The 56308-nt window shown below is 62.3% G+C and carries 54 protein-coding genes and 1 pseudogene (1 of these 55 only partly in view); 21 read left to right on the forward strand and 34 right to left on the reverse strand.

All coding sequences use genetic code 11. The features are described from left to right. The 4 genes from rpoH to ftsY all read right to left on the reverse strand — a co-directional run. A protein-coding gene (gene rpoH / locus FS767_RS02635) for an RNA polymerase sigma factor RpoH (protein ID WP_023532728.1) crosses the window boundary here: on the reverse strand, nt 1–198 show its beginning. Its footprint begins 657 nt before the window's first position; only the first 198 of its 855 coding nucleotides appear in the window; it begins with the start codon at nt 196–198; the stop codon falls past the left edge of the window. Nucleotides 199–310: 112 nt separating this feature from the next. After that, nucleotides 311–1339, reverse strand: coding sequence for a permease-like cell division protein FtsX (gene ftsX, locus FS767_RS02640; RefSeq protein WP_144964086.1), 1029 nt, complete (start codon nt 1337–1339; stop codon nt 311–313). Then, complete coding sequence (ftsE, locus tag FS767_RS02645) at nt 1336–2007, reverse strand: cell division ATP-binding protein FtsE (RefSeq protein ID WP_023532835.1); 672 nt, start codon at nt 2005–2007, stop codon at nt 1336–1338. Before ftsE ends, ftsX begins: the two co-directional genes overlap by 4 nt. A gap of 2 nt (nt 2008–2009) precedes the next feature. Then, on the reverse strand, nt 2010–3503 hold the full coding sequence (ftsY, locus tag FS767_RS02650) for a signal recognition particle-docking protein FtsY (protein WP_144964087.1): 1494 nt from the start codon (nt 3501–3503) through the stop codon (nt 2010–2012). A 230-nt stretch (nt 3504–3733) separates the two neighbouring features. On the opposite strand from ftsY, the gene FS767_RS02660 reads away from it, so the two are divergent. The 6 genes from FS767_RS02660 (at nt 3734) to FS767_RS02685 (ending at nt 11080) form a co-directional block, all read left to right on the forward strand. Next, nucleotides 3734–5089: a pitrilysin family protein gene (locus FS767_RS02660; protein ID WP_144964088.1), complete on the forward strand. Its 1356-nt coding sequence runs from the start codon at nt 3734–3736 to the stop codon at nt 5087–5089. After that, entirely contained in the window at nt 5082–6572 is a 1491-nt protein-coding gene (locus tag FS767_RS02665; RefSeq protein WP_144964089.1) for a pitrilysin family protein, read from the forward strand. The genes FS767_RS02660 and FS767_RS02665 overlap by 8 nt, the downstream gene beginning before the upstream one ends. After that, nucleotides 6572–7174 (forward strand): 16S rRNA (guanine(966)-N(2))-methyltransferase RsmD, encoded by a 603-nt coding sequence (rsmD, locus tag FS767_RS02670; RefSeq protein ID WP_058602891.1) that lies wholly within the window; start codon nt 6572–6574, stop codon nt 7172–7174. Before FS767_RS02665 ends, rsmD begins: the two co-directional genes overlap by 1 nt. A gap of 70 nt (nt 7175–7244) precedes the next feature. Then, nucleotides 7245–8588, forward strand: coding sequence for a pitrilysin family protein (locus FS767_RS02675; RefSeq protein WP_144964090.1), 1344 nt, complete (start codon nt 7245–7247; stop codon nt 8586–8588). Then, the gene (locus FS767_RS02680; protein WP_144964091.1) at nt 8585–9985 is read left to right on the forward strand and encodes a pitrilysin family protein; all 1401 of its coding nucleotides are present in this window, start codon (nt 8585–8587) and stop codon (nt 9983–9985) included. Before FS767_RS02675 ends, FS767_RS02680 begins: the two co-directional genes overlap by 4 nt. An 87-nt stretch (nt 9986–10072) precedes the next feature. After that, nucleotides 10073–11080 (forward strand): hydrolase, encoded by a 1008-nt coding sequence (locus FS767_RS02685; protein ID WP_144964092.1) that lies wholly within the window; start codon nt 10073–10075, stop codon nt 11078–11080. Here FS767_RS02685 and FS767_RS02690 read toward each other — a convergent pair. Together FS767_RS02690 and FS767_RS02695 are read right to left on the reverse strand one after the other, a co-directional pair. Beyond that, nucleotides 11074–11931, reverse strand: coding sequence for a sulfurtransferase (locus FS767_RS02690; protein WP_144964093.1), 858 nt, complete (start codon nt 11929–11931; stop codon nt 11074–11076). The two genes, FS767_RS02685 and FS767_RS02690, sit on opposite strands and share 7 nt — an antisense overlap. 37 nt (nt 11932–11968) lie before the next feature. Continuing rightward, nucleotides 11969–12634 (reverse strand): annotated as a pseudogene (locus FS767_RS02695) (TetR/AcrR family transcriptional regulator). A gap of 199 nt (nt 12635–12833) precedes the next feature. Between FS767_RS02695 and coaD the strand changes: the two are divergent. Then, nucleotides 12834–13313, forward strand: a complete 480-nt coding sequence (gene coaD / locus FS767_RS02700; RefSeq protein ID WP_023532462.1) for a pantetheine-phosphate adenylyltransferase — start codon at nt 12834–12836, stop codon at nt 13311–13313. A gap of 109 nt (nt 13314–13422) precedes the next feature. Then, entirely contained in the window at nt 13423–13674 is a 252-nt protein-coding gene (locus FS767_RS02705) for a YfhL family 4Fe-4S dicluster ferredoxin (RefSeq protein WP_058602885.1), read from the forward strand. A 67-nt stretch (nt 13675–13741) separates the two neighbouring features. On the opposite strand, the gene mutM is transcribed toward FS767_RS02705, so the two are convergent. Both mutM and FS767_RS02715 read right to left on the reverse strand, forming a co-directional pair. After that, nucleotides 13742–14554 carry a bifunctional DNA-formamidopyrimidine glycosylase/DNA-(apurinic or apyrimidinic site) lyase gene (mutM, locus tag FS767_RS02710; RefSeq protein ID WP_144964094.1) on the reverse strand — a complete coding sequence of 271 codons (813 nt, stop codon included), beginning with the start codon at nt 14552–14554 and terminating at the stop codon, nt 13742–13744. Between the two features lie 3 nt (nt 14555–14557). Further along, entirely contained in the window at nt 14558–15376 is an 819-nt protein-coding gene (locus FS767_RS02715; RefSeq protein WP_178102703.1) for an HDOD domain-containing protein, read from the reverse strand. Nucleotides 15377–15566: 190 nt separating this feature from the next. On the opposite strand from FS767_RS02715, the gene FS767_RS02720 reads away from it, so the two are divergent. Together FS767_RS02720 and FS767_RS02725 are read left to right on the forward strand one after the other, a co-directional pair. Beyond that, nucleotides 15567–16103: a type 1 glutamine amidotransferase domain-containing protein gene (locus FS767_RS02720; RefSeq protein WP_058602882.1), complete on the forward strand. Its 537-nt coding sequence runs from the start codon at nt 15567–15569 to the stop codon at nt 16101–16103. Nucleotides 16104–16169: 66 nt separating this feature from the next. Then, nucleotides 16170–17366, forward strand: a complete 1197-nt coding sequence (locus tag FS767_RS02725; protein ID WP_144964096.1) for a class I SAM-dependent rRNA methyltransferase — start codon at nt 16170–16172, stop codon at nt 17364–17366. A gap of 34 nt (nt 17367–17400) precedes the next feature. Here FS767_RS02725 and FS767_RS02730 read toward each other — a convergent pair whose 3' ends face one another. Then, complete coding sequence (locus tag FS767_RS02730; RefSeq protein ID WP_144964097.1) at nt 17401–18057, reverse strand: magnesium transporter; 657 nt, start codon at nt 18055–18057, stop codon at nt 17401–17403. Nucleotides 18058–18532: 475 nt separating this feature from the next. On the opposite strand from FS767_RS02730, the gene ilvD reads away from it, so the two are divergent. After that, nucleotides 18533–20374: a dihydroxy-acid dehydratase gene (ilvD, locus tag FS767_RS02735; RefSeq protein ID WP_027913475.1), complete on the forward strand. Its 1842-nt coding sequence runs from the start codon at nt 18533–18535 to the stop codon at nt 20372–20374. A 93-nt stretch (nt 20375–20467) separates the two neighbouring features. On the opposite strand, the gene FS767_RS02740 is transcribed toward ilvD, so the two are convergent. Further along, on the reverse strand, nt 20468–21523 hold the full coding sequence (locus FS767_RS02740) for a haloacid dehalogenase-like hydrolase (RefSeq protein WP_144964098.1): 1056 nt from the start codon (nt 21521–21523) through the stop codon (nt 20468–20470). Between the two features lie 241 nt (nt 21524–21764). Here FS767_RS02740 and FS767_RS02745 point away from each other — a divergent pair, with 241 nt between their 5' ends. After that, the gene (locus tag FS767_RS02745) at nt 21765–23156 is read left to right on the forward strand and encodes an L-cystine transporter (RefSeq protein ID WP_058638147.1); all 1392 of its coding nucleotides are present in this window, start codon (nt 21765–21767) and stop codon (nt 23154–23156) included. A gap of 47 nt (nt 23157–23203) precedes the next feature. On the opposite strand, the gene FS767_RS02750 is transcribed toward FS767_RS02745, so the two are convergent. Beyond that, entirely contained in the window at nt 23204–23719 is a 516-nt protein-coding gene (locus FS767_RS02750) for a dihydrofolate reductase (RefSeq protein WP_144964099.1), read from the reverse strand. A gap of 54 nt (nt 23720–23773) precedes the next feature. Here FS767_RS02750 and FS767_RS02755 point away from each other — a divergent pair, with 54 nt between their 5' ends. Further along, on the forward strand, nt 23774–25165 hold the full coding sequence (locus FS767_RS02755) for a DUF2868 domain-containing protein (RefSeq protein ID WP_144964100.1): 1392 nt from the start codon (nt 23774–23776) through the stop codon (nt 25163–25165). Then, nucleotides 25158–26522: a GTPase/DUF3482 domain-containing protein gene (locus FS767_RS02760; protein ID WP_144964101.1), complete on the forward strand. Its 1365-nt coding sequence runs from the start codon at nt 25158–25160 to the stop codon at nt 26520–26522. The genes FS767_RS02755 and FS767_RS02760 overlap by 8 nt, the downstream gene beginning before the upstream one ends. 21 nt (nt 26523–26543) lie before the next feature. Here the strand turns inward: FS767_RS02760 and FS767_RS02765 are convergent, their stop codons facing one another. Next, on the reverse strand, nt 26544–28802 hold the full coding sequence (locus FS767_RS02765) for a heavy metal translocating P-type ATPase (protein WP_144964102.1): 2259 nt from the start codon (nt 28800–28802) through the stop codon (nt 26544–26546). Between the two features lie 81 nt (nt 28803–28883). Here FS767_RS02765 and cadR point away from each other — a divergent pair, with 81 nt between their 5' ends. Beyond that, nucleotides 28884–29327: a Cd(II)/Pb(II)-responsive transcriptional regulator gene (cadR, locus tag FS767_RS02770; RefSeq protein WP_144964103.1), complete on the forward strand. Its 444-nt coding sequence runs from the start codon at nt 28884–28886 to the stop codon at nt 29325–29327. Nucleotides 29328–29450: 123 nt separating this feature from the next. Here cadR and FS767_RS02775 read toward each other — a convergent pair whose 3' ends face one another. From FS767_RS02775 to FS767_RS02785, 3 genes are read right to left on the reverse strand one after another with little or no spacing between them, the layout of a single operon-like run. Beyond that, nucleotides 29451–30422: a thymidylate synthase gene (locus FS767_RS02775; RefSeq protein WP_144964104.1), complete on the reverse strand. Its 972-nt coding sequence runs from the start codon at nt 30420–30422 to the stop codon at nt 29451–29453. Nucleotides 30423–30472: 50 nt separating this feature from the next. Then, nucleotides 30473–31279 (reverse strand): prolipoprotein diacylglyceryl transferase, encoded by an 807-nt coding sequence (gene lgt / locus FS767_RS02780; RefSeq protein WP_144964105.1) that lies wholly within the window; start codon nt 31277–31279, stop codon nt 30473–30475. A gap of 16 nt (nt 31280–31295) precedes the next feature. Further along, complete coding sequence (locus FS767_RS02785; protein WP_144964106.1) at nt 31296–32078, reverse strand: sulfite exporter TauE/SafE family protein; 783 nt, start codon at nt 32076–32078, stop codon at nt 31296–31298. Between the two features lie 127 nt (nt 32079–32205). Between FS767_RS02785 and FS767_RS02790 the strand changes: the two genes are divergently transcribed. Continuing rightward, nucleotides 32206–32952, forward strand: coding sequence for an NRDE family protein (locus FS767_RS02790; protein ID WP_058602870.1), 747 nt, complete (start codon nt 32206–32208; stop codon nt 32950–32952). 57 nt (nt 32953–33009) lie between these two features. On the opposite strand, the gene ptsP is transcribed toward FS767_RS02790, so the two are convergent. From ptsP to ilvA, 4 genes are all read right to left on the reverse strand, one after another. Beyond that, complete coding sequence (gene ptsP, locus FS767_RS02795; protein WP_144964107.1) at nt 33010–35289, reverse strand: phosphoenolpyruvate--protein phosphotransferase; 2280 nt, start codon at nt 35287–35289, stop codon at nt 33010–33012. Between the two features lie 22 nt (nt 35290–35311). Next, the gene (locus FS767_RS02800) at nt 35312–35791 is read right to left on the reverse strand and encodes an RNA pyrophosphohydrolase (RefSeq protein WP_023532670.1); all 480 of its coding nucleotides are present in this window, start codon (nt 35789–35791) and stop codon (nt 35312–35314) included. Nucleotides 35792–35941: 150 nt separating this feature from the next. After that, nucleotides 35942–36367, reverse strand: a complete 426-nt coding sequence (locus FS767_RS02805; protein ID WP_144964108.1) for a DUF2269 family protein — start codon at nt 36365–36367, stop codon at nt 35942–35944. 112 nt (nt 36368–36479) lie between these two features. Then, nucleotides 36480–37994: a threonine ammonia-lyase, biosynthetic gene (ilvA, locus tag FS767_RS02810; RefSeq protein ID WP_058638157.1), complete on the reverse strand. Its 1515-nt coding sequence runs from the start codon at nt 37992–37994 to the stop codon at nt 36480–36482. A gap of 133 nt (nt 37995–38127) precedes the next feature. Between ilvA and rpiA the strand changes: the two genes are divergently transcribed. Further along, nucleotides 38128–38802 carry a ribose-5-phosphate isomerase RpiA gene (gene rpiA / locus FS767_RS02815; RefSeq protein WP_058638158.1) on the forward strand — a complete coding sequence of 225 codons (675 nt, stop codon included), beginning with the start codon at nt 38128–38130 and terminating at the stop codon, nt 38800–38802. 63 nt (nt 38803–38865) lie between these two features. On the opposite strand, the gene FS767_RS02820 is transcribed toward rpiA, so the two are convergent. The 4 genes from FS767_RS02820 to FS767_RS02835 form a co-directional block, all read right to left on the reverse strand. After that, a complete protein-coding gene (locus tag FS767_RS02820; protein WP_144964109.1) occupies nt 38866–39768 on the reverse strand; it encodes an SdiA-regulated domain-containing protein in 903 nt (300 codons plus the stop codon). A gap of 86 nt (nt 39769–39854) precedes the next feature. After that, nucleotides 39855–40769, reverse strand: a complete 915-nt coding sequence (locus tag FS767_RS02825) for an SdiA-regulated domain-containing protein (protein WP_144964110.1) — start codon at nt 40767–40769, stop codon at nt 39855–39857. A gap of 163 nt (nt 40770–40932) precedes the next feature. Further along, nucleotides 40933–41598 carry a fumarylacetoacetate hydrolase family protein gene (locus FS767_RS02830; protein ID WP_058602864.1) on the reverse strand — a complete coding sequence of 222 codons (666 nt, stop codon included), beginning with the start codon at nt 41596–41598 and terminating at the stop codon, nt 40933–40935. A gap of 24 nt (nt 41599–41622) precedes the next feature. Next, nucleotides 41623–43020: an FAD-binding oxidoreductase gene (locus FS767_RS02835; RefSeq protein ID WP_144964111.1), complete on the reverse strand. Its 1398-nt coding sequence runs from the start codon at nt 43018–43020 to the stop codon at nt 41623–41625. 171 nt (nt 43021–43191) lie between these two features. Here FS767_RS02835 and serA point away from each other — a divergent pair, with 171 nt between their 5' ends. Continuing rightward, the gene (gene serA, locus FS767_RS02840; protein ID WP_058602862.1) at nt 43192–44421 is read left to right on the forward strand and encodes a phosphoglycerate dehydrogenase; all 1230 of its coding nucleotides are present in this window, start codon (nt 43192–43194) and stop codon (nt 44419–44421) included. 202 nt (nt 44422–44623) lie between these two features. Further along, nucleotides 44624–45112, forward strand: a complete 489-nt coding sequence (locus FS767_RS02845) for an ABC transporter substrate-binding protein (RefSeq protein ID WP_144964112.1) — start codon at nt 44624–44626, stop codon at nt 45110–45112. Nucleotides 45113–45159: 47 nt separating this feature from the next. On the opposite strand, the gene FS767_RS02850 is transcribed toward FS767_RS02845, so the two are convergent. Beyond that, nucleotides 45160–45783, reverse strand: coding sequence for a 2OG-Fe(II) oxygenase (locus FS767_RS02850; RefSeq protein ID WP_058638163.1), 624 nt, complete (start codon nt 45781–45783; stop codon nt 45160–45162). A 120-nt stretch (nt 45784–45903) separates the two neighbouring features. On the opposite strand from FS767_RS02850, the gene FS767_RS02855 reads away from it, so the two are divergent. Then, entirely contained in the window at nt 45904–46656 is a 753-nt protein-coding gene (locus FS767_RS02855) for a DUF2059 domain-containing protein (RefSeq protein WP_144964113.1), read from the forward strand. On the opposite strand, the gene FS767_RS02860 is transcribed toward FS767_RS02855, so the two are convergent. After that, on the reverse strand, nt 46657–47583 hold the full coding sequence (locus tag FS767_RS02860; protein WP_144964114.1) for an alpha/beta hydrolase: 927 nt from the start codon (nt 47581–47583) through the stop codon (nt 46657–46659). A 122-nt stretch (nt 47584–47705) separates the two neighbouring features. On the opposite strand from FS767_RS02860, the gene FS767_RS02865 reads away from it, so the two are divergent. Further along, on the forward strand, nt 47706–48275 hold the full coding sequence (locus FS767_RS02865; protein WP_058603077.1) for a DUF6436 domain-containing protein: 570 nt from the start codon (nt 47706–47708) through the stop codon (nt 48273–48275). Here the strand turns inward: FS767_RS02865 and FS767_RS02870 are convergent. The 9 genes from FS767_RS02870 to oscA form a co-directional block, all read right to left on the reverse strand. Next, nucleotides 48254–48820 carry a sugar O-acetyltransferase gene (locus tag FS767_RS02870; RefSeq protein ID WP_078479324.1) on the reverse strand — a complete coding sequence of 189 codons (567 nt, stop codon included), beginning with the start codon at nt 48818–48820 and terminating at the stop codon, nt 48254–48256. The two genes, FS767_RS02865 and FS767_RS02870, sit on opposite strands and share 22 nt — an antisense overlap. 160 nt (nt 48821–48980) lie before the next feature. Then, nucleotides 48981–49766 (reverse strand): MetQ/NlpA family ABC transporter substrate-binding protein, encoded by a 786-nt coding sequence (locus FS767_RS02875; protein WP_058602856.1) that lies wholly within the window; start codon nt 49764–49766, stop codon nt 48981–48983. A 175-nt stretch (nt 49767–49941) separates the two neighbouring features. Further along, nucleotides 49942–50772: a sigma 54-interacting transcriptional regulator gene (locus tag FS767_RS02880; RefSeq protein ID WP_058638168.1), complete on the reverse strand. Its 831-nt coding sequence runs from the start codon at nt 50770–50772 to the stop codon at nt 49942–49944. Nucleotides 50773–50833: 61 nt separating this feature from the next. Continuing rightward, nucleotides 50834–51415 (reverse strand): alpha/beta hydrolase, encoded by a 582-nt coding sequence (locus FS767_RS02885; RefSeq protein ID WP_144964115.1) that lies wholly within the window; start codon nt 51413–51415, stop codon nt 50834–50836. Nucleotides 51416–51571: 156 nt separating this feature from the next. Continuing rightward, nucleotides 51572–52561 (reverse strand): sulfate/molybdate ABC transporter ATP-binding protein, encoded by a 990-nt coding sequence (locus tag FS767_RS02890; protein WP_058602853.1) that lies wholly within the window; start codon nt 52559–52561, stop codon nt 51572–51574. 3 nt (nt 52562–52564) lie between these two features. Next, a complete protein-coding gene (gene cysW / locus FS767_RS02895) occupies nt 52565–53437 on the reverse strand; it encodes a sulfate ABC transporter permease subunit CysW (protein ID WP_144964116.1) in 873 nt (290 codons plus the stop codon). Nucleotides 53438–53448: 11 nt separating this feature from the next. Continuing rightward, nucleotides 53449–54267 carry a sulfate ABC transporter permease subunit CysT gene (gene cysT, locus FS767_RS02900; protein WP_058602851.1) on the reverse strand — a complete coding sequence of 273 codons (819 nt, stop codon included), beginning with the start codon at nt 54265–54267 and terminating at the stop codon, nt 53449–53451. A gap of 83 nt (nt 54268–54350) precedes the next feature. Beyond that, complete coding sequence (locus FS767_RS02905) at nt 54351–55358, reverse strand: sulfate ABC transporter substrate-binding protein (protein ID WP_058602850.1); 1008 nt, start codon at nt 55356–55358, stop codon at nt 54351–54353. Between the two features lie 48 nt (nt 55359–55406). Next, nucleotides 55407–55589: a sulfur starvation response protein OscA gene (gene oscA, locus FS767_RS02910; protein WP_003248957.1), complete on the reverse strand. Its 183-nt coding sequence runs from the start codon at nt 55587–55589 to the stop codon at nt 55407–55409. Nucleotides 55590–56308: the final 719 nt, after the last annotated feature.

Here is a 56308-nt window from a genome sequence, read left to right on the forward strand (position 1 = left end):
GGCGATATGCACGACGAACCGCAGGTGGGCCATTACCATCTGCCGAGCAGCTTCGAGGTCCTGCTCGTAATAGAGACGCTCAGCCAGATCACGCTCCTGCTCGACAGTCAGCAGCGGGATGCTGTTGACCGTATGCACGTAGGACTCCAGGTTTGCACCGGGGACCAGGGCATACGCAGGTTGCAACGATGTGGTCATTCAAGAACCTCCGACTTACTGAACTCGCGCTTTTCAGGCGCTGCCTACATAGACCTGGGGCCCAGGTACAAGTTCCAACGGGCACGCCCAGGCCAATGCTGGCCAATAAAAACTATCGCGGCGCCAGCTCGTTCAAGTGGCGGGCGACTGCAATCCATGCACCGATATACCCCAACAGCACCGCTCCGATCAAGAGCGACAGACCATCGGAGGCAGGTACGCCATCCAAGGCGAAATCGCTGCCATACAGACCGGACAGGCTCACCACGGCCTCGTTCAGCCACCCCAGGCCAAATGCCAGGATGGCCCAGGCCAACAGGCCCGCGCCCAGGCCGTACAAGGCCCCCATGTACAGGAAAGGCCGGCGTACGTAAGCATCGGTGCCCCCTACCAGCTTGATCACTTCGATCTCGACACGGCGGTTCTCGATATGTAGACGAATTGTGTTGCCAATTACTAAAAGCAGCGCAGAAATGAGCATCACGGCCAGCCCGAAGACGAACCGGTCCCCAAGCTTGAGGATGGCCGCCAGCCGCTCGACCCACACCAGGTCCAGCTGCGCTACATCGACGCGCGGCAACTCCGACAGGCGCTGACGCAACGCTTCCAGGGCCGGCTTGTCGACTTCGGTCGGGGTCACCACGACTACGCCGGGCAGTGGGTTGTCGGGCAACTCTCGCAGCGCCTCGCCCAGGCCCGATTGTTGCTGGAACTCCTGCAGCGCCTGCTCGCGACTGACATACTGCGCCTCTGCTACGCCAGGCATGCCCTTGATTTCATCGCGCAACGCCTCGCCGTCACGGCTGCTGGCATCGAGCTTGAGGTACAGGGATATCTGCGCGGCGCGCTGCCAGGACCCGCCCAACTGCTCGACGTTCTTGAGCAGCAACGACAGCCCCATGGGCATGCTCAGCGCCACGGCCATCACCATGCACGTGAAGAAGCTGCCAATGGGCTGCTTGCCCAGTCGCCGTAAGCTGTCCGCCAGGCTGGCGCGATGGCTCTCGAGCCAGGCATGCATGAGCGATCGCAGGTCCGGACCGTCATCGTCGGAGCCTGCGCCACGCTTCTTCGCAGGCTGTGGGTCGGCAGGTTTAGGCGCGACGCGCTCGGAGACCTTCGGTGATCGTGTCGTACTCATTGTCCGGCCTCCCCGTCGCCGATCAGACGCCCGCGCTGCAAGGTGAGCATGCGGTGACGCATGCGCGCGATCAGGGCCAGGTCGTGGCTGGCGATCAGCACGGTTGTGCCCAATCGGTTGATGTCCTCGAACACCCCCATGATCTCCGCAGCCAGGCGCGGGTCAAGGTTACCCGTTGGCTCGTCGGCCAGCAGCAGGGCTGGCTGGTGCACGATGGCGCGGGCGATACCCACGCGCTGCTGCTGGCCGGTCGACAGGTCGGCAGGGTACAGCTCGCCTTTGTCGACCAGAGACACCCGCTCCAGCGCCGAGTCCACGCGCTTGGCGATCTCGGCCTTGGACAAGCCCAGTATCTGCAGGGGCAAGGCAATGTTGTTGAAGACCGTGCGGTCGAACAGCAACTGGTGGTTCTGGAACACCACGCCTATCTGGCGGCGCAGAAACGGGATCTGCGAATTGCTGATCTGGCCCAGGTCCTGCCCGGCCAGCATCAGTTTGCCGCTGGTAGGACGCTCCATGGCCAGCAGCAGGCGCAGCAGCGTACTTTTACCTGCGCCCGAGTGCCCGGTGACGAACAGGAATTCGCCCCGACGCGCCCGGAAACTCAGCTCGTGCAGCCCCACGTGACCGTTGGGGTAGCGCTTGGCAACCTGTTCGAATCGAATCATGGTCAGTCTCGCTCGGCGAACAGGGCCTTGACGAACGGCTCGGCCTCGAAGGTGCGCAGGTCATCGATCCCTTCACCGACACCGATGAACCGGATAGGCAGCTTGAATTGCTTGGCCAGGGCGAAGATGACACCCCCCTTGGCGGTACCATCGAGCTTGGTGAGCGCAAGGCCGGTCAGCTCCACGCTCTGGTGGAAATACTTGGCCTGGCTGATGGCGTTCTGGCCAGTACCGGCGTCGAGCACCAGCAGCACTTCGTGCGGTGCATCGGGATCGAGCTTACCGATGACGCGACGGACCTTCTTCAGCTCCTCCATCAGGTTGTCCTTGGTGTGCAGGCGCCCGGCGGTATCGGCGATCAGCACATCCACGCCCCTGGCCTTGGCTGCCTGCACCGCGTCGAAGATCACCGAAGCGGAGTCGGCGCCGGTGTGCTGCGCGATCACCGGGATGCGGTTACGCTCACCCCACACCTGCAATTGCTCGACCGCCGCGGCCCGGAAGGTGTCGCCTGCAGCGAGCATCACTTTCTTGCCTTCCATTTGCAGCTTCTTGGCCAGCTTGCCGATGGTGGTGGTTTTGCCGGCGCCATTGACGCCTACCACCAGGATCACATAGGGCTTGTTCTGCGCCGCCACGACCAGCGGCTGCTCGACAGGCCTGAGCAACGCGGCCAGCTCTTCCTGCAAGGACTTGTACAGCGCATCGGCGTCGGCCAGCTGCTTGCGAGCCACCTTCTGCGTCAGGTTCTGAACGATGGTGGACGTGGCTTCCACCCCGACGTCGGCGGTCAGCAGGCGAGTCTCGATCTCGTCGAGCAAGTCGTCGTCGATGACTTTCTTGCCCAGGAACAGGCTGGCCATGCCTTCGCCAATGCTGGCGCTGGTTTTCGACAACCCCTGCTTGAGGCGGGCGAAAAAGCCTGCTTTCACAGGCTCGGCCTGGGCGGCCTCGACGGGCGGGGCAGCCTCGGCCTCGACGTGCGGATCGACCTTGGCCGGCTCTGCAATGGGCTGGACTGCTGGCGCAGGCGCCGGGCGATCCGGAATGACCGGTGGCGCCTTGGCCTGCAGATCGGGCACAAGCGCCACGGGTTCTTCTGCAACCGGCAGCACCAGATTGCTCACGGGGGCAGGGATTTCGGCTTCAGGCACAATCGCCTGTACAGGCGCGGGCACGTGCGGTGCAGGGTCGACAACCGGCGCCGGTGCCTCGGGCGCGGCGACCTCGGGCAAGGGCTCAGGCGTCACGGGAGCAGGGGGTGTAGGCTCCGCACGCGGCGCAACGACCGGGGCCGCAGCGGCGTGCTCGTCCAGCGGCGCAGGCACCTGCGCTCGCTCGGGATCAGCTACTGCGGGCGCTTCGACAGCTGGGGATTTTTCCGCCGGCACGTCCGCTTGCGCAGGTGGCTGCGGCTTCTTGCGGAACCAGCCGAACAGGCCTTTCTTCTCGCCAGCCTCGGCCGGCGCTTTTTTGTCGTCGTTGGAACCAAACATGGAAGACGGCTATCTCAGGGTAGCGATGGCCCGCTAGGGCGCATCAGGAATTCTTTCTACGCAGAACAGACTATCTAGAAGCCGGCTGGTTCATGCGCAACGTTTTGTCTTGATGTCCTGCAGGCCAGAACGGCGACAGGCATGGTCGCCAGGCAACCGGATCAGTATCCTAGCACCTCCTGGCCTGCCGACGCTAAACCCAGCGGGCCGCCGAACAGGTTAAACACCGTATGAATGCTCTAGCCCGCCGCGCCGCTGGCCTGTTGCTCGGCACGCTGTGCCTCCCGCTTGCGGCCTTAGCCGCCGATGTGCAACCCACCCACGAATTCATCCTGGATAACGGCCTCAAAGTGGTCGTGCGCGAAGACCATCGCGCGCCAGTGGTGGTCTCGCAAATCTGGTACAAGGTCGGCTCCAGCTACGAGACGCCTGGCCAGACCGGCCTTTCCCATGCGCTTGAGCACATGATGTTCAAGGGCAGTGCCAAGGTCGGCCCCGGCGAGGCCTCGCGCATCCTGCGGGACCTGGGCGCCGAAGAGAACGCGTTCACCAGCGACGACTACACCGCCTACTACCAGGTGCTGGCGCGTGATCGCTTGCCGGTCGCCTTCGAGCTGGAGGCCGATCGCCTGGCCAGCCTGCGCCTGCCGGCCGACGAGTTCAGCCGTGAAATCGAGGTCATCAAGGAAGAGCGCCGCCTGCGCACCGATGACCAGCCCAATGCCAAGGCGTTCGAGCTGTTTCGGGCCATGGCCTACCCGGCCAGTGGCTACCACACCCCGACCATTGGCTGGATGGCCGACCTGGAGCGCATGAAGGTCGAGGAGCTTCGCCACTGGTACACCTCGTGGTATGCGCCCAACAACGCCACGCTCGTGGTGGTGGGCGATGTCACCGCCGACGAAGTCAAGGGCCTGGCCCAGAAGTACTTCGGCGCTATCCCTCGCCGGGACACACCTGCGGCCAAGCTGCCGCTGGAGCTGGCTGAGCCCGGCCAGCGCCAGCTGACCCTGCACGTGCGCACCCAGCTGCCAAGCCTGATCTACGGCTTCAACGTACCCGGCCTGCCCACGGCCCAGGACCCTCGCACGGTGCATGCCTTGCGTCTGATCTCGGCCTTGCTCGACGGCGGCTACAGCGCACGCATGCCCGCACGACTGGAGCGCGGGCAGGAACTGGTGGCCGGCGCCTCGTCCAGCTACAACGCCTTCACGCGCGGCGACAGCCTGTTCCTCATTTCAGCCACACCCAACGTGCAGAAGCAAAAAACCCTGGCAGACGTGGAAAAGGGCATCTGGCAACTGCTGGATGAACTCAAGACTACTCCGCCCACGGCAGAAGAGCTCGAGCGTGTGCGCGCCCAGGTCATCGCCGGGCTGGTGTATGACCGCGACTCAATAAGCAGTCAGGCAACCACCATAGGCCAGCTGGAAACCGTCGGGCTGTCCTGGAAGCTGATCGACAGCGAGTTGGACGAACTCAAGCGCGTTACTCCTCAGGACATCCAGCAAGCTGCCCGTACCTATTTCACCCGCGAACGCCTGAGCGTTGCCCATGTTCTGCCCGAGGAGTCCGCTCATGAGTGACCGTCGCTTGCATCGCCCCCACTGGCTGGCTACGGGTATCTGTACCTGGGCATTGACGGCTGCACTGGCCGTACCGGCACTGGCCCAGGACGCTGCCAAGGCTGGCAATGCACAAGCCCGGCAGGCCAACACTCTACAGTCCCTGGCCGAGCTTGACGGCAAGGCGCCCACCACCCGCCAGTTGAACATCCAGCACTGGAACACGGCTGAAGGCGCGCGGGTGCTGTTCGTCGAAGCCCGCGAGCTTCCGATGTTCGACCTGCGCGTGACCTTCGCCGCCGGCAGCAGCCAGGACGGTGACACACCGGGCCTGGCGGCGTTGACCAACGCCATGCTCAACGAAGGCGTAAAGGGCAAGGATGTGACGGCCATCGCCCAGGGCTTCGAGGGCCTGGGCGCAGATTTCGGCAACGGCTCGTACCGCGACATGGCCGTCGCCTCGCTGCGTAGCCTCAGTGCCAAGGACAAGCGCGACCCGGCCTTGAAGCTGTTTACCGAAGTCACAGGCAAGCCCACCTTCCCGGAGGATGCGCTCAAACGGCTCAAGAACCAGATGCTGGCCGGCTTCGAATACGACAAGCAGAACCCCGGCAAGCTTGCAGGCAAGACGCTGTTCGCCAACCTGTACGGCGAACACCCTTATGCCCATCCCAGCGATGGAACACCGCAAAGCATCACTGGCATTACCCTGGAGCAGTTGCGAGCGTTTCACGCCAAGGCCTACACGCCTGGCAATGCCGTCATCGCACTGGTGGGTGACCTGAACCGCAGCGAAGCCGAGGCAATTGCCGCGCAGGTTTCAGCCGGCCTGCCCAAAGGCCCGGCCTTGCCTGCTCCAGCCCAACCGACGGAGCCCAAGGCAGGCTTCACCCACATCGAGTTTCCGTCTCAGCAGACCCACCTGATGCTCGCAGAGCTGGGTATCGATCGCCAGGACAAGGATTGGCCAGCCCTGTCACTGGGCAATCAGATCCTCGGTGGTGGCGCGTTCGGGACGCGGCTGATGAGCGAGGTGCGGGAAAAGCGCGGCCTGACCTACGGGGTCTATTCGGCCTTCAGCCCAATGCAAGTACGCGGCCCGTTCATGATCAACCTGCAAACCCGCGCCGAGCTCAGCGAAGGGACATTGAAGCTGGTTCAGGGTATTCTGGCCGACTACCTGCGCAGCGGTCCTACCCAGCAAGAGCTGGACGATGCCAAGCGCGAGCTGGCCGGAAGCTTCCCGCTCTCCAATGCCAGCAATGCCAGCATCGTCGGGCAACTGGGCGCCATCGGCTTCTACAACCTGCCATTGAGCTGGCTGGAAGACTTCATGCAGCAGTCCCAGGCCCTGACCGTCGAACAGGTTAAAGACGCCATGAACAAGCACCTGTCTGCCGACAAGCTGGTCATCGTCACGGTTGGCCCAAAGGTGCTGCAGAAGCCACTGCCAGCCCCCACTGATAAACCCTCCGGGCAACCGCTCGGGGTACCGGAGCACTAATGCCAAGATCCAACCCTCCCGCTCGCCAGCAACCGGGCCAGAGCAAGGGCCAGGGCCACCTGCGCATCATCGCGGGCCAATGGCGCAGCCGTCGCCTGGCCGTGCCCGACGGTGAGGGCTTGCGCCCTACGCCTGACCGGGTACGCGAGACGGTTTTCAATTGGCTGGCACCCTACATCGAGGGCGCGCACGTGCTCGATGCCTTCACCGGCAGCGGAGCATTGGTGCTGGAGGCCCTGTCGCGCGGGGCCGAGGACGCCGTGGCGCTGGACAGCAACCCTGCGGCCATCGCCAACCTCAAGAACAACCTCGAGCTCCTGCGCTGCCCACGGGGGCAGATCCTGCAGACCGATGCCTTGCGTTATCTGCAAGGCCCTGCCAAAAAGCAGTTCGACCTGGTGTTCCTGGATCCACCCTTCCATCAACAGTTGCTGGCAGACACCTGCAATCTGCTTGAACAGCACCAGTGGCTGAGCGAGCAAGCATGGGTATACACCGAGAGCGAAGCGGCTCCATCGACCTTGCAGTTGCCTGCTAACTGGCGCCTGCACCGGGAGAAAAAAACCGGACAGGTGCACTACGCGCTGTGGCAACGGGGCTAGTTATATAGCGCAGGCCAGGTCTTGCATTGACTGATGCTGCTCGGGTCTCTAGCCACCCGAGCACCTCAGCATGACCGTATCACTCTCTGCGCCTTCACTGGCCGATGATGTCTCGGCGGCGCTTGCCTCTCTTGCAAGCGCCAGCCCCTCCCCTATCCAGCATTTCACGCTTGAGAACGGCCTGTCCGTCTACCTGAGGCAGCAGAGCCGAAATGCCCTCGCCGCCGTCCAGCTCTGGTACAACGTCGGTACCCGCCATGAGCCGGCAGGGCAGACCAACCTCTCGCACTTGCTCGAACACGTCATCTTCGAAGGCAGCCGCAAGCTGGAGCCTGGGCAGTACGCCAAAGTCGTTGCCCGTCTTGCAGGGCAGGCCAATGCCAGTACTCACCTCGACGCCACCTCTTTCGACATGCTGCTGCCTGCATCGCGCCTGCCCGTTGCGCTCGAACTGTTGGCAGATGCCATGGACACAGCCACATTCGGGTTGCCCGAGTTGGCACGAGGCGCCAAGGCAATCGCTGACGAACGACGCCTGAAGGTGGACGCCCAGCCCGTCCAGCAAGCCTACGACCGTCACCTGGCCTTGGCTCACGGCAGCAGCCCGTATGCGACCCCAAGCTTCGGCTCGGCGATGGATCTACAAAGCATCGACCTTCCAACGCTGCGGCAGTGGTACATCACCCATTACCGGCCTAACAACGCCACGCTCGTCGTGGTGGGCAACGTAGAACTGGAAACGTTGAAACAGCAGGTCGAAACGTACTTCGCGCACGTGGAGCGCGGCCAGCTGACAGACTCGCCTTTTCCTCGCTCAGACGCGCCATTGGCTGAACGCAGCCAGACCGTCAGCTTGCCGGGGCTTAGCCATGGTCTGTTGATGTCCTTCAACGTCCCCAGCTGTGCCACAGCCATCGATGCACTCACGAGCAAGACCCTCGAACTGATCTGTGAAGTACTGGCCGAGGGCTCCAGCGCTTGGTTGTATGCCGAACTTGTCAGGGGCCGGGGCCTGCTGACAGGCGTTGCCGCAACCTATGACCCCCTTGTACGTGGCGACACCGTACTCACCTTCTCAGCCTATGTGAACACGCTGAATGCGACCCTCGAACAAGCTGCTGACGCTATCTACGAGCAGATAGCACGCCTGCAAACCGAAGCCTTGTCCGACGAGCAGTTGCAGCGGATAAAACTGCGATTGCTCGCCCGCCAGCTTTTCTCTCTCGACAGCCCAATGGCCCAAGCCTCACAAATCGGCGCCATGGCCGCGACAGGGCAGCCAGCAACCCTGATCGACGAACATGCGCGCCTGATCTCGATCATCGATAGCGCTCGGGTGCAGCAGGTAGCGCGCACTTATCTGGGGCGTGAGCGGCTGACCACCACCTCTCTTTTACCAGGAGCGCAAGCATGACCGACGATCAGATACGCCAACCAGCACCTGTGCTGTGCCAGGGGCCTGCCATCGATGCTGCGCGTCAAGCGATGGCAAGGCTGACCTCGACCCAAACGGTCGAACTCGACCAGCCTCCTGCCCTTCTGGCCACGGCTGAGCGATGGGAGACGGCGCAAGGTACGAAGGTCAGTTTCGTAGCTGCGCACGATCGGCCCATGATTGATCTGGTGCTGCGATTCCGGGCAGGTAGTGCTCTTGATGGCGATCATCCAGGGCTGGCTGCGCTGACGCTCTACAGCCTTGATCAGGGTACCGAAACCCTCAATGCGGCGCAGTTTGCCGAGCACATGGCTTCGAGGGGCGCCATCGTGGGACGCTCGTTGAGCGAAGACAAAGCCACGATCACGCTAAGGTGCCTGAGCACACCCGGCTTGCTGCGAGCTGTTTCGCAAACGCTGGCGCAGATGCTGGCCCGCCCAGCGTTTCGCGCAGAGGACGTGGCGAAGATACGTGATCGAATAGCGCTCTACCAAGGCCGGCAAAAACTCAATCCGCTTGCACGCCTGATCAATACGACCACCGGTCATGTATTCAGCGGCCATCCGTACGCTTCGCACGCCGATGCAGCGATCATCGGCCCCTTGACCACTGACCAGATGCGGGCCTTTCATGCAAAGGCTTACTCGGCCAGTAACCTCGATATAGGACTGGTTGGCAACCTGAGCCGAGACGAGGCGGAGCAATTGGTCAATGACCTGATACGTGATTTGCCGCAGCGGTGGGCAGCGCAGCCACCGTCCATGCTGGCTGAGCAGTCGGCGCTGTTACGCCATATTACGCACCCTGGCAGTGCAATTCAGGCAATGCTCACCCTGGCCGTCCCCGTGCTACCCAGCGCCCCGGTCTATGCTGCACTGGAGTTGCTGACCGAGATTCTTGGCGGCAACTACGAGGCGCGCTTGCCTCAGGAACTGCGCCATGTGCGAGGGCTGACCTACACGGTCACTACGAAACTGAGGCACTTGGATGCGGGAACACTGTTGCACGTACACTGGGACGTCGCCCCGCAATACCGGGAATCTTCACATGCCCTGGTCGCAGGCATGCTGGATTGCCTCCATGAATTTGGACCAACTCAGGTGGAGTGCGACATGGCCGTCAACCAGATCGCTGCTCGGCTGCACCGGGAGCTGGCCGACAGCGCAAAGTTGGCAGCGACATTGGCCACGCACAGTCATCAGGGCCTGCCCGCCGATTACCTGACCACCCATCTGGACAGGCTTGCTTCATTGACCCCTGCCCACCTTCGTGAAGTGGCGCAGGTGTGGTGGCGCAACGCACCTCAGGTATTCGTCACCCTCGGCCCCGACGCCGAGCAGTCCCCTTTGCCTACGCCGGAGCCAGCACAGCGATAGGCGAGCAGGAGCACAGGCGAGTCAGTGAGAGCTGATACAGGCGCTGTTTCATGGCACTCTAGCCGGGCACATCACGAGTTACCCAGCATGCCAAGCTCCAGCGCCCTGTTTCATCCTGCCAAAGGCCTTTCCAACCCCCACCTGCAAACATTGTGGGGTCCCCTCTGGCGCAAAATCCCAGTGCTGCAACGCGACCGCGAACGCATCTGGCTGGCGGACGGGGATTTCATCGACCTCGACTGGCATGGCCCGCACCAGCCCCATGCGCCGCTGGTGCTAGTGCTTCATGGGTTGACGGGGTCATCGGGCTCACCCTATGTCAAAGGCCTGCAACAGGCGCTGCACGCACTGGGCTGGGCCAGCGTTGCAGCGAACTGGCGGGGCTGCTCTGGGGAGCCGAACCTGCTGCCGCGCAGCTACCACTCTGGCGCCAGCGAGGATCTGGCTGAAATCATCAGCCACTTGCGCGCCAAAAGGCCCCTGGCCCCCCTGTACGCGGTCGGCTACTCCCTGGGAGGCAATGTCCTGCTTAAATACCTGGGCGAACAGGGTGACGACAGCCAGTTGCAGGCAGCAGTTGCCGTCTCCGTGCCTTTTCGCCTGGACCAGTGTGCCGATCGTATCGGCCTAGGGTTTTCGAAGGTGTACCAGGCACATTTCATGCGCGAGATGCTGGCCTACGTGCAGATCAAGCAGCGCTTGTTCAAAGACCAGGGCCACCCAGAACGTCTGGCGAAGCTGGAGCAGCTCGGGCCACTGCGTGGCTTGCGCACGTTCTGGGATTTCGACGCCAAGGTCACTGCACCGCTGAATGGTTTTCAGGATGTGCACGACTATTATCGCCGCGCTTCAAGTGGCTTCTACCTGGGCCAGAACCGTACCCGGACCCTGATCATCCAGGCCAGCGACGACCCCTTCGTCTCGCCCCTGAGCTTACCAACGGCAAACGAGCTGGCCCCAGGGACCGAGCTGGAGTTGCACGCCCATGGCGGCCATGTCGGGTTCGTTGACGGCAGCCTGCGAAAACCGGGCTATTACCTGGAGCGCCGGATTCCGCAGTGGTTGCGCGAAGGTATGCAGAGGACGGCTTACTGATCGCCCGTTGCTACTGCATGCTCAGGGCGGGTGATCCATTCACTCCATGAGCCTGCATACAGTTTGCCGAGCGGGTAGCCTGCCAACGCCAACGCGAACAGGTTATGACACGCCGTTACCCCCGAACCGCAGTACGCCACCAGATGCTCGGGCGCGCGGCCCTGCAGCTGCTGCTCGAAACGTTGCCTGAGTTGCTCGGGCGGCAGAAAACGGCCATCGCTGCCAAGGTTTTCGGTGAAAGCGGCGCAGCGTGCTCCAGGAATATGCCCTGCCACTGGGTCGATGGGTTCCATGTCGCCACGAAAACGTGGCAATGCGCGCGCATCCAGCAGGGTCAGGTCTGCGCTGCCCAGGCGCTGATCCAGGCCATCGGCATCGATCAACATCGCATCATCGGGCTGGCCGCTGAAGTTGCCTTCGCGCCGGGCTGGGGGGTCCAGGCTCAATGGCAGGTGCGCGGCGTGCCAGGCGGTCAGGCCGCCGTCCAGGAGGGCAACGCCACTGCGTTTGCCCAGCCAGGCCAGCAGCCACCAACCTCGCGCCGCATAGGCGCCGGTACCGTCGTCGTACAGCACCACTTCGCTCTCGTTATCCACGCCCCATTCGCGCAGGCGGGCTACCAGCTTTTCTGGATCGGGCAGCGGGTGACGCCCTGTCACTCCCTTGCTGACCGGGCCGCTGAAGTCTCGTTCAAGGTCGGCAAAATGCGCCCCCTCGATATGACCCAGGGCGTAACTGCGCTGACCGTAATCCACATCCTCAAGGGCGAAGCGACAGTCGAGAATGACAAGGTTTGGTGAATCCAGCCGCTCAGCCAACTGCTGCGGGGTGATCAACTGCGCAAGTGACATGACAATCTCCTGATCGATGTAATCCCAGGCCCTGGCGCTAGTGCTCAAGCGCCTGAATGAACGGTACGTGAAACTCGCTGCACAAGGCTTGCACCGCTTTGCGCGCAGGCTCGGTGACGAACCCCAGCTCAAGGGCCAGCACCTGATACACGCCCCGCTTGAACGCTTCTTCACCCAGGTGCGCTGCATGCTCCCGGGTCGTGCTGAGAAAGCGCACCCATGAGGTGAGCACGATCCAGGCGTTGATGGTCAGCGACTACTGCTGCGCGGGGTTCATCGCCAGGATACCCGCCTCGACGAAACCGCGGTAAATGGCCTTGCCCTGACGCATGCAGCGTGCGGAGAAGCGCCGATAACGGGCTGCCAGCTCAGCATCGCTGCCCAGCAGATGCTCCAGATCGCGGTGCAGAAAACGGTAGTTCCACATCGCAGCCAGCAGCGCCTGCAAGTAGAACCGCTTGTCCTCCACCGCCAGCGGGCGCCCCTGTGGCGGGCGCAGAAAACTGTCTACGTGCGTTTCGTACTGGCCGAACAAAACCGCAATAATCGCCTGCTTGTTGGGGAAGTGGTAATACAGATTGCCGGGCGAGATGCCCAGGTGCGCCGCGATATGGTTGGTACTGACGCTGCGCTCGCCCGAATGATTGAACAGCTCGAGGCTGCTCTGGACGATTCTCTCGCGGGTCTTGATGGGCCGGGCCATGTCCAGCTTCCTGTATACGGAGCAGTGAAAACCGCCATGGTACGAGGTATTGCCAAGGTGTTGCACGGTACCCAAGCGCTGCGCCCTCGCACCATCGGCTGGCCCAAAGTATAGTGCCTTGGCCGGCCGCATGACTTGGCCGGGCGCAGTCGCTGCGCTACCATCCGACTCCCCAACGCACTCCAGCCAGGATGACGCGATGAACCGAGTGTTGTACCCGGGTACTTTCGACCCCATTACCAAAGGCCATGGCGATCTGGTCGAGCGCGCCTCGCGGCTGTTCGACACCGTGATCATTGCAGTGGCCGCCAGCCCCAAGAAAAACCCTTTGTTCCCGCTGGAACAACGCGTGGAGCTGGCCCGTGAGGTCACCAGGCACCTGCCCAATGTCGAAGTCATCGGCTTTTCCTCGCTGCTGGCGCATTTCGCCAAGGAGCAAGGTGCCAATGTGTTCCTTCGTGGTTTGCGTGCAGTGTCGGACTTCGAATACGAGTTCCAGCTGGCGAACATGAACCGTCAACTGGCCCCCGACGTCGAGAGCCTGTTTCTTACGCCGTCAGAGCGGTACTCGTTCATCTCGTCGACCCTGGTTCGCGAAATCGCCGCACTGGGGGGCGATATCAGCAAATTTGTGCACCCGGCTGTGGCCGATGCGCTGACTGAACGCTTCAAGAAATAAAGCCGCTGTTCCAGATCGTCGCGCCTGCGTGCACTGCAGGCGCGAATGCGGCACAATTGTGCCCATTGCGTTGAACATGCCCGGGCGCTGAGCCCCGGCCGGAGCCCCCATGTCCCTGATCATCACCGACGATTGCATCAACTGCGACGTCTGCGAACCCGAGTGCCCCAACGAGGCCATCTCCCAAGGCGAAGAGATCTACGTGATCGACCCCAACCTGTGCACCCAGTGCGTGGGTCATTACGACGAGCCGCAGTGCCAACAGGTCTGCCCGGTCGACTGCATCCCGCTGGATGAGGCGCACCCGGAAAGCCAAGAGCAGCTGATGGCCAAGTACCTGAAGATCACCGGCAAGGCCTGACGCTGCCGGCCATCGGCATGCCCGCGCCTTGCTCCTCCGTGGCGATCATCCCGAAGCGCGCAAGGCCTCAGCGCTGGCAGCGCGGGCAGAACACGCTGGCGCGTTGACCCAGCTTCACATCCCGCAGTTCGGTGCTACATACCTTGCAGGGCAAGCCGCCGCGCCCGTAGGCGAACAGTGTCTGCTGGAAATACCCTGGCTGGCCGTCACCGCCGATGAAATCGCGCAGCGTGGTGCCGCCCAGCTCGATGGCGGCCGCCAGCACGCGCTTGATCTCGATGGCCAGCTTCAGGTAACGCGCCCGCGAAATGCCACCGGCCGCGCGGCGCGGATCGATGCCGGCAGCGAACAGCGCTTCGGTCGCATAGATGTTGCCTACGCCAACGACCACGGCGTTGTCCATGATGAAGGGCTTGACCGCCATCGACCGACCGCGGGACAGCTGGAACAGTCGCTCACCGTCAAACAGGTCGGTCAGTGGCTCGGGGCCAAGTCGCAGCAGCAACGCATGATTGAGCGGGTCCTGGCTCCAGAGCATGGCGCCAAAGCGGCGCGGGTCGGTGTAGCGCAGCATCAGACCGGATTCGAGCTCGATGTCCACGTGCTCATGCTTGCCAGCCGGCAAGCCCGCCTCCACCAGCCGTAGATTACCCGACATGCCCAAGTGGCTGATCAGGGTCCCTACTTCGGCATTGATCAGCAGGTACTTGGCCCGGCGCTCGACCGTGACGATGCATTGCCCGGAGAGCCGCACGTCCAGGTCTTCCGGGATCGGCCAGCGCAAGCGGCGGTCACGCACGACCACGCGGCTGACGCGCTGCCCTTCGACATGCGGTGCAATGCCGCGCCGGGTGGTCTCTACCTCGGGTAACTCAGGCATGTATCAGTGCCCACCTAGTTCTCGGATGTTCTGTTTGAGGTTATCGAAGTCGTATTCCGACAAGCCTATGTAATCGAGCACCAGCGGCCCCACTACGTTCCATTCCTGATCCACCGACTGGTTGCCCAATACCCGGTAGGAGGCACAGATATGCTCGGCCATCTTGAGCACCGCCAACAGGTTTTTCATCTGGCTTTGGTTGTTGCGGGCGCTGTCATCGCGAAACACCGCCAGCGCGTTGTGGTGGTTGGCGATGGCCCCGGTCAGGTGTTCGGGCAGGCGCCAGGACTTGGCCGTGAAATAGCCGACGACGGCATGATTGGTGTTGAAGGCGCGGTTCTCGGTGTCCACCACGCGGGTCTGCTCATTGGTTTTTGCATAAGCCTCTTCGAGCACATCCATGTACGTGGGGAAGCGCTTGAGCATCAGCGGAACGCCGCAATCGTGGAACAGCCCGAGGGTATAGGCTTCGTCGGCGGGCTGGATACCCGTGCGCTTGGCCAGCGTCAGGCAGGTCATTGCCACATCCTGCGCGGTATCCCAGAACCGGTTGAGGGTAACAATGGTTTCATCGCTCATTTCACCCTTGATCGACTGTGCGTTGATCAGGTTGATGATCGAACGACTACCCAGCAAATTCACCGCACGCTGGATCGAGCCAATCTTGTTGGACAGGCCAAAGTGCGCCGAGTTGACCAGCTTGAGCAAGGCCCCCGACAACCCAGGGTCCTGAGCGATCAGTTTGGCGATGGTTTCCAGGTCCGGGTCAGGCATGTACTGCTCGAACTGCAAATCGACCATGATCTGCGGCTGCGGCGGAATGGTGATGCCTTGCAAGGCTTGCTGGATCTGTTCGGCGGTGAGTTCTTGGGACATGCGTGCACACTCGTATGGGACTGCCGATTCTACCGCGATGCACCCTACAGAACTAACCGCTGGATCAGTGAACTTGAACTTTCATGAGCGCGGGTGGGCCTGTTTCTCATATTCATCGAGTAAAGGAGCAAGGCCCATGGGTACTGAACTGAACGGCAAGCGCGTGGCTATCCTGGTGACTGATGGCTTCGAGCAGGTGGAATTGACAGGCCCGCGTGACGCCCTGCAGCAGGCGGGCGCACAGGTGCACGTGTTGAGCGAGAAGCAAGGCACGGTGCGCGGCTGGAACCACGACGAGCCCGCGGACGAATTCAAGGTCGACGGCACCTTTGACAGCGCCAGCGAACTCTACGATGCCGTGGTCCTGCCAGGCGGCGTACAGAACTCGGATACCATCCGCCTGGTTGAAGGCGCGCAGAAAATCGTCAAAAGCCATGACAAGGCCGGCAAACCGATTGCCGTGATCTGCCACGGCGGCTGGTTGCTGATTTCGAGCGGCTTGACCCAGGGCAAGCGCATGACCAGCTTCAAGACCCTGCAGGATGACCTGCGCAACGCTGGCGCCGAGTGGGTTGACGAAGAAGTGGTGGTTGACGGGAACCTGATCAGCAGCCGGCAGCCCGATGACATCCCTGCCTTCAACAAGGCACTGATCCAGGCCCTGTCGTCCTGACAGCTGGCGCTCAGCATTAAGGTTGGGTAGGGGTTATACTCCCGCTCTTTTTTCCGGAGCGACGTCATGTCCCTGCCCAGCCTTCGCCTCAAAGCCAATGCCGACCGCCGCCTGCGCGCAGGTCATCTGTGGGTCTACAGCAACGAGGTAGACGTTGCTGCCACCCCGCTGCAAGGCTTGCAGGCCGGCCAGCAAGCTGTGCTCGAAGCCGCCAACGGCAAGCCACTGGGCATTGTTGCCCTGAGCCCCAATAACCTGATCTGCGCCCGCTTGCTGTCACGCGACGTCAAGCTGCCACTGGACAAGTCGCTGCTGGTACACCGCCTGAACGTGGCCTTGTCACTGCGCGAGCGCCTGTTCGACAAGCCGTGCTATCGCCTCGTCTATGGTGATTCCGATTGGCTGCCGGGGCTGGTCGTCGATCGCTTCTTCGACATCCTGGTTGTGCAACTGGCGTCGGCAACCATGGAAGCGCACAAGGATGAGGTGATCACGGCGCTGGTCCAGGTGCTCAAGCCAAGCGGCATCCTGTTCAAGAACGATTCGGCAGCCCGCGATGCCGAAGGCCTGCAGCGCTATGTCGAAACCGTTTACGGCGAAGTCCCGGATTGGGTACCGCTGGAAGAGAACGGCGTGCGTTTCGAAGCCCCGGTCCGTGAGGGCCAGAAAACCGGCTGGTTCTACGACCACCGCATGAACCGTGCACGTCTGGCCCCCTATGTGCAGGGCAAGCGCGTACTCGATCTGTTCAGCTACATCGGCGGTTGGGGTGTGCAGGCGGGTGCCTTCGGCGCCAGCGAAGTGTTCTGCGTCGATGCCTCGGGCTTTGCCCTGGATGGCGTTGAACGCAACGCCGCGCTCAACGGTATTGGTGAGAAGCTGACCTGCGTCGAGGGCGACGTCTTCGAAGCCTTGCGTGAACTCAAGGCAGCCGAGGAGCGCTTCGACGTGATCATTGCCGACCCGCCCGCCTTCATCAAGCGCAAGAAAGACCTGAAGAACGGCGAGGCGGCTTACCGCAGGCTCAACGAGCAGGCCATGCGCATGCTGAACAAGGACGGCATTCTGGTCAGTGCTTCTTGCTCGATGCACCTGCCCGAAGACGACCTGCACAACATCCTGCTGACCAGTGCCCGTCACCTGGACCGCAACATGCAGCTGCTCGAGCGCGGTGGTCAGGGCCCTGACCATCCGGTGCACCCGGCCATTGGCGAAACCCGCTACATCAAGAGCATCACCTGCCGGTTACTGCCCAACAGCTGAGCCATGACGGGGGCCTGCGTAGCCCCCGATCGTTTCAGAGCTCAAGCACCTGGGTCGCGATACCGAAGTACACCAATACGCCTGCTGCGTCGGCAATGGACGTGATCAATGGCCCGCTGGCCGTGGCGGGGTCCAGCTTGAGCCGGCTCAGCAGAAACGGCAGGCTCATGCCGATCAGGCTGCCGACCAGCACGATCACCACCATGCTGCTGGCCACGATCAAGGCGATCTGCGGGCCGCCACGCAGCAGCCCAAGCGATGCCACGGCCACCGCCATGGTGCAGCCCAGCAGCAGCGCGACGCCAAACTCGCGCCCCAGCATTCGCCCCCAGTCGCTCAGCGTCACCTCGCCTGTGGCCAGGCCCCTGACCATGAGGGTTGCCGACTGGGAGCCAGCATTGCCGCCGCTGTCGACCAGCAGTGGCAGAAAGAACACCAGGGCGATATGCGCGGCAATGGTTTCTTCGAAGGCCGCGATGCCTGCCCCTGAGAACAGGTTGCCGAACACCAGCAGCACCAGCCACAGCACCCGCTTGCGGTACAGCAATCCGAGGGTCGCGTGCCGCAGGTCACCGATGGTACTGGTGATGGAGGCGCCTTTGTGGAAGCTTTCGGTGGTTTGCCGCCGTTGCGCATCGAGCGCAGCGTCGACGGCACCAACAGCGATGGTTTTATCGATAGGGTTTTGCATGAAGTTCTCCAGGCGCCGACCAGGCGCCTGCAGGCTTCAGCCTCGCAGACTCAAGCCCTCGGCAGCCCTGGCGGCGGCGCGCTCAGTGCCAGGTTGCAGTTCGTGATGAACCGGTAACTGGGAAGGTCCATTGAGGGTTATCTCGTCAAGCCGCACATGCGGCGGCCGAATGATAATGGCAAGTCAGGCGCAGGTCAGCCTCACACGGATCGTTTCAGACGGTTCCTACAACTTCGGGTTTTCGCCCAAAACCGCCGCCCGGACACATCGTCATGCCTTCCCGGCGCCAGCGGTGTAGAATCGGGCTATTCATCGCCAGTCATCCCCCGGCGGGTTTATGAGCTCTGGCCAAGCACGCGGCGATCCCGCGCGGTCTTCGGCCCCATCCGTGCCAGTGGCAACCGGCCTGCGGTACAGAGGACAAGAGAAGCTCACTCCCCTTTCTGTGACCTGATTAAGCCGCCAGGAGTGTTTCATGCCTGATTATCGTTCCAAGACTTCCACCCACGGCCGCAACATGGCAGGTGCACGCGCCCTGTGGCGTGCCACCGGCATGAAGGACGAAGACTTCAAGAAGCCGATCATCGCCATCGCCAACTCCTTCACCCAGTTCGTGCCGGGCCATGTGCACCTCAAGGACCTGGGCCAGCTGGTCGCTCGCGAGATCGAGCGCGCCGGTGGCGTGGCCAAGGAATTCAACACCATCGCGGTCGATGACGGCATCGCCATGGGTCACGACGGCATGCTGTACTCGCTGCCCAGCCGTGAAATCATCGCCGACGCGGTGGAGTACATGGTCAACGCGCACTGCGCCGATGCCATCGTCTGCATCTCCAACTGCGACAAGATCACCCCCGGCATGCTGATGGCTGCCTTGCGCCTGAACATTCCGGTAATCTTCGTCTCCGGCGGCCCGATGGAAGCCGGCAAGACCAAGCTGGCCAGCCATGGCCTGGACCTGGTCGACGCCATGGTCATCGCCGCCGACAGCACGGCCTCCGATGAAAAGGTCGCCGAATACGAGCGCAGCGCCTGCCCTACCTGCGGCTCGTGCTCTGGCATGTTCACCGCCAACTCGATGAACTGCCTGACCGAGGCGTTGGGCCTGGCCCTGCCGGGCAACGGTTCCACCCTGGCCACCCACTCGGACCGCGAGCAGTTGTTCCTGACGGCCGGCCGCACCATCGTCGAGCTGTGCAAACGTTACTACGGCGAGAACGACGCATCGGTCCTGCCGCGCAGCATCGCCAACTTCAAGGCGTTCGAGAACGCCATGATGCTGGACATCGCCATGGGGGGGTCGACCAACACCATCCTGCACCTGCTGGCCGCGGCGCAGGAAGGCGAAGTGGCATTCGACCTGCGCGACATCGATCGTCTGTCGCGCAAGGTTCCGCAGCTGTGCAAGGTGGCGCCCAACATCCAGAAGTACCACATGGAGGACGTGCACCGCGCCGGCGGTATCTTCAGCATCCTGGGCTCGCTGGCCCGTGGCGGCCTGCTGCACACCGACCTGCCCACTGTGCATAGCCGCAGCATGGAAGAAGCCATCGCCAAGTGGGACATCACCCAGACCGACGACGAGGCAGTCCACACCTTCTTCAAGGCTGGCCCGGCCGGCATCCCGACCCAGACCGCGTTCAGCCAGTCGACGCGTTGGGAAACCCTGGATGACGACCGCGAGAACGGCTGCATCCGCAGCTTCGAGCACGCTTATTCACAAGAAGGTGGTTTGGCCGTACTGTACGGCAACATCGCCCTGGACGGCTGCGTGGTGAAAACCGCCGGTGTCGACGAATCGATCCACGTGTTCGAAGGCACGGCCAAGATCTTCGAAAGCCAGGACAGCGCCGTGCGTGGCATCCTCGCCGACGAAGTGAAGGCCGGCGACATCGTGATCATCCGCTACGAAGGCCCGAAAGGTGGCCCGGGCATGCAGGAAATGCTGTATCCCACGTCGTACCTCAAGTCCAAGGGCCTGGGCAAGGCGTGCGCCCTGCTCACCGACGGCCGCTTCTCGGGAGGCACCTCGGGCCTGTCCATCGGTCATGCCTCGCCGGAAGCCGCAGCAGGCGGCGCCATCGGCCTGGTGCGTGACGGCGACAAAGTCCTGATCGATATCCCCAACCGCTCGATCAACCTGCTGGTAAGCGATGATGAGCTGGCCGAGCGCCGCGCCGAGCAGGACAAGAAGGGCTGGAAACCGGCTGAGGTACGCCCGCGCAAGGTGACGACAGCCTTGAAGGCCTACGCCCTGTTGGCGACCAGTGCCGACAAAGGTGCCGTGCGTAACAAGGCGATGCTCGAAGGGCTGTGATAGCCATCCAGCATGACGAGAACCGGCGCTTCGAGCGCCGGTTTTTTATTGCCAAGACAGCGGCCTCGCGCATCCATCACGGATGCAACCTGCTCACTGAATCTGTTCAGGCGTCACGATCACCCAGTTCTTGTCCGCCGTCACCGGCAACCCTTCCTTGGCCTGGGCCGCTGCCTGCCTGGCGATCATTCCTTCGAGCTGCTCCATGTACTTGGGCTTGCGGTTTATCCACAAGTGGATCCCGCCCTTGGCGACATCCACGCCATGAAACTGCATGTAGCCATCGCTGGTCGGGGTATCGCCGCCCACCAGCACGGGCTTCTTCCATTCATCGATGTAGGTCAGGATCGCCGCTTGCTTGCCCGCCATCCACGTGGCGGGCGTCCACAGGTAAGGGGTCAGTTCGAGCCCTTCGTTAGCCTTGGCATCGTAGTGCCCAGTGCTGATCTGCTTGCGTGCCGTGGTCAATTGCCCTGTGGCGCGATCCTTGAGCAGCAGGCTGACCCCGATGACGTTCTGCGGCTTCACGTTGTAGCCATACTTGGGGTCAGAGGCGACCATGCGCACCAGCTCTTCGGAAGCGGCTGACACCACATAGACCTCGATGCCGTTCTCCATCAACTTGTTGTACAGCTCGGCCTGGCCCTTGAAGACCTTGGGCGGCTGCACTTCGATGGCCTTGACCTGATCCCCGTCGTAGTAGGTGCTAGGCACAGGCTTGCCGGATGCCATGAGCGCGTCCACCTGTACTTTCAGTTCCTTGAGTGTGAAGCCGGAAAACACTTGCGCCACCCAGGGGTAGCAGACCATGTCGTCGATCTCACACAGCCGGTAGTAGTAGCTGAACAGGCTTTCCTTGTGCTCGGCGCTGTCCTTGAAGGGGATGAGTTTCAGCGAAGAGTCCAGCTTGTCACGGCTCAGCAGCCCTTTGTTCTCCATGAATGGCAACAACGCTTCTTCAAGGTCGTAGCGGTAGCTGGTGTTGTCCATGTCGAACACCGCGTAGTTACCTTTATGGGCGTTGGCGGTGATCATGCGGTCGAGCTGTGTGGCGGCTTCGGCTGGCCAGTGGTCAAGCTCGGTTGCGAAGGTTTGCCAGCTGAACAGCAGGGATAGGCCGATGGCGGCGGTTTTGAGCGCAACGTTCATGTACGAATCTCCTGATACAACTGACAGACGCTAGTCGAGTGAGCCCTGTCGGCACCGCTCGATTGCGACATTTACGCCCCAGTAAACGCCGTATTCATTGCAATCCACGACGGCTCTTTATTCCATTTGCGACTATGTAAATTCCATTTGGGTATAAATTCGTTTGTTTTCAGGCTGTTAGCATTTCCGCTCGCAATCGCACATAGAGGCGGCGACTCATCTTCTCGTTTCCGGAGTTTCAATGAACCTGCCACTGCTGCTAAACCTGCTGGCGTTCCTGGCCTTGTTGCTGGGACTGGCGCAGACCCGCCGTACCGACTGGAGCCTGGCCAAGAAAGTGCTGCTTGGCCTGGCACTTGGCGTGGGCTTCGGCCTGGCCCTGCATACGATCTATGGCGCAGGGCACCCCGTGCTCAAGACCACCATCACCTGGCTGGACCTGGTCGGCAACGGCTACGTGGGCCTGTTGCAGATGATCGTCATGCCGCTGATCTTCGCCTCCATCCTCAGCGCCGTGGCGCGTCTGCACAATGCCTCTTCCCTGGGACGCATCAGCGTCCTGAGCATCGGCACGCTGCTGCTGACCACGGCTATCGCTGCCCTGATCGGCATCCTGCTGACCAACCTCTTTGGCCTCAGTGCCGAAGGCCTGGTGGCAGGCGCCCAGGAGAGCGCACGCATGCAGGTGATCCACAGCGACTATGCAGGTAAGGTCGCCGACCTCAACATCCCGCAACTGCTGCTTTCGTTCATCCCCAGCAATCCGGTTGGCGATCTGGCGCGGGCCAAGCCGACATCGATCATCAGCGTGGTCATCTTTGCCGTCTTCGTCGGCCTGGCCGCCTTGCAGTTGATCAGGGACGACGCCGAAAAGGGTCAGCGTGCACTCTCGGCCATCGATACCCTGCAAGCCTGGGTGATGCGCCTGGTGCGCGTGGTCATGAAGCTCACGCCTTACGGCGTGCTGGCATTGATGACCAAGGTGGTGGCCAGCTCGAACATGGAAGACATCCTCAAGTTGGGCAGCTTCGTAGTGGTGTCCTACCTGGGCCTGGCGCTGATGTTCGTGGTCCACGCCATCATCCTGGCGGCGATCGGGGTCAGCCCGTTGCGCTTCTTCCGCAAGGTATGGCCCGTGCTGACCTTCGCCTTCACCAGCCGTTCGAGCGCTGCCAGCATCCCGCTGAACATCGAGGCCCAGACGCGTCGCCTGGGCGTGCCGCAGTCTATCGCCAGCTTCAGCGCCTCATTCGGGACCACCATCGGTCAGAATGGCTGTGCCGGGCTTTACCCTGCCATGTTGGCGGTGATGGTCGCCCCAGCGGTTGGCATCGACACCTTCGATCCGCTGTGGATCGCCACGTTGGTGGCCATCGTCACGCTCAGTTCGGCCGGTGTGGCCGGGGTTGGCGGCGGCGCTACCTTCGCCGCGCTGATCGTGCTGCCGGCCATGGGCTTGCCGGTGGAGCTGGTAGCCCTGCTGATTTCGGTGGAGCCGCTGATCGACATGGGCCGTACGGCGTTGAACGTGAACGGTTCGATGACGGCAGGCGTGGTAACCAGCCAGCTGCTCAAGGAAACCGACAAGCAGGTACTGGCCGATGATGAACACGCAGCATTGAGCCATACCTGAGTTCACGGGGGGCCGCACAGCGCGGCCCTTTCCTCGCGCAACAGGCGTCAGGCCTTGTCCCACACCTCGAAGTGATACAACGGCTTACCTTCCTCGGCCTGCGCCTGACTGGACAGCAGCGTCCACTGCTTGCGATCGAAATCCGGGAACCAGGCATCGCCCTTGGGCGACAGCTCGACCCGCGTCACGTACATACGGCTGACGAGTCCTTGCTCCAGCGCCTGCCCGTAGAGCTGCGCACCACCGATCAGCATCAGCTCGTCGACACCTTGCTCGCACGCCCACTGATCAGCCCGCACCAGCGCGTCTTCCAGCGAAGCGAAAACTTCGGCACCGACCAGTTTCAGCCCGGGCTGCCTGCTGACCACGATATTCAACCGCCCAGGCAGCGGCCGTCCCAGCGAGTCCCAGGTCTTGCGGCCCATGATGATGGGCTTGCCCAAGGTGGTGGCCTTGAAATACTTGAAGTCCCCCGGCAAATGCCAGGGCATGGAGTTGTCGATGCCTATCACGCGGTTGTCGGCGCAGGCCACGATCAGGCTTAAGGGCAGTAATGTCTTCATGCCGGCGAGAATAGCACCGCGCGGGTGAGTTATGCTGCTGCCACGACCTGTGCAATGGAACACCCTGTGAGTGCACCTTCTTTGCTGGACAAGCGCTGGCTCACCGAGGCGATACGCCTGCGCGAAGAACATGCCGGCCCTCTCGAGGACCAGGAAGCCAACCGCCGTGCCCGCCAGCAAGGCGGCACCCTTGCCCTGCGCATCGAGACCCGCGCGCTGCTGCTGGCCGAACGCGACGGCTTGACCGCCGCGTTGCGGCGTTGGAAGCAAGGGGCACGCCTGGCGCTGGTGGCAATGGTGTTGATGGCCGTGCTCAGTGGCGGCGGCCTGGCGTTGGCCGCACTGGGTGACGGGCAGCGGCCGGTGAATGTGTTCTGGGCGCTGGGCAGCCTGCTGGGGCTGAACCTGGTCATGTTGCTGGGCTGGTTGATCGGCTTGTTCCTGAGCGGTGAGCACGGCGCGCTGCTGGGGCGGCTTTGGCTGTGGTTGAGCGAACGCTTTGCCCGCGACGCCCGTGCCGCCCACCTGGCGCCGGCCCTGCTGGTGCTGCTGCAACGCCAACGCCTGGGCCGTTGGTTGCTGGGTTTGCTGGTCCACAGCCTGTGGTTGGTGGCCATGCTGAGCGCGGTGGGTGTGCTGCTGACATTGCTGGCCACCCGGCGCTATGGCTTCGTCTGGGAAACCACGTTGCTGGCGGCCGAACCCTTCATTGCCATGACCCAGGCCCTGGGCGCCCTGCCCGCGCTGCTGGGCTTTGCGGTACCTGACCCGGCCATGATCCGCGCCAGCGGTGACACCGCGCCGGCCCTGGCCATGACGCGCCAGGCATGGGCCAGCTGGCTGCTGGGCGTGGTGGTAGTCTATGGCGTGCTGCCGCGTCTGCTCCTGGCTGGCGTGTGCCTGTGGCGCTGGCGGCAAGGGCGCCAACGCCTGGCGCTGGACACGGACCTGCCAGGCTACATGCCGCTGCGCGACAGGCTGATGCCCAACAGCGAGCGCCTGGGCGTGCAGGACGATGCGCCCGACACACTGCCGCAATTCAAGGCCCAGCCGTCACTCATTGAAAATGCCGGCGCACTGCTGGTCGGCGTCGAGCTGGATGATCAGCGCCCCTGGCCGCCGTCATTGCCCGCCAATGTCGCCGATGCCGGTGTGCTGGACAGCCGGGAGTCGCGGCATCGTCTGCTTGAGCAACTGGGGCGTTTTCCACCCGCGCGCCTGGCCATTGCCCTCGACCCTGAGCGCTCGCCGGACCGCGGTAGCCTGGCCTTGCTTGCCGAGCTGGCGCGCAATGCAGGCAGTACGCGTATCTGGCTGTTGCCTACTGTCGCTGATCAGCTTCGCGACGAGCGGCGCCTGAATGACTGGCGTGAAGCCCTGGATCGCCTGGGGCTCCCTCATGCTGATACTTTACCGTTGGCCTGGTTGGAGCACGGTCATGACTGAGCCCTTGAAGCTGGCCGTGGTAGGCCACACCAATGTGGGCAAGACCTCGCTGCTACGCACCCTCACGCGTGACGTCGGTTTCGGAGAGGTCTCGCATCGCCCCAGCACCACACGCCATGTGGAAGGGGCTCGCTTGTCCGTGGACGGGGAGCCTCTGCTGGAGCTCTACGACACACCGGGCCTGGAAGACGCCATCGCCCTGCTCGACTACCTCGAACGCCTCGAACGCCCTGGCGAGCGCCTGGATGGCCCGGCGCGGCTGGAGCGCTTTCTGCAGGGCAGCGAGGCGCGCCAGCGCTTCGAGCAGGAGGCCAAGGTGCTGCGCCAGCTGCTGGCAAGCGATGCCGGGCTCTATGTCATCGACGCCCGCGAGCCGGTGCTGGCCAAGTACCGTGACGAACTCGACGTGCTGGCCAGCTGTGGCAAGCCACTTCTGCCGGTGCTCAACTTTGTCTCCAGCCCCCAGCATCGCGAACCGCAGTGGCGTGAAGCCCTCGCCCGGCTTGGGCTTCATGCATTAGTGAGATTCGACACCGTAGCCCCACCAGAAGATGGCGAGCGCCGCCTGTATGAGAGCCTCGCCCTGCTGCTGGAAGATGCACGCCCTAGCTTGCAGCGCCTGATCGACGATCAGCAGGCCCAACGGGTGGCCCGCCAGCAAGGTGGCAAACGCCTGATCGCCGAATTGCTGCTGGACTGCGCTGCCTGTCGTCGCAGCGTGGAAGGTGAACCTTCTGCCCAGGCACAAGCCATCGAGGCGCTCCACCAGGCCGTGCGCCAGCGTGAACAGCGCTGCGTGGAGGCTCTGCTCAAGCTCTATGCGTTCCGGCGCGACGACGCGCATGCCAGCGACCTGCCGTTGCTGGACGGGCGCTGGGGGGACGATCTGTTCAATCCTGAAACCCTGAAGCAGCTTGGAGTGCGTGTAGGCGGCGGTGTAGCGGCAGGCGCGGCGGCCGGGGCCGGCGTGGACCTGCTGGCAGGTGGGCTTACCCTGGGCGTCGCCGCCTTGGCCGGGGCCATCGCCGGCGGCGCCCTGCAGACGGCACGCGGCTATGGCGCGCGCCTGATGGGCAAGCTCAAGGGCAAACGCGAGCTGACCGTCGATGATACCGTCCTGCGCTTGCTGGCCTTGCGTCAGCAACAGCTGATGGCGGCACTGGACCACCGTGGGCACGCCGCTCAGGACAGTATTCGCCTGGGCCCCTTGGATGAAAAGACCTGGCGTCAGGGCAAGCTGCCCGAACCGCTGGTGCGGGCTCGCGCGCACCCGCAATGGTCCACGCTCAACCCAGGTGCCAAACCGAACCAGGCCCAGCGTCAGGAGCAGCTCGAAGCGCTGGTACAGCAGCTCTAGGCCTGGCCTTTCAGGCGGTGGTCACTTGCGCAACAAGCGCAGGCCGTTGAACACCACCAGCAGGCTCACGCCCATATCGGCGAATACGGCCATCCACATGGTGGCCAGCCCGGCGAAGGTAATGCCCAGGAAAATCGCCTTGATCGCCAAGGCCAGCACGATATTTTGCTTGAGGATCGCTGCGGTGTGCCGCGACAGCCTGATGAACGCAGGGATCTTGCGCAGGTCATCGTCCATCAGCGCCACATCGGCCGTTTCGATGGCAGTGTCGGTGCCAGCCGCCGCCATGGCGAAGCCGATTTCGGCCCGGGCCAGCGCCGGCGCGTCGTTGATGCCGTCCCCGACCATGCCGACGCGATGACCTTGGTCGTACAGCGCCTGGATGCTACTGAGCTTGTCGGCTGGCAGAAGGTTACCTTCGGCCCGATCGATGCCTACCGTACGCGCGATGGCCGCGGCGGTGTGCGGGTTGTCACCGGTCAGCATGGCTGTCTGGATGCCCAGTGCATGAAGCTCGGCAATGGCTTGCCGGCTGCTTTGCTTGACGGTATCGGCCACCGCAAACAATGCCAGGGGGCCTGATGCGTTGAGCAGCAACACCACCGTCTTGCCCTGCTGTTCCAAGGCATCGAGCTGGGCTTCCAGTTCGGGTGAACACAGCCCCAGCTCCTCGACCAGGCGATGGTTGCCCAGGTGCAACACCTCACCCTCGATGGTGCCACGCACGCCACGGCCCGCGAGCGCGGTGAAATCCCGGACCTCACTGTGGGGCAGGTCGTTGTCCTGGCCGAACTGGGCTATCGCTCGCGACACGGGGTGATCGGAGCGTGCACCCAAGCTCGATGCCAGGGCCTGCGCACGATGCTCGAACGCCGGTTGCAGGGCCTTGAAGTCTGTCTGGACCGGCTTGCCGTGGGTGATCGTGCCGGTCTTGTCCAGGGCCAGGAAGTCCAGGTGGCGCCCGCCTTCGAGGTACACCCCGCCCTTGATCAGGATGCCTTTGCGCGCCGCAGCCGCCAGGCCACTGACGATGGTGACGGGGGTCGAGATCACCAGTGCACAGGGACATGCCACTACCAGCAGCACAAGCGCACGATACACCCAGTCGAACCAGGTGCCGTCCAGCAGAAGCGGCGGGACGATCGCCACGGCCAGCGCAAGGGCCAGCACCGCCGGCGTATAGATCCGCGAAAACCGGTCGACGAAGCGCTGGGTTGGCGCCCGCGCCCCTTGCGCCTGCTCGACGGCCTTGATGATGCGAGCCAGTGTGGACTGACCGGCCACGGCGGTGGCTTTGATTTCCAGGGCACCTGCCTGGTTGATGGTGCCGGCGAAGACCTTGTCGCCCAGGCCCTTCTCCACCGGCAGGCTTTCACCGGTGATCGGGGACTGATCGACGCTGGACTGCCCGCTGATCACCTGGCCATCGAGCCCGATACGCTCGCCTGGCCGTACGCGCATCGTCGCGCCGACAACGACTTCACGTACGTCCACTTCGCGCCATTGGCCGTCGGCCTGTTGCACGGTCGCCATGTCCGGCGCCAACTGCATGAGCCCGCCAATGGCATTGCGTGCACGGTCCAGCGAGCGGGCTTCGATCAGTTCGGCCACGGTAAAGAGCACCATCACCATGGCTGCTTCCGGCCATTGGCCGATCAGCAACGCACCGGTGACCGCGATGCTCATGAGGGCGTTGATGTTGAGGTTTCGGTTTTTTAGCGCAATCCAGCCCTTCTTGTAGGTACCCAGACCACAACCCAGGATCGCCGCCAGTGCTAGCGCGGCCACCAGCCATTGCGGCGCGAGCTGGGCGAAGTGCACGATTTCGGCGCCCAGGGCTGCCAGACCGGACAGCGCCAGCGGCCACCAACCCTGCTGGCGCGGCGGCGCTGGCACGGTAGCGCTGTCCGCATCACCCACGAGCGGCTCGGCTTTCATCCCCAGACTGTCGATGGCCCGTTCGATGTCGGACGTGCCATCGAGCGTGTGCCTGACCCCCAGGATGCGACTGATGAGGTTGAATTCCAGCGCCTCGATGCCAGCCATCTTGCCCAGTTTGTCCTGGATCAGCGTCTGCTCGGTCGGACAATCCATGGCATCGATACGGAAACGGCTGAGCTGGGCCTGCTCGCTGGGACTGGACGTCAACTGCACGTGGGCAGGCGCGGCCTGCGTACTGCAACAGGTATGACCCTGATCGCCATGGCGCACGTCGTCATGGGCATGGTCATGATTGTGCTCATGATGATGCGCGTGTTCAGGGCTGACAGACTTGTTCATGGGTCATCCTTAATTGAGTCTGTTGCCAAGTGAACACCCTGTAGCCACTATAGGGTCAAGCGAATGCCAGGAGTTTTCAACATGAAGATCGGCGACCTTGCCAAGGCGACGGACTGCGCTGTGGAGACCATTCGTTATTACGAACGCGAAAAGCTCCTGCCTGAACCTGCGCGCAGCGAGGGCAATTACCGGATGTATACGCAAGCGCATGTCGAGCGCCTGACATTCATACGCAACTGCCGCACGCTGGACATGACGCTCGATGAAATCCGCAGCCTGCTGCAGCTGCGTGACAGCCCTCAGGCCTCGTGCGGCAGCGTGAATGCCTTGATCGACGAGCATATCGAGCACGTCCAGGCCCGGCTCGATGGGTTGGTGGCATTACAGGCGCAACTGATGGATTTGCGAAGACGGTGTAACGAGGAAGGCGCGCAATGCGCCATTCTGCAGCAGCTGGAAACCAACGGCGCTGTGACGGTGCCGGATATCGAGCATTCACATGTTGGGCGTAGCCATGGGCATTAGTGGGCGTGACTAGCCTGCCGGAACAATTGTCTTGCACCGCACCTGAAGGCTAGCGGATTTCGGGTAGGAGCGCCCCGGCTAGACCGCTCCGAGGTCGTGCACCGGGGGTATGAAGGGGATCCCTCAGACCGCCATCGGCGCCGTCATCGGGGCATGATGCTCATACCCTTCGAGCCAGAAATCACTCGGCTCGATCTGCTCAAGCCACTGTGGCTCGTACTTGCCTGTCTCGGCGAACGCCGGGACCCGATCGCTAATCACCAGTTTGGGCGCTTCCAGCGGCTCGCGCTTGAGCTGCTCGTTGAGCATGTCCAAGTGGTTCTCGTACACATGGGCGTCGCCGATGAAATAGGTGAACCAGCGCGGCGTGTAGCCGGTCAGCCGGCCGAACAGCGCCAGCAATGCCGCTCCTTCGGTGAGGTTGAATGGTGTACCCAGGCCAAGGTCGTTGGAGCGGATGTAAAGCGTCAGTGAAAGCTCGCGCGTTTCCACGTTGGGGTGGAACTGGTAGAGCAGATGGCAAGGCGGCAGGGCCATTTCATCCAGCTGGGCGCAGTTCCAGCCGTGGAACAGGATGCGTCGGCTGCCAGGATCGTTGGCGATGGTGTCCAGGCACTGGCGGACCTGATCGATGGCCTTGTACAGGATGACAAACGCCACGCCATCCTCTTCATCCTGGGCAATCTGCCGAAAGCCGGCCTTTTCCGCCATCTCGATCGCGGCCTGACTGCTCAGGGCGATGCGCTTGTAGCCCGGCCATTGCCGCCACTGTACCCCATAGATCTCGCCCAGGTCGTCATGGCCCTGGCGAAACGGGTTGGCCAACCACTGGGCATTTTCGTTGGCGTTCTGGTCCCAGACCTTGCAACCCAACTCACGGAATTGGCCGGCATTGCGAACCCCGCGCAGGAAGCCCACCATTTCGCCGATGGCCGACTTGAACGCCAGCTTGCGCGTGGTGATAGCGGGGAAGCCCTTCTGCAGGTCGAAGCGCAGCATCGCCCCTGGCAGGCTGATGGTGCGGATGCCGGTACGGTTTTCCTGCAACGTGCCGTTTTCGATAACGTCGCGGACCAGGTCCAGATACTGTTTCATGGCTTACCTGTAGCTAGACGGCAGGGGGATCGCCCCTGCCGGGAGAGTGATCAGGCGGGTGTCGCCGTAGGCTTGTGATTATAAGCCCACCAGATGAGCCCAAGGCCAGCCACGATCATGGGGATGCACAGAATCTGACCCATGGTCAGCCATCCCCACGCCAGGTAACCGAGCTGGGCATCCGGCACCCGCACGAACTCGACGATGAAACGGAAAATACCGTAGAACAACGCGAACATTCCGGAAACTGCCATGGTTGGCCGGGGTTTGCGCGAGTACAGCCAGAGAATCACGAACAGTGCCACGCCTTCGAGGGCGAACTGATACAGCTGCGAAGGGTGGCGCGGCAACTGCGCCGGGTCGCTGAACGGCGGGAAGATCATCGCCCATGGCACATCGGTCGGTTTGCCCCACAGCTCGGCATTGATGAAATTGCCGATACGCCCGGCACCCAGGCCGATCGGCACCAGCGGGGCGACGAAGTCCATGAGTTCGAAGAACGACTTGTTGTTGCGCTTGCCGAACCACAGTGCAGCCAGCATCACGCCAATGAAACCGCCGTGGAACGACATGCCGCCTTTCCAGACCTCGAAGATCAACGTCGGGTTGGCCAGGTACGCGTGCAGGTCGTAGAACAGCACATAGCCCAGCCGTCCCCCTACGATCACGCCCATCGACAGCCAGAAGACCAGGTCGGAAAGCTTTTCGCGGCTCCAGGTAGGGTCGAACCGGTAGAGGCGGCGGGTGGCCAGCAACCAGGCCCCGCCGATGCCGATCAGGTACATCAGGCCGTACCAATGGATTTTCAGCGGTCCGATGGCCAGTGCCACGGGGTCTATCTGCGGGTAAGGCAGCATTTAACATCCTCTCGATTCAAATCAGAAAGCTCAGGCCTACACAGAACAACAGGGCCGCAAACAGGCGCTTCAACAGGCGCGGTGACAGTCTGTGAGCCAGCCGCGCCCCGTAACGTGCGAAAAACATGCTGGTCACGGCGATGCCGACCATCGCCGGCAGGTAGACGTAACCGACGCTGTGCGGCGGCAGCTGGGGTTCATGCCAGCCCAGCACCATGAAACCCGCTGCACTGGCGATCGCAATGGGCAGGCCACACGCTGACGACGTCGCCACGGCCTGCTGCATGGGCAGGCTGCGCCAGGTCAGGAAGGGTACGGTCAGCGAGCCGCCACCGATGCCGAAAATGGCCGAGGCCCAGCCGATCACGCCACCCGCTGCCACCCGTGCAGCCTTGCCGGGCACACCGCGGCTGGCCTTGGGCTTGAGGTCCAGTGCCATCTGCGCGGCAATCACCAAGGCGAAGACGCCAATGATCTTCTGCAGCATGGGCCCCTGGATCAGCGATGCCGTCTTGGCCCCGACACCGGCACCCAGCAGGATCCCCAGGGTCATCCAGGCAAAGATCGGCCATTGCACCGCCCCTTTGCGGTGATGCTCGAGCACGGCATTGATGGAGGTGAAGACGATGGAGGCCAGGGATGTGCCTACCGCAAGGTGCGTCAACACCGAAGCGTCAAAGCCCTGCAACGTGAAGCTGAACACGAGCACAGGCACGATGATGATGCCCCCGCCCACGCCGAACAGGCCGGCCAGCACCCCCGCACATGCACCTAATACCAGATAGAGCACGAATTCCATTCGGCTTCCCCGAGAAATCAATCCGGCATGGTAACGGAAGCTGGGTTCGCGGCTCTAGTGAAGTCTGTGTCAGGTTGGATCTGTCCCGCTGCCTGGGTACAGTGGAAGAAAACACAGGACCCGAAGAATGTGCCTGATCGTATTCGCGTGGCGGCCAGGGCATGCCCTGCCCCTGATCGTGGCGGCCAACCGTGATGAATTCTATGCCCGCCCTACCCTGGCATTGGCACCGTGGGAAGAGGCGCCGCAGGTGTACGCCGGTAGAGACCTGGAGGCTGGCGGGACTTGGCTGGGGATCGGCCCGCAGGGACGTTTCGCCGCGTTGACCAATATCCGCGACCCCAGGCAGGCACTGGGATCGCGCTCGCGCGGCGAATTGGTGGCCGCTTTTCTGAAGGGAGAGCAAACCGTGGAGGCGTATCTGGCTCAGGTGGCCAGCCGAGCCGACCAGTATTCAGGGTTCAACCTGCTCATCGGCGATGACCATGCCCTGGGGTACGTCAACGCCAGGGAAGCAGCGCCACGCCTGCTTGAGGCAGGGGTGTACGGGCTTTCCAATGCGCAGCTTGATACCCCATGGCCAAAATTGGTCAAGGCGCGCAGCCGCCTGGAGGGGTTATTGGAAAAACCCGATCCAGAGCAACTGCTGGCACTGTTGGCCGATGACGAGCCTGTAGCCGACGCCCAGTTGCCGGAAACAGGTGTTGGCCTGGCAACCGAAAAACTGTTGTCGAGCGCGTTCATCGCCAGTCAGAACTACGGCACACGCGCCAGTACCGTGCTGATCGTCGATGATCGAGGACAAAGGCAGTTCATCGAACGCAGCTTCGGCCCGTTCGGGTCCCTTATCGGGGAGGTGAAACGCTCGGTTTGATCACCCAGGCCGGCCTTGTGCGCAGGTCAACTGCCAAGGCGCCAGCACACGCGGCGCTCAGAGCGGCTTGTTGGCCCCAGGTCCGATCATCCGTGCAAGCCCGAGGTTCTTCAGTGCCAGCTGCAGCGAGCTGTGGATGACCTGCGGGTTGTCATGGCTCAGCGCCTCTTGCAGCAGCTCCTTGGCCTTGCTCATGTTCACCTGGCGCAGCATCCACTTCACCTTCGGTAGGTTGGTGGCGTTCATCGACAGGCTGTCGAAGCCCATGGCCATGAGCAGGATGGCAGCGGCCGGGTCGCCCGCCATTTCGCCGCAGATACTCACTGGCTTGCCTTCGGCGTGGGCATCACGGACCACGGTGTTGACCGCCTGCAGTACGGCTGGATGCAGGTAGTCGTAGAGGTCGGCCACCCGGGGATTGTTACGGTCCACAGCCAGCAGGTACTGGGTAAGGTCGTTGGAACCCACCGACAGGAAGTCCACTTGCCGCGCAAGTTCCCGGGTCTGGTACACCGCGGCCGGGATTTCCACCATCACGCCCACCGGCGGCATTGGCACATCGGTGCCTTCGTCGCGCACCTCTCCCCAGGCGCGGTGAATCAGGTGCAGCGCTTCCTCGAGTTCGTGAATGCCGGAAATCATCGGCAGCAGAATCCGCAGGTTGTTCAAGCCCTCGCTGGCCTTGAGCATGGCGCGCGTCTGCACCAGGAAGATCTCGGGGTGGTCGAGTGTGACGCGAATGCCACGCCAGCCCAGGAAGGGGTTTTCTTCCTTGATCGGAAAGTAGGACAGCGCCTTGTCGCCCCCGATGTCCAGCGTGCGCATGGTCACGGGCAGTGGATGGAAAGCCGCCAGTTGTTCGCGGTAAATCGCCAACTGCTCTTTTTCGCTGGGGAAGCGCTGGTTGATCATGAACGGCACTTCAGTGCGGTACAGGCCTACCCCTTCGGCGCCACGCTGCTGGGCGCGGGCCACGTCGGCCAACAGGCCGGTATTGACCCACAGCGGCATGCGGTGCCCGTCAGGGGTAATGCAGGGCAGCTCGCGCAAGGCGTCCAGGCCCTGGGCCAGCTGGCGCTCTTCCTCGACCACGTCGCTGTACTGCTTGCGCAGCACCTCGCTCGGGTTGGTAAAGACCTCCCCTTTGTAGCCATCGACGATCAGCTCGATGCCATCGACCTTCGAATAGGGCAGGTCGACCAGGCCCATGACGGTCGGAATGCCCATGGCGCGGGCCAAAATGGCCACGTGCGAGTTGCCCGAGCCTAATACCGAGACCAGGCCCACCAGCTTGCCTTCGGGCACTTCGCCCAGCATGGCCGGGGTCAGCTCTTCGCTGACCAGAATGGTGTTGTCGGCATAGACCAGAGACTGCGAGCGTGCCTGTTGCAGGTAGGCGAGCAAGCGTCGGCCCAGGTCCTTGACGTCGGAGGCCCGCTCACGCAGGTAATCGTCATCCATCAGTTCGAAGCGGTTGACGTGCTCGCCCACCACCTGGCGCAGGGCGCCCTGCGCCCATTGACCCGTCTTGATGACCTCGCGCACCTCGCCGCCCAGGGCAGCGTCCTCGAGCATCATCAGGTAGACATCGAATAACGCCCGCTCTTCGGGACGCAGTTGGGTGGCCAGCTTGGCCGACAACTTGCGCATGTCGGCACGCACCCCTTCGAGGGCCGCATGGAACAGGTGCAGTTCGGCGTCGATGTCTTCGACTGTCTTGTCCGGGACCACTTCCAGGTCGGCCGGTGGCAGCATCACCACGGCCCGCCCTACGGCAGCGCCAGGGGAGCCTGGCACACCGACGAATCGCGCTTCCTGGATGCCTTTGCCCTGGCGACCCAAACCGCGAATCGAGCCAGTGGCCTCGGCGTGGGCGATCACCCCAGCCAGTTGCGCACTCATTGTCACCAGGAACGCTTCTTCGCCCTCATCGAACTGGCGACGCTCGCGCTGCTGAATGACCAGGACACCCACCACGCGGCGGTGGTGGATGATCGGGGCGCCCAGGAAGGAGGCGAAGCGCTCCTCGCCGGTCTCGGCGAAGTACCTGTAGCGCGGGTGCGCGGCGGCATCTTCGAGGTTAAGGGGTTCTTCGCGGGTGCCTACCAGCCCGACCAGGCCTTCGTTGGGGGCCATGCTGACCTTGCCGATCGAGCGCTTGTTCAACCCTTCGGTGGCCATCAACACGAACCGGTTGGTTTCCGGGTCCAGCAGGTAGACCGAGCAGACCTGGCTGGCCATGGCCTCTTTGACACGCAAGACAATGATCCCCAACGCCGACTTGAGATCTTTGGCGGAGTTTACTTCCTGGACGATCTTGCGCAGCGTATTGAGCATGGCTCGGGGTCGAACTCCGTCGTCAGTCGCGCGTCAGAAGACGCGGTGCTAGCTCTTTCAGGGCGCGCCGATAGACCTCGCGCTTGAATGTCACAACCTGGCCCAGCGGGTACCAGTAGCTCACCCAGCGCCAGCCATCGAACTCCGGCTTGCCGGTCAGGTCCATGCGCACCCGTTGTTCATTGCTGATCAGACGCAACAGGAACCACTTCTGTTTCTGGCCGATGCACAACGGTTGGCTGTGGGTGCGCACCAGTCGCTGGGGTAAACGATAACGCAACCAACCACGGGTGCAGGCAAGAATTTCCACATCGTCGCGTTCAAGGCCAACTTCTTCGTTCAGCTCGCGGTACAGGGCATCTTCTGGCGTCTCGTCAGGGTTGATACCGCCCTGTGGAAATTGCCAGGCATCCTGGTTGATCCGTCGAGCCCATAGCACCTGCCCGGCATCATTCGTGAGAATGATCCCGACATTGGGGCGAAAACCATCCGGGTCGATCACGGCAGCAACCTCGCAAACGCATGTCACCGCATTGTTCCACAAAGCCTGCGAGCGCAGCAACGCGCCTGCGGTGCTTATATACCGTCAGCGCTATGCAAGTGTGTGAACCAGGCTTTGCCGGCAGGCAATCAGTGGATGCCTCGGCGAAGATCAGACGGGCTTGGCGCCCATCAGCCCGGCGATGGACAGCAAGCACACGGTACTGAATACGGCCAATGCCAGCGTTAGCCGCATACTCTGTGCAGGTGTCCTGCGCAGCCGATTCAGGCGCACTACTAGCCATACCCAGGCCAACGCGCTCACGGTATACAGCGCAGTCGACGCCAGTAGCCAGGTCTGACCCAGCGGCCAACCTACCAGGTGCACCAGCCACCAACCGGTAAACGGCAGGCTGAACAGGCTGATACCCATCACCAGCCAGACGAAGACCAAGGGCCGTTGCATCAGCCTGCCATACACCGCCCCGTTGCCCTGCCGGCGGGCACGCATCGTCCAGATCGCCATGCCCAGCGCACCGAGCAACAACAGTGCGGTGCCGATCACGTGCAAGGCTTTGAGGGTGTTGAAGTGTTCCATGTCACTCGTCCTGGGCCGGTGGCGTTACAAGGGCTGCGAGCGGAAAAGCCCGCCAGGCTGCGCCGCCTGTTCATTGCGAAGCGGCGCGCCCCCTGGGCAAGAGCTTAGCCGTTCAGCCAAGGAACAGCGTGTAGGCCGGGTTTTGGGTTTCATCCCAGTAGGGGTAGCCAATCTGGGCCAGCGCGGCCGGCACCAGGTGGCGCTCGTCCTCAGGCACCTGCAACCCCGCCACCACACGTCCATCTGCCGCGCCGTGGTTACGGTAGTGGAACATCGAGATGTTCCAGCGCCCGCCCAGTTTGTCGAGGAAGTTGAACAGGGCCCCTGGCCGCTCGGGGAATTCGAAGCGCAGCACCATTTCATCGCTCGCCCCGGCCGAGTGCCCACCCACCATGTGGCGAATGTGCAATTTGGCCAGCTCATTGTCGGTCAGGTCCGTGACCGGGAAGCCCTGGTCGATCAACTGTTGCACCAGTGCCGCGCGGGGGTCGTTTTCCGGGTGGGTCTGCACGCCCACGAAGATGTGCGCCTCATCGGAGGTGTGCTTGCGGTAGTTGAACTCGGTGATCTGGCGCTTGCCCACCGCCTCGCAGAAGGCCTTGAAGCTACCGGGCCGCTCCGGGATGGTGACCGCGATGATGGCTTCGCGCTTTTCACCCAGTTCTGCCCGCTCCGCGACATGGCGCAGGCGGTCGAAATTGACGTTCGCCCCGGAATCGATGGCGACCAGTGTCTGGCCGCTGACCCCGTACATCTCCACGTATCGCTTGATGCCCGCCACGCCCAGTGCCCCCGCAGGCTCGGTGATCGAACGGGTATCATCGTAGATGTCCTTGATCGCCGCGCAGATTTCGTCGGTGCTGACGGTGATGACTTCGTCCACGTGATGGCGGCAGATGTCGAAGGTGTGCTGGCCAATCTGAGCCACCGCCACGCCATCGGCAAACAACCCTACCTGCGGCAACACCACCCGCTCACCAGCGGCCATGGCGGCCTGCAGGCAGTTGGAGTCGTCCGGTTCAACGCCAATGACCTTGATTTCCGGGCGCAGGTACTTCACGTAGGCGGCGATGCCGGCGATCAGGCCGCCGCCGCCGACCGGCACGAAAATCGCGTCCAGCCGACCGGGGTGCTGGCGCAGGATTTCCATGGCCACGGTGCCTTGGCCAGCAATGGTATGCGGATCATCGTAGGGGTGGATGTAGACGAAGCCTTTTTCATCGACCAGTTTCAGCGAATAGGCCAATGCCTCGGGGAACGAATCACCATGAAGGACCACTTTGCCGCCGCGCGAGCGCACGCCTTCGATCTTGATTTCAGGCGTGGTCTTGGGCATCACGATGGTGGCCTTGATGCCCATTTCCCGTGCGGCGAGGGCCAGCCCCTGGGCATGGTTGCCAGCCGAGGCGGTGACCACGCCGCGAGCCAGCTCTTCTGCGGTCAATTGCGCCAGCTTGTTGTAGGCCCCGCGGATCTTGAACGAGAACACCGGCTGCAGGTCTTCGCGCTTGAGCAGGATCTGGTTGCCCAGGCGTTTGCTCAACTGCCCGGCGCTGTGCAAGGGGGTTTCGACGGCAACGTCATAGACGCGCGAGGTGAGGATCTTCTTGACGTACTGTTCGAGCATCGGGAAAGCATCACTGGCCGCGGGACAAGGGCTCGGAGTCTACCCCAGCGTTACGTCGGACGACCACAGCCAAGCCGCGCTTGCCGTTATACTGGTCGCCTTTACATCCGCCCTGCCCCATCTCGGAGCCCGCATGACCCAGGACCAACTCAAACAGGCCGTTGCCCAGGCTGCCGTCGACTTCATTCTGCCCAAGCTCGATGACAAAAGCGTCGTTGGCGTGGGCACCGGTTCGACCGCCAATTTCTTCATCGACGCCCTGGCGCAGCACAAGACGGCCTTCGACGGCGCGGTCGCCAGCTCCGAAGCCACGGCCCAGCGCCTCAAGGGCCATGGCATCCCGGTCTACGAGCTCAACAGCGTCAGCGAGCTGGAGTTCTATGTGGACGGCGCCGATGAAAGCGACGAACACCTGAACCTGATCAAAGGCGGTGGCGCGGCCCTGACCCGGGAAAAGATCGTTGCCGCCGTGGCCAAGACGTTCATCTGCATCGCCGATGGCAGCAAGCTGGTACCGGTTCTGGGCAACTTCCCGCTGCCGGTGGAGGTCATCCCGATGGCCCGCAGCCATGTTGCTCGTCAGCTGGTAAAGCTTGGCGGCGACCCGGTTTACCGTGAAGGCGTGATCACGGACAACGGCAACGTTATCCTCGACGTGTACAACCTGCAGATCACCGACCCGGTAGCGCTGGAAGCCCAGATCAATGCCATCGTGGGCGTGGTTACCAATGGCCTGTTCGCCGCACGGCCTGCCGACCTGCTGCTGCTGGGCACTGCCGAGGGCGTGAAGAGCCTGAAGGCCGAGTAACCGTGCAAGCCGGCAGGCCCGGGTACGGTTGCGCCGACCGGGGCTTGCCGAACGCCGACAAGGTCACGGCGCCGGCTGCTTGAATACGTAGAACAGGTTCGGCTCACTGACCATATAGATGGTCCCGGCCTCGTCCATCGCAATGCCCTCCGCCTGCGGGACTGTCGCTTTGAGCCCCTGAAACCCTTTGCGCAATGACAAGGTGCTCAGTGGCCGCCCCTGCACATCCAGCTCCAGCACCAGGCGCGATTCATCCGACAGCGCCAGCAGGTGCCCACTACGCTCGTCGAACTGCAGGCTCGACAGATCGCGCACGAACAGGCGCGAATCGCGCTTGCGGTCCTGGACCACGTTCACGGCATAGGGTTGTTGCGGATCGTCATGAGGAAACCCGTGCACTTCGTAGATGAGCATCGGGTCGCGCTCCTTGGCCACGAACAGCCGCTTGCCCACCGAATCGAAGGCCAGCCCTTCGAAACCCTTGTTACCGTTAAGGCCGATGCCCAAGGTCAATTGCTCTGCCTGGGCAGCGTCCAGTGACAAGGTGTCGTCGGTGAGCCGCACACGGATCAGTCGCTGTTGGCGCTCGTCGGTGATCACGTAGCTATTCGGACCGATGTACTCCACCGCCTCGGGGTCACCGAAACCGTGCAGCGCGATGCGTCGCAGGATTCGCCCATCCAGCGACAGCTCGATCAGCTCAGAGCGGGCGTTGGTCACGGTGAACAGGCTCTTGCGGTCAGGGTCGTAGGTCAGCGCCGAGACATCGTCATCCAGCCCTTCGATTGGCCGCCCCTCGACCACCACCTGATAGCGATTCAGGCCAATGCTTTGCTCGGCTGGCTGCCACCACGTGGTGAGGTTGAACCAGGCACGTTCGAACAGACGAAATTCCTGCCCGATCCAGCCCAGCAACAGCAGGCATAGGACGACAGGGACCAGCAACAGGCGCAAATAACGGTGCATGAAGGCAGACTCGACGGAGGATGGCGAATCTAACCACAAACAACTGAAATAAAGCTTAATGCCATCATGCAAATAGCAGGAAAAACCTACCCTTTGGTGAAGCGATAGAACAATGCCGGTTCGCTGACCATGTACAGGGTGCCCTGGTCATCCATTGCCACGCCTTCGGCCCTAGGAATGGTGTGCTGCAGACCATTGAAGCCCCCCAGCAAGGTCATGAAGCTGACCTGTTCACCCTGCTCGTCCAGTTCCAGCAGCATATTGGAATCGGCAGACAACGCCAGCAGGTGCCCCGTTCGCGGATCAATGCCCAATGCCGACAGGTTTCGCAGGTCGAGCGAATCACTGGGCAGCGGTGTCTTCTCGCCCGTCAGTTGGCCTTGCCCATTGGACTTCCATTCATACAGGCGCGGCGGCCGCTCCTCGCCGATGACCAGCCGCTGTTTAGACGCGTCCCAGACCACGGCTTCGTAGCCCTTGTTGCCATTTTGCGACGCCCCCAGGTCGTGGCTGGGGAAGTCCGCATGGTTGAGCGCGGTGGTGGTGGCATCGACTTTCACCACGGTCAGGTCATGCAGCCGCTCGTCCGTGATTGCCAGGTAGCCGCCGTCCATGACGGTGACGCCTTCCGGGTTTGCCCAGCCATTGAGGGGAATATTGCGCAGCACGTCGCCGTCCAGGTTCAGCTCGGTGAGGAAGGGTTGCTTGCCCATGACGGCGAATAGCGTGCGGGTGCTGGGGTTGTACGTGAGGTCCGATGCTTCGTAGTCGGCCATTTCCGGCAAGGGCTTGGCGTCGATATCCACCGTGTAGTCCGGCAGCCACACGCTTTCACTGCGCTCGGCCGTGCTTTCGAAGCCTTCCTTGACCCACAGCGCTGCCCGATCGTCCCAATGCATGGCGAAGGCCACGCCATAGGCAATCACCACTGCCACGGCCAGGCCGAACGGCCAGCGCAGGTAGAACGGGCGCTTGAAGGAGGCAGGGGCGTTTGATTGCATCGAGACGTCCTGGGGAGAAAGGCGAAGGTCTGCGCATTATCCAGAAGACGTGTGAAAAAACAGTCAACCCGCTAGGGCGATTCGCAGATGACGCGGGGATGGGCCGCCTGACCGGAGCCTTGGCCAGGGCGGATCATCCGCAAAAAGTCAGGTGGGTGCTGGCTTAGAGCACCCGGCTCTCGAACCGGCTAACCCCTGGCAGCTCCAGGACCACGTCATCGCCCACGTTGAAGGGGCCTACGCCTGCTGGTGTGCCGGTCAGGATGACGTCGCCGGCCTGCAGCGAAAACTGCGCAGCCATGTGCTGGATCATGGGCACGATCGGGTTGAGCATCATTGCACTGGAGCCGTCCTGGCGGACTTCGCCGTTGACCGTCAGGCGCACCGGGATGGCCGTGATGTCTTCAAAGCTGGCGGCAGACACAAAGGGCGGCAGCACGCAGGCGCCGTCGAAACACTTGGCCAACTCCCAAGGCAAGCCCTTTTCCTTGAGCTTGGCCTGCACGTCCCGCAGGGTCAGGTCCAAGGCCGGCGCAAATCCGGAAATGGCATCGAGTACCTCCTCCTGGCTTGGCCGCGTGGACAACGACTTGCCCAGCAACACCGCGATTTCCACCTCGTAGTGCACCGACCCGCGTTCGGCAGGAATCTTGAACCCGCCTTCGGCCGGCACCACGCAACTGCCCGGTTTGATGAACAGGAGGGGTTCAGTCGGTATGGGATTATCCAGCTCCTTGGCATGTTCGGCGTAGTTACGCCCGATGCATACCACCTTGCCCAGTGGAAAATGAATGCGCGTGCCGTCTGCATACTGGTGCTGGTAGTTCATGGCCACTCCTCTGGATACTGCTTTTTATTCAGGTGCGAAGATCTTACCCGGATTCATGATGCCCGCAGGGTCGAACACGGCCTTGATTGCTTTCATGCAGGCGATTTCTTCACGGGACCTGCTGTAGCCCAGGTAATCGCGCTTGGTCATGCCCACACCGTGCTCGGCGGAGATCGAACCCTCGTAGCGCTGGACGATCTCGAACACCCACTGGTTGACCTCGGTGCAGGACGCGAAGAAGTCATCCTTGCTCATGTGCTCGGGCTTGAGGATGTTCAGGTGCAGGTTGCCGTCGCCGATGTGCCCGTACCAGATCACCTCATAGTGGGGGTAATGCGCCTGGACGACGGCATCGATGTCGCGCAGGAATGCCGGCACTTTCGAGACGGTCACGGAGATGTCGTTCTTGTACGGTGTCCAGTGCGAAATGGTTTCGGACAGGTATTCGCGCAGCTTCCACAAATTCTTCAGCTGCGTCTGGCTCTGGCTCATCACGCCATCGAGCACCCAACCTTGCTCGACACAGTGTTCGAAGGTAGCCAAGGCTTCGTTGGCCACCGCATCGGTGCCGGCCTCGAACTCCAGCAAGGCGTAGAACGGGCATGGTGTTTCGAAGGGCGCAGGCACATCACCACATGCCAGGATCTTGGCCAGGCCCTTGTCGGAGAAAAACTCGAACGCCGTCAGGTCCAACCTGCCCTGGAAAGCGTGCAGTACAGGCATGATCGAGTCGAAATCAGGCGTGCCCAACACCATGGCGGTGAGGTTGCGCGGTGCGCGGTCCAGGCGCAGGGTGGCCTCGACCACGAAACCCAGCGTACCTTCGGCGCCAATGAACAGCTGGCGCAGGTCGTAGCCGGTGGCGTTCTTGATCAGGCCCTTGTTCAATTCAAGCAACTCGCCGCTGCCGGTGACCACCTTCAGGCCCGCGACCCAGTTGCGGGTCATGCCGTAGCGGATCACCTTGATGCCACCGGCATTGGTGCCGATGTTGCCGCCTATCTGGCTGGAGCCACTGGAGGCGAAGTCCACCGGGTAATACAGGCCGTGCTCCTCGGCGAACGCCTGCACCTGCTGGGTAATGACCCCTGGCTGGCAGACCACGGTACGGTCGAAGGCGTTGAAATCCAGGATGCGATTCATGTAATCGAAGGCGACCACCACCTCCCCGTTGGCGGCCACGGCGCCCGCGGATAACCCGGTACGCCCGCCGGAAGGCACGAGCGCCACACGATGGGTATTGGCCCAGCGCACGATGGCCTGCACCTGTTCGATCGTACGGGGCAGGACGATAGCGCTGGGCGCAGGCGGGTAATGGCGCGTCCAGTCCTTGCCATAGGCTTGCAGGGATTCGGGGTCGGTCAACACCTTGCCGGGGTCGACCAGGGTCTTCAACTCATCCAATACAGCGGGCTGGGTCATCGCCTGAACTCTCGCTTTATTCATGGTCACCCTGAGCACGCTTCACCTGTCGGAATAAGCTCAGATTGTGTCGCGTATGCTAGCATAGCGCCCCCGCTGTTCATGCTAGAGCTGCCCACGGGCACCTGGCATCACCCTCGCCACTTTTCTCCGGGATACAGGTTTACGCAGATGAGCAAGACTTCTCTCGACAAGAGCAAGATCCGGTTCCTTCTTCTTGAAGGTGTACACCAGAACGCAGTCGATACCCTGACGGCTGCCGGCTACACCAACATCGAATACCTCACTGGTTCGTTGCCCGAAGCAGAGTTGAAGGAAAAGATCGCCGACGCGCACTTCATCGGCATCCGCTCACGTACCCAATTGACCGAAGAAATCTTCGACTGCGCCAAGAAACTGGTCGCCGTCGGCTGCTTCTGCATCGGTACCAACCAGGTCGACCTGGAAGCTGCCCGTCAGCGCGGTATCGCAGTGTTCAACGCACCGTACTCCAACACCCGTTCGGTAGCCGAACTGGTGCTGGCCGAAGCCATCCTGCTGCTGCGCGGCATTCCGGAAAAGAACGCCTCGTGCCATCGTGGCGGCTGGATCAAGAGCGCAGCCAACTCCTTCGAGATTCGCGGCAAGAAGCTGGGCATCGTCGGTTACGGCTCCATTGGTACCCAACTGTCTGTACTGGCCGAAAGCCTGGGCATGCAAGTGTACTTCTTCGATCCGCTGACCAAGCTGCCGCTGGGCAATGCTGTCCAGGTGACCAGCCTGCACGAATTGCTCGGCCTGGCCGATATCGTCTCGCTGCACGTGCCTGAGCTGCCCTCCACCCAGTGGATGATCGGCGAGAAGGAAATCCGCGCGATGAAAAAAGGCGCCATCCTGATCAACGCTGCCCGCGGCACCGTGGTCGAACTCGATCACCTGGCCGCGGCCATCAAGGACAAGCACCTGATCGGCGCTGCCATCGACGTGTTCCCGGTCGAGCCACGCTCCAACGATGAAGAGTTCGAAAGTCCGCTGCGTGGCCTGGATAACGTGATCCTCACGCCGCACATCGGCGGCTCCACTGCCGAGGCCCAGGCCAACATCGGCCTGGAAGTGGCCGAGAAGCTGGTCAAGTACAGCGACAACGGCACCTCGGTGTCGTCGGTCAACTTCCCGGAAGTGGCCCTGCCTGCTCACCCTGGCAAGCACCGCCTGCTGCACATCCACGAAAACATTCCGGGTGTGCTCAGCGAAATCAACAAGGTGTTTGCCGAAAACGGCATCAACATCTCGGGTCAGTTCCTGCAGACCAACGAGAAAGTGGGCTACGTGGTGATCGACGTCGACGCCGAATACTCGGACCTGGCGCAAGAGAAGCTGCAACAGGTCAAGGGCACCATCCGCTCGCGCGTACTGTTCTAATACGCGGCAAGCGTGGATCGAGGGAGGCCCAGGTGGCCTCCCTTTTCGTTATGGCCCACCACGGCGGCGGGCGGCGAGCACGAAAAAATCCAGGCTGCACATCAAACAATGCCGCGACTTCAGGGTCATAGGCTGCGCTCGACCATGGCAAGGAAGAAAGCCATGGCGACGGTTATCCATGGGTAAACGAAAAGGGGCATTCATGCGTTCGACCATAGGGGTACTGCTGGCGGTACTGATCAGCCCATTGGCTCAGGCAGAGCTGCTGGACGAAATCGCCGATCGCGGTGAACTGCGTATCGCCGTCCAGGGCGACAACGCGCCATACGCTTTCAAGCAGGATGATCACCTGACAGGGTTCGATGTGGAGTTCGGCCAGGCCCTGGCCTCAGAACTCGACCTGCGCGTGGAATTCGTCGAAACACCCGAATCGCAAACCCTGCCCGGCGTCGAGAGTGGCAAATACGACATCGCGTTGCTGCCTGTCACGGCAATAGCGCAAGGCGATAGCCCGCTCGACACCAGCCAGCCCTTTGGCAAGCACCAGCTTGTGGTGCCGTTCCAGAAGGACAACCCCGCCTTCGAAAGCGCCGTGAACAACGCGCTGCAACGCCTGAAGGACAGCGGTCGTACTGCCGAACTGGAACACAAGTGGCTAGCCGGCGAGCAGCAGGCCGCAGCGACTCAATAGCGTGCCGTAGTCAACCGAGGCAGGTGCTGATCATCACGCCCGGCAATTCAGAACGGGTCATTGCCGCGACGCCTGAACCAGCCAGTCAAGGACAGGCGTTCACGACCGGCCGGCAGCACCTCGTGAGGGACTTCGCCGGACAGGAAGACCACCAGGCACCCTGCGACGGGCTGAACATCGTGCTCCACCCCATCGGCCAGGAACATGCGCAACTGCCCACCGTCTGCGGGCGTCCAGTCTTCGTTCAGGTAGAACACGGCCGACACCATGCGCCGGTCGTCATCGCGAAAACGGTCCAGATGCCGTTTGTAGAAAGCGCCGGGTGGATAAAGGGCAAAGTGGCATTCGAAGTCTTCCAGGCCCAGGAAAAGCCCTTGGTTGATTGCCAGGCGCAGTTGATCCATGGCTGCCAGGTACTGGTCGCAGGCGTGAGCCTGGCCTGGATCGATCCACTGAATCTGATCCCCACGGATGGCCTCGCGCACCTCTTGGGACGGCCCCCGTCCAATCCCTGCGGGGTTGAGCTCCCCTTGGGCATAACGGCGTCGGCATTCGTTCGCCAGCGCGCCGACCAGGTCCGCCGGCAGGAACAGTGCCTGTTGGGACCAGCCATGGGTGGCCAGATCGTCGACGACGGCCGCAAGCATCGGGTGTGGGGGGGAAATATGCATGGCGCATCATATCCATTCGCCCCCTCGGCGCACAGCGCCACTTGGCTGAGAAGCGCGTGGATATCTCGACAAACCAACGCCGCCCCACAGACAATAGCCATCTGCCGACAGGAGTCCTGAATGCGCCGTCTGTTTTCCCTGATTCTGCTGATGAGCTGCACGTTGCCTGTCTGGGCAGATAACCTGGATCAGCTGTACAAGACCGCTGGCTGGCCCGAGCAACGCGCCCATTTCACCGACGCCTTGAGCGCCGCCCAGCAGCGCTACCGCAACAGCTTGCCGCCTGCCGTCTACCAGGCACTGGTGAGCAACAGCAACCAGCGTTTTCAGGCTCAGGCCGTGGACCGTCGTGCGCTTGCGCAACTGCGCGCCGCATTACCCAACCCATCGTCGGCGCTGGCCTTTTTCCAGTCGCCATTAGGCCGCAAGATCGTCGCGGCCGAACTGCGGGCGACCCGCAAGGATGAATTGGCCAAAAATGCCGATGGCCTGCCCAAGATTCAGGCCAGCGACGATCGCGTGTTGATCATTGGCCACCTGGCCCAGGCCCTGCCTGCACGGGAAGCGGGGGCAGAGGTAAGCCTGGCCATCGCCGGTGTGGCCGCCGATAGCCTGAGCGCCATGATTCCGGGGCTGTTGGGCGGTGGCCAGGCGCAAGGCCTGCTCGACGGCCAGCGCCAACGCCTGATGAACCAGATAGGCCAGGACCTGAACAACACCTTGCTGTACGTGTACCGTGACCTCACGGACGCAGAACTCGAAGAATTCGCGACCTTTGCCGAATCCAACGACGGCAAAGCCTACTACCGCGCAGCGCTGGCGGCCATTCGCGCCGGCCTGGCGGTCGGCCAGAGCACGGGCGAGCTGAAGTGATCAGCCCAGGTGCTGGTCGATGAAGTCGAAATAGCGCTGTCGAATGGCAGGCAGTTCGTTGGCCAGGTGATGACGGGCCCCTGGTAGCATGAGCACCTGCGGCTCGGCGAACTTGGCCTGCAACACGCGAAGGTTGTAAGGCCAGTCGACCGTGCCATCCGCCTCTCCCTGCACGATCACCGGGCGCCGAGTGCTGACGGGCGCCGCCTCGATGCGTCTGATCCAGTCGATCAGCGCCCCGACCCATGCCGTAGGAAGCCGCCGCGGCTGAAGCGGGTCAGCTTCAAGAAACGGTAGAAATGCAGGGTCCGTGCTGTTTTCAGTGAACCGCCGCTCGATGCCGTTCACGAAATGGCGCAACACGTGATAGCTGAGCTTCGACCAGTGCCAGGCACAAGGCCGCACCAGCGGGGCGAGCAGCAGTACCTGCCCATCGACGGGGCTGGCCCCTGCACTGTGCAGCAAGTGGTCCACGGCAATCGCCCCGCCCGTACTCTGCCCGCACAGGTGCCAAGGGTGCGGCAGTTGCAGGCTGTGCGCCTGTTCGAACAAGCCTTGGAGCACCTGCTGGTACACGGCGAAGTCATCAATGCTGGCACGCTCACCGCTGGACAGGCCGTGACCCGGCAAATCGCAGCTGACAACGGCGTAACCGCGCTTCAATGCCCAGGCCACCAGGTGCCTGTACAGCCCCATGTGGTCGTAGTAGCCGTGCAGCAGCAGCAAAGTCGCCGTAGGCTGTAGCGGAGCCCACACCTGCGCGACCACCTCGAACCCGGCAACTGCAAACCGTCCAAGCCAGCTGTGGACCGGCAGGTCGAGGCCATAGAAGCGTTGATAAGCCTGCGCGTGGGTGGATAGGCGTTCGCGCGCGGTCAGCGGGGCCAGGCTGGTGCGCAGGAGGTCTGGATGAAAGCTTGCGGGCATTGGCTGGATCCGGCGTGAAGCAAGTATTGACTTGGGATATTCAGCTGATCGACGCGCCGTGGCAAGCTGGCCGCATCAGCCACCACCTTCGAACTGCCTACGGGAGCTGCCATCGGCCCTTCATGAACCTGCCAACCCTCAAACTATTGGGCACCCTGCTCGGCCTGGTGGCCGGAGCGGTCTTCATCTGGCAGGCCTACACAACCTTCCAGGCTCGCTATGTGCGACCGTTCGACAACCAGGCGACATTCTTCGACGGTGCCCGGTTACAGCTACCCCGCGAACTGGCCGGCCCTGGGCCGGTTCGGGTCGTGCACTTCTGGGACCCGGCCTGCCCGTGCAACGTCGGCAACCAGCAGCACCTGGCTGACCTGATGCAGCGCTTCAAGGACCGGGGTGTCACCTTCCACGTCCTGCAAAAACGCGGAACGCGCGGCTACCTGCCCGATGACCTCGCCGGGCTCAAGCCACTGGGCAACCTACCGGGCAGCGAGCACCTGCCCGCCTCACCTGCGGTAGCCATCTGGGATCGCCAGGGGCAGCTGGCGTATTTCGGCCCCTACAGCGAAGGTGCGGTGTGCAACGCCGCCAACAGTTTCATCGAGCCGATACTCAACGCGCTACTCGAAGGCCGCCCAGTCAGCGCCTCCAACACCCTGGCAGTCGGCTGTTATTGCCCTTGGGCAGGTTGACGTATGCGGGCCGGGTTGCCCACCACCGTCGCGCCAGGTGGCACATCGCGGGTGACGACACTGCCCGCGCCAACCACGGCGTCATCACCGATACGCACCCCCGGCAGGATGATGGCCCCGCCCCCGATCCACACGTTATTGCCGATGCTGACCGGTCGCCCGCTTTCCAGGCCCGTACGCCGCACCTGTGGATCGAGCGGGTGATCGGCCGTGTAGATCTGCACGTTCGGGCCGATCTGGCAGTCCTCGCCGATCTGCACAGGCAGCACGTCCAGGATCACGCAATTGAAGTTCATGAAGGTATTGCGGCCCACATGGATGTTGTAGCCGTAGTCGCAATAGAAAGGCGCACGCAACGTGACGCCTTCGCCTGCATGGCCAAAGTGCTCGGCCAGCAACGCATGCCGCGCCTCGGCCGTCAGCTCGACGCTGTTGTTATAGCGGTGCATCCACCGTTTGTTGGCGGCCTGTTCGGCTTGTAATTCCGGGCAGGTGGCGAGGTAGAGCTCGCCTGCGAGCATCTTCTGTTTTTCGCTCAGGGACATGGCAACTCCTCATCAGAACTATGCGCGTAGCGGGGATAGGCTGATCATCGGACCACACACAGGGCTCAATCTCTCAGCCGCAGGCAGCATTGTCTCGGGGTGTACCTGAAACGAAAACGCCGACACACAAGGCGTCGGCGTTTGGGCAGCGGTGCGCAGGTCAGAATGCAGGCAGCACGGCACCCTGATACTTCTTGGCGATGAATGCCTTGACCTCTGGGCTGGTCAGCGCCTTGGCCAGCTTCTGGATGGCATCGCTGTCCTTATTGTCAGGACGTGCGACGAGGAAGTTGACGTAAGGCGAGTCGCTGCCTTCGATGACCAGAGCGTCCTTGGCAGGGTTCAGGCCCGCTTCCAGCGCATAGTTGGTGTTGATCATGTCCAGGTCGACCTGATCCAGCACGCGGGGCAACATGGCCGATTCCAGCTCGCGGAACTTCAGCTTCTTGGGGTTCTCGGCGATGTCCTTCGGCGTGGCCAGGGCATTTTTCGGATCCTTCAGGGTAATCAGCCCTGCCTTCTGCAACAGCAGCAGAGCACGCCCGCTGTTGCTGCCCTCGTTAGGGATGGCGACGGTCGCGCCTTCCTTGAGCTCATCCAGGCTCTTGACCTTTTTCGAGTAGCCACCGAAGGGCTCGACGTGGACGCCGACCACGGTCTCCAGATGGGTGCCCTTGCCCTCGTTGAAGCTCTGCAGGTACGGGAGGGTCTGGAAGTAGTTGGCATCCAGACGCTTCTGGTCAACCTGCACGTTGGGTTGCACGTAGTCGGTGAACACTTTGATCTGCAGATCGACACCTTCCTTGGCCAGGGTCGGCTTGATCAGCTCGAGGATCTCGGCGTGCGGGATGGGCGTTGCGGCAACCACCAGTTTCTCGGCGGCGCCGGCCAGCCCAGCGAAGGACAGGGCAGCAGCCAGGGCGGTGGTCAGCAGGGTCTTCTTCATGGTGATCCTTGTTCTGCATCTGAGCCATCGACGATGGCGAACGGGGTGGCCGAGGCACTGCGGTCCTAGGCGTGGAGCGGACAATACCGATAATTTTTATGCCGGAACAATATCTTTTATTTCGCTGCTTATTCCAAAAGCAAAATGCCACCAGCGCGTTTGCTTATGAGCGCCTCTACTGTGGAGTATTGGGCAGGTCCAGGTCTTCAGGCAGGAGTTCAGGCCCGTCATTGACCAGCAAGGCGAAGTGGATGACGTTTTCCAGCTCGCGGGTATTGCCGGTCCAAGGGTGGTGCTCGAGCAGGCGCTGTGCAGCCTCGCTTATCAACGGCACGGGCCGCTGCAAACGCCCGCTGTAGATGCCAACGAAGTATTCCGCCAATGCCAGGATGTCCCCCGGGCGCTCGCGCAGCGGCGGCAGTTCAAGGGCGCCCTCGCGCAAGTATTGATACAACCGCTCGCTGAAGCGCCCTGCCTTCACCACCCGCCCTAGGTCAATGCTCGTGGCTGCCACCAGCCGCACATCCACCGGCTGCGCCTGATGTGCGCCTACGCGGGTGACTTCGCGGTTTTCCAGTGCCGCCAGCAGCTTGGCCTGAATGGCCGATGGCAAATCGGCGATTTCGTCCAGATAAAGCGTGCCGCCGTTGGCCGATCCGAACCAGCCAGCGCGGCTGCTGGCGGTGCCGCCATGGCTACCGGCGCTATAGCCGAACAGCTCTGCATCGGCATAAGTTGGGCTGATGGCGGCGCAATTGACGGACACGAACAGGCCGGGGCGGTCGCTGGCGCGGTGAATCTGGCGGGCCAGCAACTCCTTGCCGGTGCCGGTTTCACCGCGGATCAGCACTGGCAGCGGCAGCGGCGCCAAATGCTCCAGCTCCGTGCGCAATCGCTGGGAACGCGGATCGATGAAGACCAGCGCCTTGGCGCGAATGCTCAGCGGGCTCTTGTCGAGTTCGGGGAATGTCAGCAACGGCTGGCCGAAGGGGTTCTGATACGTCATGACGAGCTCCCGCCCCTGGCCTGCGGCGGCTGGGCGTGTGACGGATGGAAACGGACGCCGTTCAGGCGCGGCGCAGCGCGCGTTGTTCGATGCGGCCTTGCAGGCGATACAGGTAGGCGAACCCCTGCTCCCAGCACTCATGCCCGGATTTCACGTTGATGTGACCGGCGCCGGTCAAGAGCCCTGCTTCTGCCCCCCACTGCTGGGCCATGTGCAAAGCGCGCGGGACGCTGACAGCGGGATCGTTGTCCGAGCTGACCACCTGGCTTGGAAAGGGAAGCGCCGAGTGCGGGATGGGCAAAAAATTGCGCAGCGCCGGCGCGCACCCTGGTCGCTCGACATCCGCTGGCGCCACCAACAAGGCGCCGCGCACGCGACCGAGCAGACCGGCTGCGGCCTGTTCGGCCCAATGCGCCACCGTGATGCAGCCCAAGCTATGGGCAATGAGGATCACCGGGTCGGGCTCGGCAGCAATGGCGGTATCCAGCGCCTTTACCCAGTCCTGGCAGAGCGGTGTCAGCCAATCGCGCTGCTCCACGCGTGCGCTGTTGGGCAGGGTGCGCTGCCAGTGGCTTTGCCAATGATTGTCCGGCGATCCCTGCCAGCCTGGGATGATCAGGTAGCGAACTGATTCGTTACGCATGAAGTGGGTCTCCAGTAGCTTGCGTGCTTGGAAACCCAGTATAAAGCGGCCTATATATACTTAAAGGAATAAAAAGAAATTTGTTTATAACCTTTAAGCATATAACCGGCGGACGTTTCCTGGCGACACCGCTTTATCCGCCCCAAACCCATCGCCTTAAATGGCTGGCAGCTTCTGCCAGACCTTCGGCCGGAAGAACAACGTCTCGCCCCGTGCCAACCCTGTCAGGCTGTCGTGGTCCTTGACCACCTCAGCTTCGATCAGCTCACTTTGGCCCTCGACTTTCAAAGTCACCCGCGTGGTGGCCCCCAGTGGGCGAATGTCCCGGACTTCGGCGGCATGGTGGCCCTCGGTTTCGTGACGCGACAGCGACACTTCATGAGGCCGGAACAGCACATGCTGACCCTCGCTCAAGGCCAGGCGGTTGGAATCACCCAGGAAGTGGTAGACGAAATCGTTGGCGGGTTGTTCGTACACTTCGCCCGGCGAGCCAATCTGCTCGATCACGCCCTTGTTCATGACCACGATACGGTCAGCCACTTCCATGGCCTCTTCCTGGTCATGGGTCACGAAAACCGAGGTCAGGTTGATATCTTCGTGCAAGCGGGCCAGCCAGCGGCGCAGCTCTTTGCGCACCTTGGCGTCCAGCGCACCGAAGGGCTCGTCCAGCAGCAACACCTTGGGCTCTACTGCCAGGGCGCGGGCCAGGGCGATACGCTGGCGCTGACCGCCGGACAACTGCTCCGGATAACGATCGGACAGCCAATCGAGCTGCACCATGTTCAGCAGCTCATGCACCTTCTGGGCAATGCTGCTTTCGCTCGGGCGTTCACCCTTGGGCTTCATGCGCAGGCCGAAGGCGACGTTGTCGAACACGGTCATGTGCCTGAACAGCGCATAGTGCTGAAACACGAACCCGACGTTGCGATCGCGTACATCGTGCCCGGAGACGTCCTCGCCATGAAAAACGATGTTGCCCTGATCCGGCGTCTCCAGGCCGGCGATGATCCGCAGCAGTGTGGTCTTGCCGCAGCCCGACGGGCCCAGCAGCGCTACCAGCTCACCACTGTTGATGTCCAGGTTGATACCATCGAGCGCCTGGAAACTGTTGAAACGCTTGCTGACGTTACGCACTTCGATCGACATGAATCATTCCTCCGCAGCGCTATGGCGCAGACGGTTAATACGGTTCTCGCTCCACTGCTTGAGCAGCAGGATGAAGAGCGCCAGGATCAGCAACAGGCTGGCCACGCTGAAGGCCGCCACGTGGTTGTACTCGTTGTAGAGAATTTCCACATGCAGCGGCAAGGTATTGGTCACACCGCGAATATGCCCGGAAACGACCGACACTGCGCCAAACTCCCCCATCGCCCGTGCCGTGCACAACACCACGCCATAGATCAGGCCCCACTTGATGTTGGGCAGCGTCACATGCCAGAACATCTGCCAGCCATTGGCACCAAGCAGCCGGGCGGCTTCTTCTTCCTGGGTGCCTTGCTCCTGCATCAGCGGAATCAGCTCGCGGACTACGAACGGCACCGTCACGAAGATGGTAGCCAGGACGATGCCCGGCAGGGCGAAGACGATCTGGATGTCGTGATCCTGCAGCCACGGCCCGAACAGGCCCTGGGCGCCGAACATGAGCACGTAGACCAGGCCGGCGATCACGGGCGACACTGAAAACGGCAGGTCGATCAGGGTGACCAGAATACTTTTGCCGCGGAAGTTGTACTTGCTCACGCACCATGCCGCGCTGACGCCGAACACCAGGTTCAGCGGCACCGAAATGGCAACGGCAAGCAGGGTGAGCTTCAGGGCCGACAACGCGTCGGGTTCGAAGATGGCTTCGAAGAAGGTGCCGAACCCATTCTTCAGGGCCTGGGAAACCACAATGACCAGCGGCAACAGCAGAAACAGTGCAAACACCAGCCAGCCAAGGCCGATAAGCAGCCGCCGCGATGTGGTGCTGCCGCGACAGGCGGCGTTGGCGGCGGCGGTTGCATTCAGGGAAGAACTGGACATGCCGACCTCCTTCAAGGGGTTTCGATGCGGCGCTGCAACAAGTTGATCAGCAGCAGCAGGATGAAGGAAACCACCAGCATCAACACGCCGATGGCGGTAGCGCCGGTGTAGTCGTACTGGTCGAGCTTGACCATGATCAGCAGGGGCAGGATCTCGGTTTTCATCGGCATGTTGCCGGCGATGAAAATGACCGAGCCGTATTCACCCACCCCACGGGCGAACGCCAGGGCAAAGCCGGTGAGCCAGGCCGGCAGCAGGGCCGGGGCCAGCACATGGCGAAACACCTGCAGCGGTCTGGCGCCCAGGCAGGCAGCGGCTTCTTCGACCTCGCGTGGGATGTCTGCCAGCACTGGCTGCACCGTGCGCACCACGAACGGCAGGGTGACGAACGTCAATGCCAGGGTAATGCCCAGAGGGGTATAGGCGATCTTGAAGCCCAAGTCGGTCGCGAACTGGCCGACCCAGCCCGCCGGCGCGTACAGCGCGGTGAGCGCAATGCCGGCCACCGCCGTTGGAAGGGCGAAGGGCAGATCGATCATCGCGTCGATGATCTTGCGTCCGGGGAAGGTGTAGCGCACCAGCACCCAGGCCAGCAGCGTCCCGATCACACCATTGATGATCGCGGCAAACAGGGCGGTGCCAAAACTCAGCTTCAACGCAGCGATGACCCGCGGCGCGCTGATGATGGTCCAGAACTGTTCAAAGGTCAGCTGTGAGGCATGGATGAACATGGCCGCCAGCGGTATCAGCACAATCAGGCTGAGGTACACCAAGGTGTATCCCAGCGTCAGCCCGAAGCCGGGTATGACGGGGGAAATGCGACGTGACATAGAGATCCCTGGTTGAATGCACGTGGCCCGGGAACCATCCCGGGCCGTGGTAGGCGTCCGAATTTCGGGTTATTCCTTGGTCCTTACTGTGCCTGATAGATCTGGTCGAACACACCGCCATCATTGAAGAATTTTGGCTGTGCGCTCTTCCAGCCGCCGAAGTCCTTGTCGATGGTCACCAGGTCCAGCTTGGGGAACTGCTTGCCAAATTCAGCCGCCACCTTCTCGTCACGCGGGCGGTAGAAGTTCTCGGCAGCAATCTTCTGCCCAGCCGGGCTGTAAAGGTGTTTCAGGTACTCGGTAGCGATTTCGGTATTGCCCTTTTTCTCGGCATTCTTGTCGACTACCGCCACAGGCGGCTCGGCCAGAATCGACAGCGATGGCACGACGATGTCGAACTTGTCAGCCCCACCGTCCTCCTTCAACGCCAGGAAGGCTTCGTTTTCCCAGGCGAGCAGCACATCGCCCTGACCGTTGTTGACGAAGGTGATGGTCGATCCACGGGCGCCGGTGTCCAGTACTGGCACGTGCTTGAACAGCTCCTGCACGTAGGCTTTTGCCTTGTCCTCGCTACCGCCGGTTTTCAGGCCATAGGCCCAGGCGGCGAGGAAGTTCCAGCGCGCGCCCCCGGAAGTCTTGGGGTTTGGGGTAATGACCGAGACGTCCTTCTTGATCAGGTCGCCCCAGTCCTTGATGCCCTTGGGGTTGCCCTTGCGTACCAGGAATACGATGGTCGAGGTGTAGGGGGTGCTGGCGTCCGGCAGGCGAGTCTGCCAGTTTTCCGGCAGGGTCTTGCCGAGCTTGGCGATTTCGTCGATGTCCCCGGCCAAGGCCAGGGTCACCACGTCGGCGCGCAGACCGTCAATCACCGCACGGCCCTGTTTGCCCGAGCCGCCATGGGACTGCTGGATCTTCACCTTGTCGCCCGGATGGGCTTGCTGCCAGTGCTTGATGAACTCGGCGTTGTATTGCTGGTACAGCTCGCGGGTCGGGTCGTAGGACACGTTCAGCAGTTCGTAATCCTTGGCGATGGCGGAACCGGCAAAAACAGCACTGGCCAGAGCGGCAAGCGCATAACGGCGGATGGACATGGTGAAGCTCCCGATGGCATTTTTTTAGTTCTGGAAGGTGGGGCGTGTTCAGCCGGGCTTGTTGCCAGGCTGCTGCAGGCGGAACTTCTCCTTGCGCTCGATCTGAACCACCTGGGCGTTGTGCACGGTGATTTCCACGGCGCCAAAGCGCAGATCGCGCAGCGCGCTCTGGATCTCACGCAAGATGGTGGCTTCGTCCTGACCGTCGATACTGCGCAGCGATGCACTCATGCTCGTTCTCCTTGGAGTGAGATTGCCGGGCAGAGGTTTGAATGAGGGTTTGCGCCTGGCGTGAGGGCAATAGTAGTGGGGGCGAATTATTCTTAAAAATACTATTTAAGAATTTTTATATAACCTTTTTTAAGATTATTTGATGTCCTTTCTGCATGGATTCATTAGCGCTGCGCACGCGCTCAATGGCGTACTCGCGTCTAGCAACCCCTCGCCTGAAAGCGGGCTATGACACGGAGAGTCGCTGGCCTCGGGATCGTGGCTCACGGCAGCGACCTGCCAAAGCCTACAGCTGCGGGTGCAGGTCCCCATTGTAGATACAAGGAGCGGCCTCTCCGGGTCGCCAGACCGGCGAGGCCGCACACATGGGGGATTGGCTAGCCTTCCAGGGGCGGTGCAAGGCAGTTGCTTCGGCATGGCCCCCCAGGCACGGTAATTCAGTCATCACACGGTCAAGGTAGGAGCAACTGTCTTTCACCGCATCTAAGGGCCAGCATCTCTGGGGCTGCTGCGCAGCCCATCGCGGCACTAGGCCGCTCCTACCGTGATCGTGGGATGGCTGAAGTAGTGCGATTGCGGGAGCAACTGCCTTTCACCGCATCTAGGGTCCAGCGCCCCCCCGTGTGGGAGATTCTATGGTTCTCAGCAAGCCAGTTTCCCCTTTCTGGTGACATATTCGTCCTGATTTCTCATCAGGGCGAACGCCACCCGCGCAAGTT

It is taken from the genome of Pseudomonas sp. DE0010, assembly GCF_007680745.1.
In the GTDB taxonomy this organism is placed as follows: domain Bacteria; phylum Pseudomonadota; class Gammaproteobacteria; order Pseudomonadales; family Pseudomonadaceae; genus Aquipseudomonas; species Aquipseudomonas parafulva_B.

Coding starts and splice junctions, on each gene's coding strand:
- ftsX (WP_144964086.1), bottom strand. CDS start 1,339: ATGAGTACGACACGATCACCGAAGGTCTCCGAGCGCGTCGCGCCTAAA.
- ftsE (WP_023532835.1), bottom strand. CDS start 2,007: ATGATTCGATTCGAACAGGTTGCCAAGCGCTACCCCAACGGTCACGTG.
- ftsY (WP_144964087.1), bottom strand. CDS start 3,503: ATGTTTGGTTCCAACGACGACAAAAAAGCGCCGGCCGAGGCTGGCGAG.
- FS767_RS02660 (WP_144964088.1), top strand. CDS start 3,734: ATGAATGCTCTAGCCCGCCGCGCCGCTGGCCTGTTGCTCGGCACGCTG.
- FS767_RS02665 (WP_144964089.1), top strand. CDS start 5,082: ATGAGTGACCGTCGCTTGCATCGCCCCCACTGGCTGGCTACGGGTATC.
- rsmD (WP_058602891.1), top strand. CDS start 6,572: ATGCCAAGATCCAACCCTCCCGCTCGCCAGCAACCGGGCCAGAGCAAG.
- FS767_RS02675 (WP_144964090.1), top strand. CDS start 7,245: ATGACCGTATCACTCTCTGCGCCTTCACTGGCCGATGATGTCTCGGCG.
- FS767_RS02680 (WP_144964091.1), top strand. CDS start 8,585: ATGACCGACGATCAGATACGCCAACCAGCACCTGTGCTGTGCCAGGGG.
- FS767_RS02685 (WP_144964092.1), top strand. CDS start 10,073: ATGCCAAGCTCCAGCGCCCTGTTTCATCCTGCCAAAGGCCTTTCCAAC.
- FS767_RS02690 (WP_144964093.1), bottom strand. CDS start 11,931: ATGTCACTTGCGCAGTTGATCACCCCGCAGCAGTTGGCTGAGCGGCTG.
- coaD (WP_023532462.1), top strand. CDS start 12,834: ATGAACCGAGTGTTGTACCCGGGTACTTTCGACCCCATTACCAAAGGC.
- FS767_RS02705 (WP_058602885.1), top strand. CDS start 13,423: ATGTCCCTGATCATCACCGACGATTGCATCAACTGCGACGTCTGCGAA.
- mutM (WP_144964094.1), bottom strand. CDS start 14,554: ATGCCTGAGTTACCCGAGGTAGAGACCACCCGGCGCGGCATTGCACCG.
- FS767_RS02720 (WP_058602882.1), top strand. CDS start 15,567: ATGGGTACTGAACTGAACGGCAAGCGCGTGGCTATCCTGGTGACTGAT.
- FS767_RS02725 (WP_144964096.1), top strand. CDS start 16,170: ATGTCCCTGCCCAGCCTTCGCCTCAAAGCCAATGCCGACCGCCGCCTG.
- FS767_RS02730 (WP_144964097.1), bottom strand. CDS start 18,057: ATGCAAAACCCTATCGATAAAACCATCGCTGTTGGTGCCGTCGACGCT.
- ilvD (WP_027913475.1), top strand. CDS start 18,533: ATGCCTGATTATCGTTCCAAGACTTCCACCCACGGCCGCAACATGGCA.
- FS767_RS02740 (WP_144964098.1), bottom strand. CDS start 21,523: ATGAACGTTGCGCTCAAAACCGCCGCCATCGGCCTATCCCTGCTGTTC.
- FS767_RS02745 (WP_058638147.1), top strand. CDS start 21,765: ATGAACCTGCCACTGCTGCTAAACCTGCTGGCGTTCCTGGCCTTGTTG.
- FS767_RS02750 (WP_144964099.1), bottom strand. CDS start 23,719: ATGAAGACATTACTGCCCTTAAGCCTGATCGTGGCCTGCGCCGACAAC.
- FS767_RS02755 (WP_144964100.1), top strand. CDS start 23,774: ATGGAACACCCTGTGAGTGCACCTTCTTTGCTGGACAAGCGCTGGCTC.
- FS767_RS02760 (WP_144964101.1), top strand. CDS start 25,158: ATGACTGAGCCCTTGAAGCTGGCCGTGGTAGGCCACACCAATGTGGGC.
- FS767_RS02765 (WP_144964102.1), bottom strand. CDS start 28,802: ATGAACAAGTCTGTCAGCCCTGAACACGCGCATCATCATGAGCACAAT.
- cadR (WP_144964103.1), top strand. CDS start 28,884: ATGAAGATCGGCGACCTTGCCAAGGCGACGGACTGCGCTGTGGAGACC.
- FS767_RS02775 (WP_144964104.1), bottom strand. CDS start 30,422: ATGAAACAGTATCTGGACCTGGTCCGCGACGTTATCGAAAACGGCACG.
- lgt (WP_144964105.1), bottom strand. CDS start 31,279: ATGCTGCCTTACCCGCAGATAGACCCCGTGGCACTGGCCATCGGACCG.
- FS767_RS02785 (WP_144964106.1), bottom strand. CDS start 32,078: ATGGAATTCGTGCTCTATCTGGTATTAGGTGCATGTGCGGGGGTGCTG.
- FS767_RS02790 (WP_058602870.1), top strand. CDS start 32,206: ATGTGCCTGATCGTATTCGCGTGGCGGCCAGGGCATGCCCTGCCCCTG.
- ptsP (WP_144964107.1), bottom strand. CDS start 35,289: ATGCTCAATACGCTGCGCAAGATCGTCCAGGAAGTAAACTCCGCCAAA.
- FS767_RS02805 (WP_144964108.1), bottom strand. CDS start 36,367: ATGGAACACTTCAACACCCTCAAAGCCTTGCACGTGATCGGCACCGCA.
- ilvA (WP_058638157.1), bottom strand. CDS start 37,994: ATGCTCGAACAGTACGTCAAGAAGATCCTCACCTCGCGCGTCTATGAC.
- rpiA (WP_058638158.1), top strand. CDS start 38,128: ATGACCCAGGACCAACTCAAACAGGCCGTTGCCCAGGCTGCCGTCGAC.
- FS767_RS02820 (WP_144964109.1), bottom strand. CDS start 39,768: ATGCACCGTTATTTGCGCCTGTTGCTGGTCCCTGTCGTCCTATGCCTG.
- FS767_RS02825 (WP_144964110.1), bottom strand. CDS start 40,769: ATGCAATCAAACGCCCCTGCCTCCTTCAAGCGCCCGTTCTACCTGCGC.
- FS767_RS02830 (WP_058602864.1), bottom strand. CDS start 41,598: ATGAACTACCAGCACCAGTATGCAGACGGCACGCGCATTCATTTTCCA.
- FS767_RS02835 (WP_144964111.1), bottom strand. CDS start 43,020: ATGACCCAGCCCGCTGTATTGGATGAGTTGAAGACCCTGGTCGACCCC.
- serA (WP_058602862.1), top strand. CDS start 43,192: ATGAGCAAGACTTCTCTCGACAAGAGCAAGATCCGGTTCCTTCTTCTT.
- FS767_RS02845 (WP_144964112.1), top strand. CDS start 44,624: ATGCGTTCGACCATAGGGGTACTGCTGGCGGTACTGATCAGCCCATTG.
- FS767_RS02850 (WP_058638163.1), bottom strand. CDS start 45,783: ATGCATATTTCCCCCCCACACCCGATGCTTGCGGCCGTCGTCGACGAT.
- FS767_RS02855 (WP_144964113.1), top strand. CDS start 45,904: ATGCGCCGTCTGTTTTCCCTGATTCTGCTGATGAGCTGCACGTTGCCT.
- FS767_RS02860 (WP_144964114.1), bottom strand. CDS start 47,583: ATGCCCGCAAGCTTTCATCCAGACCTCCTGCGCACCAGCCTGGCCCCG.
- FS767_RS02865 (WP_058603077.1), top strand. CDS start 47,706: ATGAACCTGCCAACCCTCAAACTATTGGGCACCCTGCTCGGCCTGGTG.
- FS767_RS02870 (WP_078479324.1), bottom strand. CDS start 48,820: ATGTCCCTGAGCGAAAAACAGAAGATGCTCGCAGGCGAGCTCTACCTC.
- FS767_RS02875 (WP_058602856.1), bottom strand. CDS start 49,766: ATGAAGAAGACCCTGCTGACCACCGCCCTGGCTGCTGCCCTGTCCTTC.
- FS767_RS02880 (WP_058638168.1), bottom strand. CDS start 50,772: ATGACGTATCAGAACCCCTTCGGCCAGCCGTTGCTGACATTCCCCGAA.
- FS767_RS02885 (WP_144964115.1), bottom strand. CDS start 51,415: ATGCGTAACGAATCAGTTCGCTACCTGATCATCCCAGGCTGGCAGGGA.
- FS767_RS02890 (WP_058602853.1), bottom strand. CDS start 52,561: ATGTCGATCGAAGTGCGTAACGTCAGCAAGCGTTTCAACAGTTTCCAG.
- cysW (WP_144964116.1), bottom strand. CDS start 53,437: ATGTCCAGTTCTTCCCTGAATGCAACCGCCGCCGCCAACGCCGCCTGT.
- cysT (WP_058602851.1), bottom strand. CDS start 54,267: ATGTCACGTCGCATTTCCCCCGTCATACCCGGCTTCGGGCTGACGCTG.
- FS767_RS02905 (WP_058602850.1), bottom strand. CDS start 55,358: ATGTCCATCCGCCGTTATGCGCTTGCCGCTCTGGCCAGTGCTGTTTTT.
- oscA (WP_003248957.1), bottom strand. CDS start 55,589: ATGAGTGCATCGCTGCGCAGTATCGACGGTCAGGACGAAGCCACCATC.